The organism is Paenibacillus amylolyticus (assembly GCF_001570725.1).
In the GTDB taxonomy this organism is placed as follows: domain Bacteria; phylum Bacillota; class Bacilli; order Paenibacillales; family Paenibacillaceae; genus Paenibacillus; species Paenibacillus amylolyticus_A.
The window spans coordinates 461373-518214 of record NZ_BCNV01000001.1 but is presented as its reverse complement, the minus strand read 5'-3'; the positions used below and the strand labels follow the sequence as shown (position 1 = coordinate 518214).

At 41.1% G+C, this 56842-nt stretch carries 68 protein-coding genes (1 of these 68 running past the window's edge); 7 read left to right on the top strand and 61 right to left on the bottom strand.

The features are described 5' to 3' along the window. Positions 1 to 16: 16 nt before the first annotated feature. The 13 genes from PAHA3_RS02435 to PAHA3_RS02375 form a co-directional block, all read right to left on the bottom strand. Positions 17 to 484, bottom strand: a complete 468-nt coding sequence (locus PAHA3_RS02435) for a hypothetical protein (RefSeq protein ID WP_062833312.1) — start codon at positions 482 to 484, stop codon at positions 17 to 19. A 34-nt stretch (positions 485 to 518) separates the two neighbouring features. Further along, complete coding sequence (locus tag PAHA3_RS02430) at positions 519 to 1025, bottom strand: GNAT family N-acetyltransferase (RefSeq protein WP_062833311.1); 507 nt, start codon at positions 1023 to 1025, stop codon at positions 519 to 521. 197 nt (positions 1026 to 1222) lie between these two features. Beyond that, on the bottom strand, positions 1223 to 1459 hold the full coding sequence (locus tag PAHA3_RS02425) for a hypothetical protein (RefSeq protein WP_062833310.1): 237 nt from the start codon (positions 1457 to 1459) through the stop codon (positions 1223 to 1225). Positions 1460 to 1491: 32 nt separating this feature from the next. Then, a complete protein-coding gene (locus PAHA3_RS02420) occupies positions 1492 to 1980 on the bottom strand; it encodes a cysteine hydrolase family protein (RefSeq protein ID WP_062833309.1) in 489 nt (162 codons plus the stop codon). A 68-nt stretch (positions 1981 to 2048) separates the two neighbouring features. Then, on the bottom strand, positions 2049 to 2759 hold the full coding sequence (locus PAHA3_RS02415; RefSeq protein WP_062833308.1) for an AAA family ATPase: 711 nt from the start codon (positions 2757 to 2759) through the stop codon (positions 2049 to 2051). Positions 2760 to 2847: 88 nt separating this feature from the next. Beyond that, on the bottom strand, positions 2848 to 3174 hold the full coding sequence (locus tag PAHA3_RS02410) for a DUF962 domain-containing protein (RefSeq protein WP_062833307.1): 327 nt from the start codon (positions 3172 to 3174) through the stop codon (positions 2848 to 2850). A 136-nt stretch (positions 3175 to 3310) separates the two neighbouring features. Then, positions 3311 to 4324, bottom strand: a complete 1014-nt coding sequence (locus PAHA3_RS02405) for a bifunctional glycosyltransferase family 2/GtrA family protein (RefSeq protein WP_062833306.1) — start codon at positions 4322 to 4324, stop codon at positions 3311 to 3313. Beyond that, positions 4321 to 5334 (bottom strand): phosphodiester glycosidase family protein, encoded by a 1014-nt coding sequence (locus tag PAHA3_RS02400; protein ID WP_062833305.1) that lies wholly within the window; start codon positions 5332 to 5334, stop codon positions 4321 to 4323. Before PAHA3_RS02400 ends, PAHA3_RS02405 begins: the two co-directional genes overlap by 4 nt. A gap of 297 nt (positions 5335 to 5631) precedes the next feature. Further along, positions 5632 to 6618: a radical SAM protein gene (locus PAHA3_RS02395; protein ID WP_062833304.1), complete on the bottom strand. Its 987-nt coding sequence runs from the start codon at positions 6616 to 6618 to the stop codon at positions 5632 to 5634. A 264-nt stretch (positions 6619 to 6882) separates the two neighbouring features. After that, positions 6883 to 7458, bottom strand: coding sequence for a GNAT family N-acetyltransferase (locus tag PAHA3_RS02390; protein ID WP_062833303.1), 576 nt, complete (start codon positions 7456 to 7458; stop codon positions 6883 to 6885). Between the two features lie 84 nt (positions 7459 to 7542). Next, entirely contained in the window at positions 7543 to 8199 is a 657-nt protein-coding gene (locus tag PAHA3_RS02385; protein ID WP_062833302.1) for a pyridoxine/pyridoxamine 5'-phosphate oxidase, read from the bottom strand. A 260-nt stretch (positions 8200 to 8459) separates the two neighbouring features. Then, on the bottom strand, positions 8460 to 9074 hold the full coding sequence (locus tag PAHA3_RS02380; RefSeq protein WP_062833301.1) for a histidine phosphatase family protein: 615 nt from the start codon (positions 9072 to 9074) through the stop codon (positions 8460 to 8462). A gap of 119 nt (positions 9075 to 9193) precedes the next feature. After that, entirely contained in the window at positions 9194 to 9700 is a 507-nt protein-coding gene (locus tag PAHA3_RS02375; protein ID WP_062833300.1) for a DUF2569 domain-containing protein, read from the bottom strand. A gap of 359 nt (positions 9701 to 10059) precedes the next feature. Between PAHA3_RS02375 and PAHA3_RS02370 the strand changes: the two genes are divergently transcribed. Next, positions 10060 to 11004, top strand: a complete 945-nt coding sequence (locus PAHA3_RS02370; RefSeq protein ID WP_062833299.1) for a hypothetical protein — start codon at positions 10060 to 10062, stop codon at positions 11002 to 11004. A 19-nt stretch (positions 11005 to 11023) separates the two neighbouring features. Here PAHA3_RS02370 and PAHA3_RS02365 read toward each other — a convergent pair whose 3' ends face one another. From PAHA3_RS02365 to PAHA3_RS02330, 8 genes are all read right to left on the bottom strand, one after another. Continuing rightward, entirely contained in the window at positions 11024 to 11317 is a 294-nt protein-coding gene (locus PAHA3_RS02365; protein WP_062833298.1) for an RNA polymerase alpha subunit C-terminal domain-containing protein, read from the bottom strand. 26 nt (positions 11318 to 11343) lie between these two features. Then, complete coding sequence (locus PAHA3_RS02360; RefSeq protein WP_062833297.1) at positions 11344 to 11937, bottom strand: DUF4304 domain-containing protein; 594 nt, start codon at positions 11935 to 11937, stop codon at positions 11344 to 11346. A gap of 27 nt (positions 11938 to 11964) precedes the next feature. Next, a complete protein-coding gene (locus tag PAHA3_RS02355; protein WP_062833296.1) occupies positions 11965 to 12474 on the bottom strand; it encodes a DUF4275 family protein in 510 nt (169 codons plus the stop codon). Positions 12475 to 12507: 33 nt separating this feature from the next. Continuing rightward, positions 12508 to 13059 (bottom strand): NUDIX hydrolase, encoded by a 552-nt coding sequence (locus PAHA3_RS02350; RefSeq protein ID WP_062833295.1) that lies wholly within the window; start codon positions 13057 to 13059, stop codon positions 12508 to 12510. 164 nt (positions 13060 to 13223) lie between these two features. Continuing rightward, on the bottom strand, positions 13224 to 13901 hold the full coding sequence (locus PAHA3_RS02345) for an ABC transporter ATP-binding protein (RefSeq protein ID WP_062833294.1): 678 nt from the start codon (positions 13899 to 13901) through the stop codon (positions 13224 to 13226). After that, positions 13898 to 15028, bottom strand: a complete 1131-nt coding sequence (locus tag PAHA3_RS02340; RefSeq protein ID WP_062833293.1) for an ABC transporter permease — start codon at positions 15026 to 15028, stop codon at positions 13898 to 13900. The genes PAHA3_RS02345 and PAHA3_RS02340 overlap by 4 nt, the downstream gene beginning before the upstream one ends. A 67-nt stretch (positions 15029 to 15095) precedes the next feature. Next, positions 15096 to 16472 (bottom strand): sensor histidine kinase, encoded by a 1377-nt coding sequence (locus PAHA3_RS02335; protein ID WP_062833292.1) that lies wholly within the window; start codon positions 16470 to 16472, stop codon positions 15096 to 15098. After that, the gene (locus PAHA3_RS02330) at positions 16469 to 17146 is read right to left on the bottom strand and encodes a response regulator transcription factor (protein WP_062833291.1); all 678 of its coding nucleotides are present in this window, start codon (positions 17144 to 17146) and stop codon (positions 16469 to 16471) included. Before PAHA3_RS02330 ends, PAHA3_RS02335 begins: the two co-directional genes overlap by 4 nt. A gap of 291 nt (positions 17147 to 17437) precedes the next feature. Here PAHA3_RS02330 and PAHA3_RS02325 point away from each other — a divergent pair, with 291 nt between their 5' ends. Next, entirely contained in the window at positions 17438 to 18421 is a 984-nt protein-coding gene (locus PAHA3_RS02325; RefSeq protein WP_062833290.1) for a cation diffusion facilitator family transporter, read from the top strand. 137 nt (positions 18422 to 18558) lie between these two features. On the opposite strand, the gene PAHA3_RS02320 is transcribed toward PAHA3_RS02325, so the two are convergent. The 11 genes from PAHA3_RS02320 to PAHA3_RS02270 all read right to left on the bottom strand — a co-directional run bounded on the left by PAHA3_RS02320 (position 18559) and on the right by PAHA3_RS02270 (position 25692). After that, positions 18559 to 18855: an SHOCT domain-containing protein gene (locus tag PAHA3_RS02320; RefSeq protein ID WP_062833289.1), complete on the bottom strand. Its 297-nt coding sequence runs from the start codon at positions 18853 to 18855 to the stop codon at positions 18559 to 18561. 253 nt (positions 18856 to 19108) lie between these two features. After that, the gene (locus tag PAHA3_RS02315; RefSeq protein WP_062833288.1) at positions 19109 to 19492 is read right to left on the bottom strand and encodes a hypothetical protein; all 384 of its coding nucleotides are present in this window, start codon (positions 19490 to 19492) and stop codon (positions 19109 to 19111) included. Between the two features lie 317 nt (positions 19493 to 19809). Continuing rightward, positions 19810 to 20781: an aldo/keto reductase gene (locus PAHA3_RS02310; RefSeq protein ID WP_062833287.1), complete on the bottom strand. Its 972-nt coding sequence runs from the start codon at positions 20779 to 20781 to the stop codon at positions 19810 to 19812. Positions 20782 to 20800: 19 nt separating this feature from the next. Then, the gene (locus tag PAHA3_RS02305) at positions 20801 to 21223 is read right to left on the bottom strand and encodes a MerR family transcriptional regulator (protein ID WP_062833286.1); all 423 of its coding nucleotides are present in this window, start codon (positions 21221 to 21223) and stop codon (positions 20801 to 20803) included. Positions 21224 to 21480: 257 nt separating this feature from the next. Continuing rightward, positions 21481 to 21789, bottom strand: coding sequence for a MepB family protein (locus PAHA3_RS29755; RefSeq protein ID WP_371327923.1), 309 nt, complete (start codon positions 21787 to 21789; stop codon positions 21481 to 21483). Between the two features lie 47 nt (positions 21790 to 21836). Then, entirely contained in the window at positions 21837 to 22691 is an 855-nt protein-coding gene (locus PAHA3_RS02300) for an aminoglycoside phosphotransferase family protein (protein ID WP_062833285.1), read from the bottom strand. A 77-nt stretch (positions 22692 to 22768) separates the two neighbouring features. Next, positions 22769 to 22984: a hypothetical protein gene (locus PAHA3_RS02295; RefSeq protein ID WP_062833284.1), complete on the bottom strand. Its 216-nt coding sequence runs from the start codon at positions 22982 to 22984 to the stop codon at positions 22769 to 22771. Between the two features lie 322 nt (positions 22985 to 23306). Then, entirely contained in the window at positions 23307 to 23459 is a 153-nt protein-coding gene (locus tag PAHA3_RS31195) for a hypothetical protein (protein WP_371327893.1), read from the bottom strand. A 172-nt stretch (positions 23460 to 23631) separates the two neighbouring features. Then, positions 23632 to 24495 (bottom strand): DUF4085 family protein, encoded by an 864-nt coding sequence (locus tag PAHA3_RS02280; protein ID WP_062833281.1) that lies wholly within the window; start codon positions 24493 to 24495, stop codon positions 23632 to 23634. Positions 24496 to 24802: 307 nt separating this feature from the next. Next, complete coding sequence (locus tag PAHA3_RS02275) at positions 24803 to 25297, bottom strand: NUDIX hydrolase (protein WP_062833280.1); 495 nt, start codon at positions 25295 to 25297, stop codon at positions 24803 to 24805. Further along, a complete protein-coding gene (locus PAHA3_RS02270; RefSeq protein WP_062833279.1) occupies positions 25294 to 25692 on the bottom strand; it encodes a winged helix-turn-helix transcriptional regulator in 399 nt (132 codons plus the stop codon). The genes PAHA3_RS02275 and PAHA3_RS02270 overlap by 4 nt, the downstream gene beginning before the upstream one ends. Positions 25693 to 25939: 247 nt before the next feature. On the opposite strand from PAHA3_RS02270, the gene PAHA3_RS02265 reads away from it, so the two are divergent. After that, complete coding sequence (locus PAHA3_RS02265) at positions 25940 to 26527, top strand: NAD(P)H oxidoreductase (RefSeq protein ID WP_062833278.1); 588 nt, start codon at positions 25940 to 25942, stop codon at positions 26525 to 26527. 96 nt (positions 26528 to 26623) lie between these two features. Here the strand turns inward: PAHA3_RS02265 and PAHA3_RS02260 are convergent, their stop codons facing one another. The 5 genes from PAHA3_RS02260 to PAHA3_RS02240 all read right to left on the bottom strand — a co-directional run bounded on the left by PAHA3_RS02260 (position 26624) and on the right by PAHA3_RS02240 (position 30292). Beyond that, positions 26624 to 27265 (bottom strand): FusB/FusC family EF-G-binding protein, encoded by a 642-nt coding sequence (locus PAHA3_RS02260; protein WP_062833277.1) that lies wholly within the window; start codon positions 27263 to 27265, stop codon positions 26624 to 26626. Positions 27266 to 27566: 301 nt separating this feature from the next. Further along, positions 27567 to 27944: a retropepsin-like aspartic protease gene (locus tag PAHA3_RS02255; protein ID WP_062833276.1), complete on the bottom strand. Its 378-nt coding sequence runs from the start codon at positions 27942 to 27944 to the stop codon at positions 27567 to 27569. Next, a complete protein-coding gene (locus PAHA3_RS02250) occupies positions 27945 to 28187 on the bottom strand; it encodes a hypothetical protein (RefSeq protein ID WP_062833275.1) in 243 nt (80 codons plus the stop codon). 253 nt (positions 28188 to 28440) lie between these two features. Next, complete coding sequence (locus tag PAHA3_RS02245) at positions 28441 to 29313, bottom strand: carbohydrate ABC transporter permease (protein WP_047842119.1); 873 nt, start codon at positions 29311 to 29313, stop codon at positions 28441 to 28443. A gap of 16 nt (positions 29314 to 29329) precedes the next feature. Further along, positions 29330 to 30292: an ABC transporter permease gene (locus PAHA3_RS02240; RefSeq protein ID WP_371327892.1), complete on the bottom strand. Its 963-nt coding sequence runs from the start codon at positions 30290 to 30292 to the stop codon at positions 29330 to 29332. Positions 30293 to 30639: 347 nt separating this feature from the next. Between PAHA3_RS02240 and PAHA3_RS02235 the strand changes: the two genes are divergently transcribed. From PAHA3_RS02235 to PAHA3_RS02225, 3 genes are all read left to right on the top strand, one after another. Continuing rightward, positions 30640 to 32412 carry a sensor histidine kinase gene (locus PAHA3_RS02235; RefSeq protein ID WP_062833274.1) on the top strand — a complete coding sequence of 591 codons (1773 nt, stop codon included), beginning with the start codon at positions 30640 to 30642 and terminating at the stop codon, positions 32410 to 32412. A gap of 349 nt (positions 32413 to 32761) precedes the next feature. Further along, entirely contained in the window at positions 32762 to 34372 is a 1611-nt protein-coding gene (locus PAHA3_RS02230; RefSeq protein ID WP_062833273.1) for a response regulator transcription factor, read from the top strand. Positions 34373 to 34690: 318 nt separating this feature from the next. After that, positions 34691 to 36370: a hypothetical protein gene (locus tag PAHA3_RS02225; protein WP_062833272.1), complete on the top strand. Its 1680-nt coding sequence runs from the start codon at positions 34691 to 34693 to the stop codon at positions 36368 to 36370. A gap of 330 nt (positions 36371 to 36700) precedes the next feature. Here the strand turns inward: PAHA3_RS02225 and PAHA3_RS02220 are convergent, their stop codons facing one another. The 8 genes from PAHA3_RS02220 to PAHA3_RS02185 form a co-directional block, all read right to left on the bottom strand. Further along, positions 36701 to 37075 carry a hypothetical protein gene (locus tag PAHA3_RS02220; protein WP_153028169.1) on the bottom strand — a complete coding sequence of 125 codons (375 nt, stop codon included), beginning with the start codon at positions 37073 to 37075 and terminating at the stop codon, positions 36701 to 36703. Positions 37076 to 37361: 286 nt separating this feature from the next. Beyond that, positions 37362 to 37664: a hypothetical protein gene (locus tag PAHA3_RS02215; RefSeq protein ID WP_062833270.1), complete on the bottom strand. Its 303-nt coding sequence runs from the start codon at positions 37662 to 37664 to the stop codon at positions 37362 to 37364. A 36-nt stretch (positions 37665 to 37700) separates the two neighbouring features. Next, on the bottom strand, positions 37701 to 37886 hold the full coding sequence (locus tag PAHA3_RS02210) for a hypothetical protein (RefSeq protein WP_062833269.1): 186 nt from the start codon (positions 37884 to 37886) through the stop codon (positions 37701 to 37703). 536 nt (positions 37887 to 38422) lie between these two features. Beyond that, a complete protein-coding gene (locus tag PAHA3_RS02205) occupies positions 38423 to 39481 on the bottom strand; it encodes a GTP pyrophosphokinase (RefSeq protein ID WP_062833268.1) in 1059 nt (352 codons plus the stop codon). 308 nt (positions 39482 to 39789) lie between these two features. Beyond that, positions 39790 to 40797 carry a hypothetical protein gene (locus tag PAHA3_RS02200; protein ID WP_153028168.1) on the bottom strand — a complete coding sequence of 336 codons (1008 nt, stop codon included), beginning with the start codon at positions 40795 to 40797 and terminating at the stop codon, positions 39790 to 39792. A gap of 223 nt (positions 40798 to 41020) precedes the next feature. Continuing rightward, complete coding sequence (locus tag PAHA3_RS02195) at positions 41021 to 42055, bottom strand: hypothetical protein (RefSeq protein WP_062833266.1); 1035 nt, start codon at positions 42053 to 42055, stop codon at positions 41021 to 41023. A gap of 196 nt (positions 42056 to 42251) precedes the next feature. Continuing rightward, positions 42252 to 42947, bottom strand: a complete 696-nt coding sequence (locus tag PAHA3_RS02190) for a hypothetical protein (protein WP_062833265.1) — start codon at positions 42945 to 42947, stop codon at positions 42252 to 42254. A 191-nt stretch (positions 42948 to 43138) separates the two neighbouring features. Further along, a complete protein-coding gene (locus PAHA3_RS02185; protein WP_062833264.1) occupies positions 43139 to 43342 on the bottom strand; it encodes a helix-turn-helix domain-containing protein in 204 nt (67 codons plus the stop codon). A 171-nt stretch (positions 43343 to 43513) separates the two neighbouring features. Here PAHA3_RS02185 and PAHA3_RS30780 point away from each other — a divergent pair, with 171 nt between their 5' ends. Beyond that, positions 43514 to 43801, top strand: coding sequence for a hypothetical protein (locus PAHA3_RS30780; RefSeq protein WP_062833263.1), 288 nt, complete (start codon positions 43514 to 43516; stop codon positions 43799 to 43801). 235 nt (positions 43802 to 44036) lie between these two features. Here the strand turns inward: PAHA3_RS30780 and PAHA3_RS02175 are convergent, their stop codons facing one another. From PAHA3_RS02175 to PAHA3_RS02100, 16 genes are all read right to left on the bottom strand, one after another. Continuing rightward, a complete protein-coding gene (locus PAHA3_RS02175) occupies positions 44037 to 44783 on the bottom strand; it encodes an adenylate cyclase (RefSeq protein ID WP_062833262.1) in 747 nt (248 codons plus the stop codon). A 53-nt stretch (positions 44784 to 44836) separates the two neighbouring features. Continuing rightward, positions 44837 to 45391, bottom strand: coding sequence for a Pycsar system effector family protein (locus PAHA3_RS02170; protein ID WP_062833261.1), 555 nt, complete (start codon positions 45389 to 45391; stop codon positions 44837 to 44839). A 321-nt stretch (positions 45392 to 45712) separates the two neighbouring features. Then, entirely contained in the window at positions 45713 to 46183 is a 471-nt protein-coding gene (locus PAHA3_RS02165; protein ID WP_062833260.1) for a hypothetical protein, read from the bottom strand. A gap of 282 nt (positions 46184 to 46465) precedes the next feature. Further along, positions 46466 to 47056: a hypothetical protein gene (locus tag PAHA3_RS02160; RefSeq protein ID WP_062833259.1), complete on the bottom strand. Its 591-nt coding sequence runs from the start codon at positions 47054 to 47056 to the stop codon at positions 46466 to 46468. Positions 47057 to 47332: 276 nt separating this feature from the next. Then, positions 47333 to 47806 (bottom strand): hypothetical protein, encoded by a 474-nt coding sequence (locus PAHA3_RS02155; protein WP_062833258.1) that lies wholly within the window; start codon positions 47804 to 47806, stop codon positions 47333 to 47335. A gap of 84 nt (positions 47807 to 47890) precedes the next feature. Then, positions 47891 to 48628: a hypothetical protein gene (locus tag PAHA3_RS02150; protein ID WP_062833257.1), complete on the bottom strand. Its 738-nt coding sequence runs from the start codon at positions 48626 to 48628 to the stop codon at positions 47891 to 47893. Between the two features lie 124 nt (positions 48629 to 48752). Beyond that, complete coding sequence (locus PAHA3_RS02145) at positions 48753 to 49205, bottom strand: hypothetical protein (RefSeq protein WP_167350838.1); 453 nt, start codon at positions 49203 to 49205, stop codon at positions 48753 to 48755. A gap of 299 nt (positions 49206 to 49504) precedes the next feature. Then, positions 49505 to 50131, bottom strand: a complete 627-nt coding sequence (locus PAHA3_RS02140; RefSeq protein WP_062833255.1) for a hypothetical protein — start codon at positions 50129 to 50131, stop codon at positions 49505 to 49507. A 131-nt stretch (positions 50132 to 50262) separates the two neighbouring features. Further along, the gene (locus tag PAHA3_RS02135) at positions 50263 to 50841 is read right to left on the bottom strand and encodes an HNH endonuclease (protein ID WP_062833254.1); all 579 of its coding nucleotides are present in this window, start codon (positions 50839 to 50841) and stop codon (positions 50263 to 50265) included. A gap of 235 nt (positions 50842 to 51076) precedes the next feature. Continuing rightward, on the bottom strand, positions 51077 to 51634 hold the full coding sequence (locus PAHA3_RS02130) for a hypothetical protein (RefSeq protein ID WP_062833253.1): 558 nt from the start codon (positions 51632 to 51634) through the stop codon (positions 51077 to 51079). 148 nt (positions 51635 to 51782) lie between these two features. After that, complete coding sequence (locus tag PAHA3_RS02125) at positions 51783 to 52364, bottom strand: class I SAM-dependent methyltransferase (protein ID WP_062833252.1); 582 nt, start codon at positions 52362 to 52364, stop codon at positions 51783 to 51785. Positions 52365 to 52524: 160 nt separating this feature from the next. Further along, a complete protein-coding gene (locus PAHA3_RS02120; RefSeq protein ID WP_062833251.1) occupies positions 52525 to 53166 on the bottom strand; it encodes a hypothetical protein in 642 nt (213 codons plus the stop codon). Between the two features lie 170 nt (positions 53167 to 53336). Then, positions 53337 to 54452, bottom strand: a complete 1116-nt coding sequence (gene xerA / locus PAHA3_RS02115; RefSeq protein WP_235599355.1) for a site-specific tyrosine recombinase/integron integrase — start codon at positions 54450 to 54452, stop codon at positions 53337 to 53339. Positions 54453 to 54664: 212 nt separating this feature from the next. Next, the gene (locus PAHA3_RS02110) at positions 54665 to 54958 is read right to left on the bottom strand and encodes a hypothetical protein (RefSeq protein WP_235599354.1); all 294 of its coding nucleotides are present in this window, start codon (positions 54956 to 54958) and stop codon (positions 54665 to 54667) included. A 12-nt stretch (positions 54959 to 54970) separates the two neighbouring features. Next, positions 54971 to 56194 carry a WXG100 family type VII secretion target gene (locus PAHA3_RS02105; protein WP_235599466.1) on the bottom strand — a complete coding sequence of 408 codons (1224 nt, stop codon included), beginning with the start codon at positions 56192 to 56194 and terminating at the stop codon, positions 54971 to 54973. Positions 56195 to 56524: 330 nt separating this feature from the next. Next, positions 56525 to 56842, bottom strand: the 3' portion of a protein-coding gene (locus tag PAHA3_RS02100) for a serine hydrolase domain-containing protein (protein WP_062833249.1). 1488 nt of this gene lie beyond the right edge of the window; only the last 318 of its 1806 coding nucleotides appear in the window; the start codon falls outside the window, past its right edge; it ends in the stop codon at positions 56525 to 56527.

The window sequence follows — 56842 nt, the reverse complement described above, 5'->3', positions numbered from 1 at the left end:
TCCTATGATATACGTCTTACTGTTTATCTAAATATTGTGTATATACCTTTAATACGTATTCATTATCTACATCATTTTCATTCGTATCTTGGGTTATCTCACCATAAACATTCGACTTCAAAAAAAGATCTATAATTTCATCAGGCTCACTCACATTCTGAGTTTTGCATCTGAAAGGTAGCTTCTTATTGCTATCCGAGATTAGATTAAATCTTAATTGACTCGCCATAGAATCAAACCATAGATAAAATATCATTCCTCTCTGCATATTCGAATGATTGACCTGATTCTGGCGCTTGGCTATGACGTCCATAATCAAACCACGAAAATCACTCAAGCTCACCTCATTAGACATTTCTTCTGAAATTGAAATACACCACATATTCGTTTCTATTTCTTTCTGAAGTTCTGAATCTGAAGTACCTATATAGATCACATCATGAATAATTTCTTCGAGGTCCTTGAAATATTGCTCTTTAGACATTTAACCAACTTGCTCCCTTCATACTTCTATACCATCATCCACGCACAAAAGTCTGGGACAAAATCCGGTGGCTGCCAGCGATGTTGTCAATTTCAATGTTATATGCAGACTCAGTATATTTAATCTGATGTTGCTCATAATACTTTTTCCAGAATGAAACTGCTGCCGCATTGTTAGCAAGCTGTTCTACTTGGAATGTGCCCTCAAATTGAGCAAAAACCAAGTCAATCGCTTGCGCTGCTAGCCCCTGTCCGCGATATTTTTTCACCAAGAACAGCTCTTGCACCGTATAATCCACATCTTCTGGCACATATGGAGGTGAGCACACCAGTACGAATCCAATAACCTTCCCTTCATACTGAATCAAAAACGGATGTAATTCATCACGTTCCAGATATAGATAGGTGTTCGTTGGATCATATGTGCCCTCTTTACGCAAATCTTCGCCCGAGAATTCGGACAGATCATATAAATACAAGTTGTACAGGTTAAGAAACAATTCCTTCTGCTCTGGCAAAATGCTCGTGATTTGTACGTTCATCTTCAGCACACATCTCCCTTAATTAATGAGTTAGATAGCGATCCATACACGACCTTACCGATGTCCACAGTGCTTTTCCTGTGTCCTGCTTCCAATATATCCTTTCAACCCCAGCAGATATAGGCAAAGTTTGGTTTAAACCATAGAGTAACCTTACATTCACGGTCGACATGCACATATGTACAAAAAAAGACTCCCTACAGAGTCCGATTACTGGTCTTATCTTTATTTTTCACCAAGTATCCACTGGCAAGCGCTGCGGGAGCGATAAAAGGTAAGAACGTCAACCAATCCATGAAAAGAAGTATAGGAACGAAAATAAATATTACACTGATATACATCATGACTGGAGATTTTTTCTTCAACCCCTGAACACCGAAAACAACTCCTGCCAATGAGATCAATAGGACAAAAGCAACGTTAAGCACGTTCATAACCATCACCTCCACTGGCATGTAGCCAACACTTATTGAATCAGATAATCAACTACAGGATATGAGATCACATTACGATCTCTGTACATTGAAATCACCGCTTCGGGATAGGTGCTAAGAATTCCATTTTGCAACATCACCGGACGGAATCCTCGCTCCATTGCTCCGTTGTAGGTAAATAGAACACATTCCTCTGCAGCAAAGCCGGCGATAATCACCAATTCAATGCCATGACTCTTCAACACCTGCTCCAGATCCGTTTGCCAGAAGGCATTGGAAGCTTCCTTGGTAACGGTGAGATCCTTCTCATTCACATCCACCTCGGGAATGATGCGATACTCATCTGACGCTGCCTCCTCCATGCCCTCCACATCCTGCACGTGAACGACCGTATGATCATTCGATCGCAGCACGTTAGCCACATGATTAATGTACTCGCAGGCATGGTCTATCGATCTCTGGTCCATCTTTTTCCGTACAATACTCTCTTGCATATCAACAATGAGCAAACCTACTTTCATCCTATCTCTCCTCATAAATAAATTTTACGTTGCATGGTTTAGTATCTTCCCTTGTTTACACGGATAACTTAATCCTTAAATAATTCATTCAGCATCCGGTCTCGGTTCTCCAGAAAGCTACGGGTAATCTGGTAGTGATCAGTATCCTCATAGGCTACCTCTTGAATATGGCTATCGTCAAAACTTAAAATTTCCGCCCCCGGATATCCCAGCAAAATCGGTGAGTGCGTCGCAATAATAAATTGCGAAGTGCCTGACAGATCATGAAGGATACGCAATAAGGAGAGCTGCCTAGCTGGAGATAAAGCGGCTTCGGGCTCGTCGAGCAGATAGATGCCTTTGGAACTGAAGCGGTTGACGAACAGGTTGAGAAAAGATTCTCCATGGGATTGTTCATGCAATGAACGCCCGCCATAATATTGAAGCGACTCTGGCATCTCATCCACATGTGATGCAAACTGATAGAAAGATTCCGAGCGCATGAAGAAGCCATTCGTTATTTTGGGCAGCCATGCCAGTCTTAAGTAATTCCCCAGCGAGGATTCCGAAGCATGTGTCTCATAAGCATTATTCCTGCCGCCCCCTGCGGTATTGAATCCACATTGATGAGCGATGCCTTCCAGCAGCGTAGATTTCCCAGAACCATTTTCACCTACAAAAAAAGTAATGTTATTCGTAAGCTCCAATCGTTCCAAGGACTGGATCGCGGGGATGTCAAAAGGATATTGGTCCCGATTCTCGATCTTGGCCGACATGAGTTCCACACTTCGAAGATACATAATCATCCTCCCACATTTATCTTATATAAGTTCAACTAAAGAATATTTACACACCAACTTCGCACTTAACTTCCTATTCACATTCAGTTCAATCTGATTGGTCAAGCCACGGACGAATGATATCCTTGCGGGTTATGATCTCCATTGTCTTCATGAAAAACCAGGTAAACCCGGCATAAAAACCGATATGAGGATAACGAAAAGCTGCGGGTTTATTGCCTTCATAATAGAAGTGCCCAATCCAGGATAAAGCGTAATGAATGACAGCGAGTAGCAGCGTGAGTTTGATATCAATAAACAGAAAAATCCATGCCACAAAGGCCGACAAAAACGCGAAATAATGCAAAATGCGGTTGTTCCGATCCTGATGCTCCTGAAGGTAATAACGCAAGTCCTTGCGCACACGATTCAACATCGGTTCACGTCCATTTCACCTTGATCTGTGATCACTGCTTTTCGTTCACTCTTCTCCATCGTACCCTATAACGGGGTTCATATGAAACCGTTTCAACCAAAAAAAGAGCAAGCCATAGGCTCACTCTCTCTTCAGGTTAATATACAAATCTGCGCTGCGCCCAATAGCTGAACAGGAAGATGGACACCTCGGTCAATAGCTTGGCTGCGAGCAGCGGGATAATCAGTTTTTCATTATAAAAATACAGTAAACCATAGTTTAATAGCAGTACGAGTAGGACAAGTGAGAAGTATTTGGGCAAAGACTGCCGAATCTTCGAAGTTCGTCCTGTGGAGAACACATATTTCCGATTAATCGTATAGTTGAAGATGGAGCTGCACAGTCTTGCTGCGACTACCGACAGAAACAGATTATGCGTGAAATACTGGATGATGAATAGTAATCCAAAATCAATTAGAGCGGATAGTACCGAAGATGTGCTGAACATCAGGATTGGCATATAGATCCGGAATGAATCGACCAACGGGCGGAAATGGGAGGACTCATTGTGATCCAGATACACCGTATCTATGAACTCCTCCGTAATCTCATACCCTTCCTTGTGTGCCGTTAACAGCATGTTCATCTCGTATTCAAACCGATCCCCCGGAATCTGGTTCAACCAGTCCAGCATGGCGTAAGGAAAACCGCGTAGACCGGTCTGCGTGTCATATACTTTGGTACCTGTCGTGAGTGAAAAGACCGCCCGTGTGACTGTGTTGCCAAAACGGCTGCGTGCTGGAATTTTACCGCTGAAGCGACGGCTGCCGAGTACAATTCCCGGTGTCGTCTGTGCGAGCAGCACTTCGAAGATACGCTTAATATCATGTGGCAAATGCTGTCCGTCACTATCTGCGCATACCACACCGCCCTGAGGTCCGTACTCCTTAATATATTGAAAGCCCGTCTTCAACGCCCTGCCCTTACCCAGATTGACGGGATGTGTCAGGACCGTACAGCCATAGGCTTCTGCCGTTTCAAAAATTCCACGGTAACCGGGACCGCTGCCATCATCCACAATCACAATGGGTCCGAGTTTGAATGTTTGCAGTTGCAGAACGAGATTCAGTAAACGTACATCGGGTTCATATGATGGAATTAATATCGTCATGATCCTTGTCCCTCCGTCAGATATAGAATGTCACTTACGCCACGTTCCTGGTTACGTCCCAGCGGATTATTGACGACTCTGCTCATAAAATACATCGTGGATGAACCGCCGCCGTCCAGATTGTAGGCTTCAGTTGCTCCGAGGCCTTTCATGACATCGGCCAGTTCTGCCAGAGTCATGCCACGGCTGTCGTCCTGCCGTCCGTCCACCACTACGAAGACGTAATGATTCGGAGCAATCATGCCGATCGCTGTTCTTGGATTCGCATCCTGGATGGAGCGGTTGCCGAAGTTGTTATCGATTTTCACACTGCTAAAATCACTGACGATCTCGCCATCCTGAATCAGAATCGGTCCAAAGGATAGCGTATTGGTTGCACCTTCGGCCAGCAGTTCCGAGGAAGAAATTTCGTTCTCGTTATATGTTTTCATCGTACCGTCGTTGAACAGGGCGAGTGCATCCCGGGTTGGGCTGTCACGATACAATGTTCCATTGCGGATAATGACACCATCATCGCGGAATCCGTAGTAATCACCGTTAATGGCAAAGATCGCATTGTTGGCTGCGGCAATCTCTGATGTATTTTCGGTAATATTCGTTCCAAAGCTGTTGTCTGCTAGTGCCGTTTGCAGGTTGCTTGCATCCGTTAGCTGAACATCGGCGACATAATACGTAATCTGATCCGAGCCTGAACCAGTCTGTACCTTTTCAATACTGACTTTCATATCATCACTCGAATAATTCCAATCATCTGATGTTGCATTCACTTCAGTTGCGGTGGTCGAAGTATTGCTGGAATCATTGTCAGTGCCCGTTGTTGCCGTTGCCGTGTTCTCATCCGCTACAACAACCTGCACATGCCGGATCAGGTAACGGTCAGCCAGGCTGTACAGGATTCCACCTACCGCAAGCACGATGACAAGTGTGATGATGAGCCATCTGCGCTTTCTTGGGGAGATCGGTCGTTTATGTGGGTCTTTCCGGGTTGGTTTCTCATAGATCTTCATCATGTGAAGCTCACCTCTTCATCTAAGTTCTTAAAGCCATATTAGGCCGAGTAGCTTAAATGAATCTGAAACCACATCAATTGAACTAAAGAACATTCACACTGACACTACGATGACAGAACAACCCTCCAATCGCTGTTATTGTGTGAATGAATAGTTCAATAAAATAAGGTGATCCTTTTTCCCACTGAGGAAATCAGATCACCTTGATTTTCAATCTATAGAACCTTAAATTGCACTGATATCGTGTACATATCTCGCTCAGCTTACATATCAAAACATCTTCGTCAGAGCTTCCTGTTATGCATCTGCAAAAAGAGCATCGTACGCGGGACAAGGCCGCTTTTCCAAAAATTCCGTTAACGCCGGTGGCTGTTGGGCATAGATATCCTTCAACGACGTTCCGTTGTAGATGTTGCCAATCACGACAGGGTGGCATAACTCACAGATAAGAATATCCCCATTACCGTGTAGGTGCAGCTGTTTCGTGCCATCCACACAATTCGAGAAATACACGCCGGGTTGTTCACGCAAATTCAACTGTTCAGCGAACCGGTCCATACAGGTGAAATAGAGCGTTGTATCTGGTTTTTTATGTTCTATCAGCTCCGTAACAGATCGAACAAGGGACTCTTTGGATACAATCTGGGTCCATTCGGTATGCGGCATCTTAATGCTGTTCTGGATCTCATGGATGCGCACACCCAGGTCATACACCTTATCGCTAATAGCCTGCATATTCGCTTGGTTACCTTCAAACAGCAACGTTTCCAATACCGTCTCCAGACCAGCTTCCGTACACAAACGAATATTCTGCTCCAGTCTCTCATACATGCGAGGATGCACACGGTAGTACGCAGCATAGGCCTCCGCATCCGTATAATTGAAAGAGATATGAATGTTGGACAAGCCTGCATCACGCAACGCAAGAATCCGTTCTTTGGTCAGCAGACTGGCATTACTGTTCAATTGCGTATCAATGCCATGTGCCGCACAATACTTCACGATCTCCACGCAATCCTGGTATTTCAGAGTGACTTCACCCCCGGACAATCGAACTCGCTTGAGATGAGGCAGCTCACGAATAATACGGATGACTTCCTGACTACCGATGCAAGCTCCATCATCCCGATTGTAGGCGCAGCAATAGTCGCATTTATAATTGCAGTTCGATGTCACTCCCACCTCAAGCCCTTCCAGCTCATATACGCCGGGTGTTTCCAGTTCGAGTGATTTATATCTGTTTTTTGCTATCAATTCGTTGTACCTCCTGGTTCCTTCATTCATTCCAAGTTTTAATAACTTGAAGATTATAGCGAAAGGCACCCGGTTCACGATATGACATTATGTACGTTGCTTACTGAAAACAAAAATAAAACCCATTTCCTCAGCGATCAGGAATGGGCCAAAGCTTGGCATATAATTATTGAATTAGACAATATAAAGTACGATAACCTTGACCGTTTGATGCAGCATTTCAAGCTCTTTCTTACTTCCGCTTTTATTGTGTACTACTGATAAATGACACACGACTTTTCAATAACACGTTCTTTATTTAACACGAGTATAGAAGTCTTCTTTTAAAATAGCATACATCTTCAGATCCTGAAGTTCATTTTTCACCCTCATGTACTTCCGTAAAATACCTTCGAATTGCATGCCTGACTTCTCCATAACCTTGGCGGAACCTGTGTTCTTCACCAAGCATCTGGCCTGGATTCGCTCAAGCCCCACTTCTTCAAATCCAAATTGGATGATTCGTTTCACTGCCTCGGTCATGTAGCCTCGATTCCAATATTGATCAGATAATACATATCCCAGCTCGACTCTCCTGTTATCGCTATCACACCCTAAATAGTTACAACTACCAATCAGCCTCTTGGTGTGTTTATCTTCAATCCCCCATGGGCCTATTAGATCCGTCTCATAGCGACTCATGACAAAATCCAAAAAAGCTTTTGTATCTTCTTTGCTCTGATGCGCGTCCCAGGTGGTGAATTCCGATACAGCAGGTACAGCGCAGTAACTGTACATATCCTCCAGATCATCATAGGTAAGAGGCCGGAGTAACGTTCGCTCGGTTTCTAATATCGGAAATGGGACAAAATAACTTTCAATCGTTTTCATAGAATCACCCTCCCAGAGAATTAGTAGGACAAAAGAAACACACAGGCAGATCGGTCCATATTGACTAACTCATCTGTTGTAAAATCAAGGCCACAATCTGAGTGTCTTCCACTGCCCATCTTGCATCACATATTGGACTCGTACATGCTTGCGCTCCGAATCTCCCTGCCAGAACTCCACCTCTTGTGCATTCACAGCATATAATCTCCAATGAGGTGTTATAACACTGGGGTCACGTTCAATCCGTTCTTTCTGAGTTTCAATGGAACTATCCAGTACTTCCTCACTATCCAAAACCTCACTCTGATGTCCTGTCATGGCAACTGCTCGCGCTCCAGCTGAACGTTTGCGGAAATCATCAGCGCCCGCTTCATCTCCCAGATCCTCCGCAACTCCTCTTATCCGAATCTGTCTTCCAAGGGAAGGCCAGTAGAATGTCAAGGCTACATGAGAGTTCTCCTTCAGCTGCTGCCCTTTTCGACTCTCCGAACTGGAAGCAAAATAGAACGTTTCGCTGATTACGTTCTTCAAAATCAATACCCTCGCATCAGGATAACCGTCTTGATCCACGGTAGAGATCGTCATTGCATGAGGTTCCTTCACTTCGTTCTCAACCGCCAATCTCAACCACTCCAAAAATAGCTTCCCTGGCCGCTCCGGCAACTGCCCAATATCCCACATTGGAAATGGTCCAGATAAAGACTTCAAATGTTGTAGCAGTTCAATTGGTTTATCGTTCATGTCATAGCCTCCATCTTCTATTTTCTAATTAAGGTGACTTATCCGCTCATGATCTAGCATCTATATAAATTGAACTAAAGAATATTTACACTGCACACTCCGATGACAGAACAACCTTCCGATCGCTGTTATCCCCAGATTTTTTTGGTTCCTTTTATAAAGGGGAAATCCGGGGATAAAGGCGAACGCTCCGCTTCTTCAGGTCCTTTCTGTCCTCTCCGTTTTGTGTGAATGTTTAGTTCAATTAATTAAGTAAACAACTAATCAAGATGACTTAACACATTTGCGTTGCTAAGTTTCCAACCAAGTCTTCCCTTTTCAACGGTATGAACACTGGTGTTGTTCATGGGATAAAAGCTGGATTTATTGCTCCATTCCCTATTCTCAAGCAGATAGTACAGGATGTTAATCACGCCGCCGTGAGTAATTAACAGCACATTGGACTTGACTGTTTGTTCCTCTATATCTCTAAGAAGATTCTCGAAAGATATGCTTATCCGGTTATAAAAATCTCTCGGACTTTCTCCTCCCGGAAAAGGCGAATCCATCTCAAGGGTATTGAAATAAACCCCTGGGTAGTTCACTTCAGCATCCTTATGGAGCATGCCTGCCAATTCTCCATTATTCATCTCACGCCAATCTTTCATTAAGATAGCCTGCATGTTTAACTGTTTCTCCATTTCCCGTGTAGTCTGCACTGCACGAGGAAGATCACTGCTCATGATCGTATGTATGTTGTACTCCTCAGCATGATGATGCAAATGCTCTCCCAGTTTCTTCGATTGAATACGTCCCTGTTCCGTAAGTCCACGATCACTCCATCCGCCTCGATACCCTTCCTCATCCATCCCATGCCTTACCAGATAAATTTTCAAGATCTCTCCTCCTTTTCACATTGAACAGGCTAACTATATATGTAACTGGTTTCGCTTGTATCAAATAAACCCGACCTCAGATAGCTTCTATCCAAGATCGGGCATTTCCTGCTTACCATTTATCTTACAAATGTGTTATGAACTCGCTCGGATTTGATAAAATAAGGAATCCAGATGGCACAAGTAATGACAGATTTCACAATCTCCTGTATTCCACTTCCATCTTCCAATTCCCGCATCATAGGTATCTGAAGTACGAGTATATAATCAACCATATAGAGCACCAAACTCACACTGTAATAGATGATCATTAACCGGGGTAAGATTGCTTTTTTTCTATAAAAAGTTACAACTATATATATGGTGAACAATAAAAAGACCACATTATATATAGCTTCAAAAATAATTAATGGCCCCCACAGAACGTGATAGTATTCGGAGTCCTTGGAAACAAATAAGTCCCACATTTCGGGTGTTAATGCTGGTAACGTGTTTTGCATCAACTGTACTGCGAGCAGGATAATGGTAAGAAATAATCCAATCTGGATGAGAATCAGCCAACCACCCAATCCCGATACACCTAGTGGACGGTAGTCTGTCTTTTGCTCTTGAATATGTGGTTCCACTTAATAACACTTCCTTAATCAGTTTTGTCTTTCTGAGATGAGTCTTCCTTGTAATATTGCCAATTGAATCTACGGGTAATTCTTTTCCCCTACTATACGTGCGTTGTATGTATCCTCACACTCTCCTTATAGGTACCTCTCCATCCTTCTTTTATATAGAATTTTACACAACTTCCTTATTGTACTACGAGTGTCAAGTACGAAACAGCCATTTCAAAAGATCGTATTCAGATGCTGCAAAAGCCAAAAAAGACCTTCGCTATACTTCCACCATGTTCAGCAAAGTACACGTACGTCATAATGCTCTTATACAGATGCAGATGGTGACTCTGCATTTGACTACGAAGGAGGATATGGATATGACCAATCCTAAAGTAAAACTTTTACCTTTTGCCGACATTTCGAATTATGTCGAGGGCTTCGATATCGTTTCCACCCAGTGGGGCGGTGATGGCCTTGTCTATGTACTGCTGATGAATCAGATCCCCGAAAGAGAGCGAGGTATGTTCGTCCAAAGTACATTGAATCAAAGCTATACGTACAAAGTGCTTATTGTGGCAGATCAAACTATCGAGGAAGTTGTCATCTGGGGGCAGATGTTCAATTATCATTACGTACAACCATTACATGAACATCTGCTGCTCGTGGGAGCACGGTGTGCGAATTACGGAAATGAACAGTTTGATCTGAATGCCAAAGTGTGTGATCTGGACGGAAATACAATACGCGAGTTTCTGTTGGGAGACGGTATCCAAAGTGTACAGGTCGCAGAGAAGGGAACGATCTGGACGAGTTACTTCGATGAAGGGGTGTTTGGTAACTACGGATGGAGCGATCCAATTGGATCAAACGGTCTGTTGGCCTGGGATGAGCACGGTAATAAAGTGTACGAAAACCGCGCAGCTGACATTGCAGATTGTTACGCACTCAATGTGGTGAATGAGAAGCAGGTCTGGTTCTACTTCTATACCGATTTTGAACTCGGTTGTATCTCAGGGGGAACCAGTAAACCCGATGTTACATTCATGAATCCAGACATCTCCGGTTCCTCGGGCTTCAGCACGGATGGTTATCATTTCTTGTTCGATGCAGGGTACGGTAAACATGGTACGTTTGTGCTTAAGAAAATGGAGAAGCCCGGAACATTGAGCAAGGGGCAGAAGATTGATTTGCTAAATGAAGATGATCAGCCCTTCAAGCAGGCACGGCAGGATTTTCGCCAGCATCGTCTGCTACTCAGTGAAGGAAACTTGTTATATCAGGTAACGATCGAGGAGATTATTTCTGCTTCTGGTTTGGATTAATGCAACATCGTGAAGAGGATTATTTCTTGAAAGACAGTCCCTCTTCTTCCAATGCGTTCCGCAGTTTGGGCATGGCAGATGGCCCGATTCCATGCAGCTTCAGGATTTCTTTCTCCCTGTACTCCGCAAGTTGCAGTAGTGTCGTAATGCCTTCATTCTCCAAGGCACGTCTGGCGGGAGCAGACAGCAAGGCTAGAAATCCTTCTGTCGGTTTACGTTCAGCTTCGCACGTCGGACAAGTGGGGCAGTCACTTTTTTTATAATACGAATGTCCTTGTTCGCATGTTTTGAGTGTTCCTTTATCGTTTGTCATGTGGGTGTCTCCTCCTGAACCTAAATTTACAATCCATACTCGGCAAAAACGGCTGCATATTTCTTTTCAAATATGGCCCAGCGCTTTTCGGTTCCGTATTTGGCATGTAGTTGCTCTAAATAATGCTTGGCTTCTTCCGTATCACCGGCTTGTAGCAGAAAGCGGAAAGTTTCTTCACTTAAATGTAGCGCTGTCTTCGCCATATAATAATGGACTATATCTCTGGCCCCTGTTAGCGAGTGTAGGAATGACATGCCCTCTTCCAAATGTGACACCAGTTCTTTCGATAAAGCGTCTGGATCGATATCAGGCGTTAAGGTATAGTGGGCCGGAGCGGAAGGGGCTATTTCTCTGATTCGGCAGGTAAAATGAGATACGTACTCCGATATGTCTCCATTCAATCCAACGGAATTCAACTCCGCAAGCTCGGTGGAATGAACACCACAATTAACATAAAACTGGACTTGACTACTGGTGTTTACCTTTGCTTTTTGAATGTTGAACTTGTACGCGAGGTTTCCATCCGCTTTGTAGAAATTCAGATTTTTCTTGGTATAGCCGTGTTTGGCAAATAAGGGTTTGACGTCTGTATGGATGATCTTCTTAAAAAGGTCCTGCATAAGATATCACTCCCCTTTTGTTCAGAATCATGCTTGTTCTATTTTATAAAAATAGGGGCCACACATGGATTCGTGCGTATACACGTACGTCCATGTAAACGCCCGGTCGAAGATATATATATCCTGCTCCGAATCAAAATCCGCTGCAATGACCTGATTCGCGTTTTCGTATAAAAGCACCCAACCACCACTTTCATACATCACATATACTTCATCTTTCGGCTCGGCATTGAAAGCATCTCGTGCTTCATCATGAGTCAGACATTTCTGTTGTTCATAACTGAACAAATGCCACTTGTACTGGCTATAATGGATAGACTCTTTGAGCACATCATCGATATTATGGGCAAACACGCTATCCCATTGCTGTACAATCCCTTCGGATTCCTCGTACAGCTCGGACACGACAACTCCTTTGTCCTGCAAATTCTTCTTGAACATATATTCCTGATGGATACGCTCAATCCCCCAGTATGCTTGGTTCAGTTCCAATTCGGGTAAAGTATCCAGCAGCTCGTTAATCTTATCTCGAATCATCATTACCTCCGTAAGGTATTGGAATTAGATCATCTAGTTCTTGCCTGACTGTTTAGCTTCATCTCGCAGTACATAAGCCAGTTTGTACATCTCTGCAATGTCATCTCTGTTCTGTTCCTGGAATCTTCGGATCGCTTCATCAATCTCTACCACTTCCACCGCAACCACCTGCTCACCATCCTCCGGATTCAGCGGATCAGCAACAAGTTCAACGTCTCCATATCCAATGATTCGTACAAAATGGGGATGCGGGATATGTGGTCGATACGGTTCCAACGCACTGGATGTACAGTGGAATTGGCCAAAAATCTGATAGGACCGCATTTCTGCCCCAAGTTCCTCCATCAGTTCGCGTTTCAGTCCATCCATATACTGCTCACCTGCTTCAAGCGTGCCTCCGGGCAGCTCCCAGTCTCCATTATCCAGTTGAAAAACAACACATTGATCCCCAACAAATGGAATGATGCTAATATTGCTCACCAGCTTTTCGTCCACGATCTCATTCAATCTGAACTCCGCCTCAATAATTCCCCAATGAATTGACGTACTCAGCGCCGGATATAATTCCGCACTCAAGCTACTCATCCGCACCCGATCCTCTCTATCAAATTCCACTATTCTTCCAATTATAGTCGAAAACACAGAAAGAAGGCCACCTTCCCACCGGGAAACCGTGACCCTCTTAATTATACTTTCTGCCCTTAAGCCTTGGATCAGTATTCTCTCCAGACGCTCAGACCATTCTCCTTCTAATGCTGCACAAGCTTTCCATTTTCCAAAAAAAGAACCCGGCTACAGAGCGGTAATATCCGCTCATCATGCGTAACCATCACTGCACTCTTGCCCTGCTCCTTTACGAGCCGTGCAATCATGCCGACAATATCCAGTCCACGTTCTGCATCCAGGCTCGCTGTTGGCTCATCCGCGAGCAGGACAGCCGGATCGTTCATCAACGCCCGTGCAATAGCGACCCGCTGACGTTCCCCGCCAGACAGCTTCTCCGCATATGCCTTCCGCCGATGAGTCAAGCCTACCGTATCCAACAGCTCATCCACTCGTTTCTCCGCCTTGTTTTTCTCCGCTCCAGCAAGTTTCGCGACCACCATCAGTTGTTCTTCTACTTTCAGATACGGAATGAGGTTGGCACTTTGAAAAATAAAACCAAGCTGCTGAAGCCGCATATCGGATATCTCCTGTTTGCCTTTGCCCATAATAGAGGCCCCATCCAGTAGAACCTGTCCTTCCGTCGGTTCGAGAAGTGCCCCTGCGATGGACAAGAATGTACTTTTACCCGATCCTGAAGGCCCCATCACAGCTACGAGTTCCCCTTCGGCAACTTCAAGGTCCAACTTGTCCAGAATCGTTCGTTTGCTACTGCCATCTTCAAAGGTCTGTGTAATTCCCTGCAATACCAATCGGTTTCTCATGCTGCAGTCCTCCCAATCGCATCAAGTGCATCAATTTTGGTAACCTTCCACACCGAGAACAATGAACCCGCCACAGACATGAGTATGAATAATACGCAGGTCAGTGCGAGGGTGGACAAGCCTAGTTGAAATGGCATTGATGCTGGCAAGATGGACTCGAACAGTCGAACCAACAGTACACTAATGACCAGACTACCAACTGACAAAACCAAGACTTGTAACGAAACGCTACCCGCCAGATAAGCATTCCGCGTTCCGATGGCTTTCAATATGCCGAACTGACTCGTTTTCTGAATCGTGATGACATAGAAGAATACCGCAAGTACAAACGCCGAGATGACATATAGAAAAGCGATCATCATGAGCAACGATCCCTGCTCTTCCTTATATCCAGGGATGGCCGATACGGCATCCGACTTCGTAATGATTTCTGTATTTGGCAATGCAGCACTCAGGCCGTCTACCTGCTCGCCTGCATCCTTAATCGCAATGGCATTGTACACAGGAGCATTAGCATTGGTGTCGGCTGAACCTTGAGAAGTTCGTGAACCTCCTTGAAGTGCGGACCACTCTTGTTCATTCAGGAACACTACTGGGGAGTGACTAAAGGATTCATTTTGTACAAATCCACCAACGGTCCACTCCGTTCCCGAAGCTTGATCGACGAGAACAGTGCCAATTGTGACGCCAGATTCAGACAACTTATGGTCCACCACAACCTGCCCTTTTGTCTGATCCGTAATCGGAGACCCTTCGGTAACAGTTGGAGCAAGCCAACCTTCCGGATTAACCATGAACAGCGTGACATCGATCTTTTTTGTGTCGCCCGTTGGACTGACAGTTGTCATTTTCACACCCAGTGGCTCAGCGTTCTCTTGCCCCACTACGGAGCGAGCTTGATTAAGCTGATCCTGATCCACTTGTGACCGGGTGAACCGATGATTTGAATCCTGTTCCAGTACAAAGTGGGTTGCTGCCATATTTTTGACCGAAGCTGCGTTATCATACGCCAGCCCCTGTGCAAGACCTGTAACAAACAGTACCAGAAATGAAACCAGCACCATGATTGTAGCAATTAAGGCATACCGCCCTTTGGCATACCTCATTTCCCGAATAGCCAAGTACATGTTCTGTGACCTCCCTCTTGATAACCCAAGTATAGGAGGCGAAAATGAACGGCAAATGAATAACAGATTACATCTGCGGAAGTGTCACGGTAAAGACCGTACCCTCAGGCGAACTGGAAACCTCGATTGTACCGTCATGAATTCGGATAATTTTCTGCACAATGGCAAGTCCAAGCCCGGTTCGTCCAGAAGAACGTTCCCGCGCACGATCCACCCGATAGAATCGATCGAACAGGAAAGGCAGATGCTCCGCAGCAATCCCGTCTCCTGTATCCCGAATCTGAATCACACACTGGTTATCTGCCTGCCCGGCATGAATCTCGATGCTTCTTCCCTGTGGCAGATGATTCACTGCATTACCCAGCAGATTCATCCACACTTGCATGAGTAGTACTTCATTGCCCACTAGTTGAATGGATTCGGGCACCGAAATCCGAAGCAGTAGCTCTTTTTCTTCCAGTTGCCATTGCAGCACCTGAACCGCTTGCCGGAATTGATCTCGAAGAGAGAACTTTACTTTGCTCAGGTCTTCGTTGCCTTGTTCTAGGGAGGACAGGAGAAGCAGTTGTTTGCTGAGCAAAGAGAGATGACGGCTCTCCTCCTCAATGATGGATGCATAATGCTCTCTTTTCTGTTCAGGCAGATCTCGATCGGCCACCAATTGGGCAAACCCCTGAATCGAGGTCAGCGGTGATTGAATCTCATGTGATACATTCGATACAAACTGCTGTCGCGCCTGATCTACCCTTTCCAATTCACGACTCATGGTCATGAAATGCTGGGCCAGCTGTCCAATCTCATCCCGCCTTCCGGTAGGCAATTTCAGATTATATTTTCCTTGCGCAATCCGTTTGGTTGCCTCGGACAGACGTTCAATCGGATTGACCAGATAACGGGTACTGATCAGAAAGATCAGAATACTGATGCCTATCGTAAATGCTCCAATCAGCGCAAAAAAGATACGCAGCTCACCGAATTGCAGAATTACATCCGGGCGCATAAAGAGAGCGTAATTGGCATTTCCCAGTTGCAGATGAACACCCACGGTATTGCTTAATTGATTATCGAAAAAACCGGTAATGAAAGGTTTACTGGGAAACTGGGCGACGCCATGGTATACCTCACCATTCAACACCAGTTCTACAGCTTGTTTGTTCAGATCTTTCTCTCGAAATTCGCGGCCATAGAATTGGTCGTTGCCTTTTCCATCCGTCACATAGATTTCGTACCCCAGTGCGGCGGCATTGTTCAGATAATCCTCCATCGTGCCGGGTTGCTGCTCCACAAATTGCTTCATTTGCGTCGCGATGCCCACCAGCTTCTCATCATTGAAATCCTTGAGCTTTGTATGATAGTAGATGTTGGACAAAAGAAAACCAAGCATGCCGCTGACCATAATCACCGCAATCGTAATGAGGAATACCCGGACGTACAAGGTCCTCAAGGTGCTTTCACCTCCATCTTGTAACCAATGCCCCGCACAGTCTGAATGACGAAATCGTCCGTATAGTCCGCAAAACGATCACGCAGCCGCTTGATGTGCACATCAACGGTACGGTCATCTCCTTCGTAATCTGCTCCCCATACGAGCCGAATGAGCTCATCCCGCGAGAACAAACGGCCCGGAAACTGGGCAAGCTGTGAGAGTAATTCAAACTCCTTCATTGGCAAAAAGAGAATGGATTGCCCATCGGTAACCTCCACATTGTTACGGTCAATGACGATCCGGTTCATACGGATGATATCGCTGGATGTGCGATGGTACCGACGAAATAACGCCTTTACCCGGTAGACTAATTCTTCCGGTTCAAACGGCTTGGTCACATATTCATCTGTTCCTTTCAAATAACCGTCTCTCTTGTCAGATAGCTGATCTCGAGCCGTCAGCAACATGATTGGAATATCGTAATGCTGCCGAATGAAATCACATAACTCCAGTCCGTCCATGCCTGGCATCATCACATCTAAGATTGCCAGATCGATCGGTGTTTCTTGCATTAGTTTGACCGCTTCCAGTCCGTCCTGCGCTTCATGGACCCGATACCCTTCCTTGGTCATGACATGCCGCAGGAGTGCTCGAATATTGGCATCATCGTCTGCCAGCAGCAGATGTTTCATATGGTTGTCCGCCCTTCTATGTAACAAGTACATCTCACTTTGATCCTGCACAGATGGTAGCATAAAAGCAATCTTATTCGCTAGCGCATGCATGGATATACCCTGTACATGTTTACATTTTCTTAAATCTGGTTGACACTACTAAGAGGCAGAACTATAATAAACCCATAACATATGAACAAACGCTCATATATTCATTCGTTAGTGATTAACCATCGCTAAGGATCAATTATAGCCACATTAGAAATCATATTACATAACGGAGCCTCGCTCCAAAGGAGAGGATTTAATATGTCTGGACATCATCACAGTCATAACCATGGGCACGATCATGGGCACAACCACGCTCACACCACCAATAATAAGAAAGTACTTCTGTTTTCCTTCATTATTATTACCATCTATATGATCGTTGAAGCCATTGGTGGATTCATCACCAACAGTCTCGCACTCATCTCGGATGCAGGCCATATGCTGTCCGACTCCATTGCGCTTGGGATCGCTTTACTAGCGTTTACCTTTGGTGAAAAAGCGGTGAATACTGGCAAAACGTACGGATACAGACGCTTTGAGATTTTGGCTGCTACGTTAAACGGAATTACGTTAATCGCCATTGCACTCTACATTTTCTACGAAGCGATTGGTCGGTTTATCAACCCGCCAGAAGTGGCAACCGTAGGCATGTTAATCATCAGCGTCATTGGATTGCTCATCAATATTCTGGTGGCCTGGATCATGATGCGTGGTAGCGATACCGAGAATAACCTGAATATGCGTGGGGCTTATCTCCATGTCATCAGTGACATGCTGGGATCGGTTGGGGCCATTGCGGCGGCACTGCTCATGATGTTCTTTGGCTGGGGTTGGGCCGATCCACTTGCGAGTGTGATTGTAGCGGCACTGGTATTGCGTAGTGGGTTCTATGTCACCAAATCTTCCCTGCATATCTTGATGGAAGGCACTCCGGCCAATGTCGATGTAAACGAACTGGTGCAGACCATTAAACAAGTCGATGGCGTCAAAGGTGTTCACGATGTGCATGTCTGGTCCATTACCAGTAACTTGAACGCGCTGACCGCACATATCGTGGTGGATGGAACGATGGATGTCTATGCATCCGAGATCCTGGTTCAGAAGATCGAACATATGCTGGAACATAAAGAAATCAAACATGTGACGCTCCAAGTGGAGTCCGAAAAACATCTGCACGATACCTCGGTACTATGTACCGTCAAAGGCGACGCACCAGATGCCCACGCGCATCATCACCATTGAGATGGTATAACATATAGCTGCAAACAGAAACAGGGCAGATTCCCCGGTGAAGGGAACGCCCTGTTTTTGTTTGCAGAAGTTCAGCTTTTTGCATGAGCAGAGAATGGAATATCTTCTGTACCTTGTCGCAATCTGGACTACTTGTATCTGTAAAGTAGCTTCTCTTTCTTTTGATCGAATTCATATTCCGATATGATATTTTTTTCTTTTAATTCACCTAGCTGAAGCAGTTGTTCATGTACATTCACAGGGGTCTTTTTTCTCTTGCTAGATATGACTAGGGCTAGAATTGAGAAAAGCAGACCATACAGTACACCCAGAAGTCCCAAACCTGCCGCTGCCTCCGCACTTTCTTGCGAACCATCTAAAAAAACTGCTATTAATAAAAAATTGAGTACGAACCAAATAAGGCTGAAGATCGATAATGCTTTCAATGAATGTTCCTCCTAAATGTTATGTATGTTTCTATCAAAATCAGGAAAGGCAGGTCAGAATGACTAAACCGAAACCTATAAAACTTAAATACGGTGTGAATTTGTTGCTTCGCAATACTCCCTCTCCTTCCCGATTGTGTTCATTTCTATGTATGTATTTATTCTCATTAGTATAAATGACAACAGGCAATTAAGAAACAGCCTTAGCACCTATGCCAAGGCTGTAATTGAATTGTCTCGTTTCTTTCCACTATTATGAAATGGCAATGATTATACTCGTTATCAGCATCAACAATGTTACGGGCGCCCAGATTCTTCGTTCCCATACACTTCTCGTAATCAGATTCAACATCGTCCCAAGTACTAAATACGCGACGATAAACCAGATCGCTGTCTCTGCAAAAACAGACCACTGACGCCAAAGCAATCCTGCTTTACTCAGAACAATGATACCCATGAATGCCAAAATCGCAATCTGAACTATACAAGCAAACCGCATGGAGATGGGGTATTTCCCGGGAAACTTTCCACCCATGGCGTACTCTCCCCAGGACACACCTACCGCTAAAGCAACCTGAAAGAGAATCACAATCAGAATCAAGACGGTGAATACGATTGCTGACGTTAATACGATCATAACCACACTCCAGTATTCAAAGTGGTAGTAGAATTACTCCCATAATAGGAATACCTTATTTTCCAATCGCCGATCCTTCATTCTCTACAGAAAGGTAAACATGACTGTTCTCTAAATTATACAGGATGTTCCACTATATCATACTTTCTTTTTTGCCTTTTAGACTCCCCTGCCTGTCCGCTTTCAACATTCGTGTCTCTCGATTGGAAATGAATACAAATAGAGACTTTCACTAAAGGAGAGTCTCTATTTGTATTCTATATTGTATTTTACTGAGCAACTACGTCGTTACGGATAATAACTTATAAGGACATAATTTACCCATTAAGCTGAGTCATCATTTCTTTCATATAACGTGTTCCATGGACTTCATTTTTGGGGCTTACCTTTTCAATGCGAGCTAAGTCATCGGGTGTCAGTTCAATCGTTGCAGCGTTCGCGTTCTCCTCCAAATATTTGATTCGTTTCGTTCCCGGAATCGGCAATGCGTTATTAGCCATGGTCCAAGCTAAAGCCAATTGCGCAGGCGTACAACTCTTCTCCATCGCGATCTCTTTGATTTTATCCACTACTTCTACATTTTTGGCGAAATTGTCTCCTTGGAACCTCGGCATATATCTGCGCAGATCATTAGCATCCAAATCCTCGAATGTCCGTATCTCACCTGAGATAAACCCTCTGCTTAATGGACTGTATGCAATATGAGTAATATTCAATTCTCTCGCAGTCGGTAGAATCTCGTCCTCAATATCCCGGCTCCACAGGGAATATTCACTCTGCAACGCAGAGATCGGATGAATGGCGTGTGCCCGACGTAAAGTGGAAGCCGATGCTTCCGACAAGCCTAGGCAGCGGACTTTCCCCTCTTTAACCAAATCAGCCATCGCGCCAACAGTTTCCTCAATCGGAATCTGAGGATCTACCCTGTGTTGGTAGTACAGATCAATGTAGTCTGTATTCAGCCGTTGAAGACTTGCTTCTACAGCCTTTTTCACGTAATCCGGATGGCCATTCAACGTTTCATAGTTCGGAGTGTATCCAAATTTGGTAGCAATAATGGCCTGATTCCGACGCCCCTTCAGCGCTTTCCCCAGTAGTTCTTCATTATGACCGTTCCCATACACATCTGCTGTATCTAGCAGTGTAACGCCAATCTCCAGCGCGTGATGTATGGTCTTCATCGACTCCTCATCATTGGTTTCCCCGTACATCCCCGGAGACATGCCCATAATTCCCAGTCCAATCGAAGATACGACGATATCGCTATTTCCCAGCACTCTTTGCTTCATTTCTCCATCTCTCCATCCGTTAATATTCGTCTTTACCGATGCTTTCCATTTGATCTAGCAGTTTGCTTTCTGAAGGAAGCTTGCCTGTTTCTATGTCTTCATAGATGGTCAATTTGTTATTCACCGCTGCAAGTGCTTCGGCAATTTCAAGTTGGCGGCGATGTAATTCTTCTTTATATTCCTGAAGGATCGCTTTCCGTTGTGGAATCGTTGAGTCACCATCCAGCGCCAGACTAACCATATGTTTCAGTGTAGATACTTTCATCCCCGTTGCCCGGAAACAAGACATCAGTCGCATCCAATCCAGATGTTCTTCCTCGAACATCCGATTTCCATGTTGATCTCGTTGAATGTACGGAAGCAGTCCCTCCTTCTCGTAGTAACGAATTTTATGTGCAGGACAACCCAGCCGCTCTGAAGCTTCTTTTATCGAGAAAGCCATACTGCTGACCCCTCCTTTATGTTCATTTGTGGATATATTGGCCGGTTCTTTTACATCCTAAGGCTTAATGTTCACATTAAGGCAAGCACTAATTTCAAAAAAATTAAATTCACTGACGTTCACTATTTTTAACAAATGGAGGACATCACACACGCTTCGGTACTGGGAAATAACGAATAGAGAAGATATGTCGAAAAGATCGGGTGAAAAGCTGGGATTCGGAGAAAAAAACTTGGGGAATCTGAGCAATTGTCTCATTATTTTAATTGTTGAGTGCCATAAAGTACCCTGGCTTGATCACAGTTCAATGGTTCGGTAAAAGGTATATCTATGAAGTATTCAAGCTGCCACTGTTGCGTTTTGAGAGCCTGCTTACTTGTTGGATTGTCCCAAGGCGGATATACACGTATGGCTCGCTTGCCACCTTTGCCTTGGTCCGATATGATATCTCGCTGTAACAATACATGCTTCGAAAATACAAACTGCCCAAAGTGGCTACCTGCGCGCGTACTAATGACATACATATCTGCTGGATCTGATACGTCATATGGCTGTGTCGACGGAATCGAATGGAGAAAGGATTTAAGGTTAAAACTTTACTATTTTAACATCCCTAGCATAGTCGTTTCCATTCATTCCATGCCTTTAAATATTTAGGCAGATCATCAGGATGATGCTTGTTACTCAGCCCAATTCGGCAATACAGATGGACCAGAGCTTCCTCTATCAATCTGGATTTATCCATATCTACCTGTTCCAGAAGTTCGAATGTACCAAATAATGTTTCCGTGTTGATATCATCCGGCGAAGAGCTAAAAGCATATAAGAAATCATAAAGAATAGGTCCAACCATTGGAGATGGGTCAATGACGCCGATGAGTTCATTTTGATCATATACAAAATTATGAACCCCCGTATCACCATGCAAAAGAAACTTCTCTTCTTTCTCATGAAACAGGCGGTCCACTTTGGATTGAACCAGATTATAATCATCTGTCGTTAAAATACTTCCAAGATTCATCTTTGCTTCCTGAACGCTAATCTGATTGAATTCTTTCCAGGTCCTCTGTGGGAACTCTATTCTGCCCCATGATTCCGTATCTGAAGAACGCACATATGTATTGAATAGCTCTTTCACCAGATGAGATAACCAGTCTCTTTTTTGTCCACGGTTGAAATGGGTCGTACCTTCCATATACGTATAGATAAAATAAGTGTTATCCGGATCAGTGAACAAAACTTCAGGCAATAACGGAGAATCCTTATATGTGTCCAAAAACTGCTGAGCAATGTGAATCTGTTCGGGTTCATCTGATTTTAGAATATAGTGCCTGTTCAGACCTGTACTCAACCGATAAACACGTCCTGCTGTGGTACCTGACAAACTTTGAATTTCAGATATTTCCTCGTTGATATGATGCATCTTAAATAAGTTATTGATCTCATTTATCGTTGGATTGATTAGCATATGCTTCTCCTTATATAACTAGGATCTTGATTCATTTGGTAAAGCATGCTCATACAGGTGTACCTCCGTTCTGTTTTCTATACCTTCTCATCAATAATATGTTTGCTACCATCTTGCTGCTTATGGTGTTGCATTTTTTTTATTTCAGTTTTCAGATAGTGCACTTCTTTAATTAGTACATCCAGCTTTTTCGATGTTTTGGATGAGTCTATTGCATAACGCACAATTGCAGCAAAGATAAGAACCACAATTAAACTTATAAGTGATACTACTAAAGCTCCGTAAAACTCCATATTGTTGTTCAACTCCTTGCTGTCAAAAAAATAAGTTGTAACACTCTTCTGAAAACCAAAACCATATCATCCCAAGGATCACCATAATGGTGCCTAGTACTTTTAATATTATTTCGATAGGTTGAGGGATATCACTATTAGGAGGGTTATCTTCAAACTCGTAATTCGGTTTAATTTTTCGATATCTCATCAGGACAAATATTTTGTATAGAAAGTCAGGAAAGAAGTAACATGCAATGCCCACGACAAATACGGGAGTAGATAAATAACCAAACGTACTGGTGGTCCATTCCATCTCTATTTCCTTCATCCTCCTTTTTCCTTACTGAATTCCGGCTGTACCAAACGTATTTTCAATGGCTTCTTTATAATTTTCCCAATCAAAATAAAACGGGCCTACCTGTAGTTTCTTCTCATTCAATAAGAAGTCTTTGATATTCATAGCTACCCCATCCCAGGCAAGGTACCAATTCATGTTTTTTCAGCCTTTGGTAAAGGGATCTACCATCAATAATGATGTCAGCAAATTCCGTGTTTTTATTTCCGTCCTGTTCAGGATCGAACTCGTCGTATCTTGAAGCTAATTTGGTTTCTAAGATGCTAATTTTCACTACAATTCCTCCATAATCAGCCTTTAGGGCTCACTCTCACTCTTCCTCTACGAGAATATCAGCACAGCGAACAATCAATTCAGGCATATTCTCTCCACCAAATAGAATATGAAGTTCATATCCATTATCGATCCGATACAGCTCTTGATACAGCCAGTAACTGCCGACAATCTCTCCCTCTTGCTTGATGATTTCGGGTGCAACCAGCGTAAGTTTATTTAAATTGGTGAAGCCCCCACGGGTGTCAAAACGGATAACCACTTTATCTCCCGTCACCAGTTCTATCACTGTACAATCATGATATTGAACCCTGCCATGTATTTCATCGGGAATATCCTGTGCCATCATCACTTCTCTAAATTCTTTCGCTGCGTGATCCACATGTCTCTTATTTTCCGCACTTTGTTTCTTTAATTGCTGTAAAATCTCTCTCGTGCAATAACCCAACGTAAAGACACGGATATCCGCAATTTGTTCAACGATTTCCTGTGGCAATTTCTCCGCCTTATATTGAAAATTCCACTCCATCGATTCTTTGTACTCTTCCTTGCATTTCTGCTCATCAAAAGGAGGGCGTACATCATATTCTACAATGAGTTTCTCAATATGCGCTCGTTCTTCCGAAGGCATGTGATAAACGATCTGATCCTCTTCTGTCACTTCTTCTCCGCTAAAGGCTTTCTCTACACGAGTCATGACCTGGCCATCATGCTCCAGCATGAAACGAGGGTCCAGATCATACATTCCGCGTTCCTCTTTCACATGCGCTGTTTCTTTTCTTTTATACAGCCTTAAAAATAGATTCTCATCGAACTCGTAAGCTCCGTTATGTACTCTTAAACCAAAATGAAGATGTGTCTGCTGACACAGCTCATACCATTCTTTCGTTAGATATCTCATGGGCATCTCTCCTGCTAATTTTTAGAATCTACTTCAATAATCGTGTTAGCGATAACAGATCTCGTAAAGCCTAACACCTCGACCACTTCAGATCGACATCGTTAGAAATTACTCTATTATTTTCACCGCTATTCCTCCAAAATCTTCAGCCTCAACGATTCCTTATACTCAACAGACGTACTGGTCTACCCCAAGGTTTGAAACAATTTGTGTTTTATTTCTTTGTCGTTTTGCGCCGCCCATTCATACATAATAGGCTCAACCATGCTCTTGGATAAATCGTCTTGTACGTGATAAGTTTCACCTCCTAAACATTCTTTACATTAATCCGAAGCCACTCGGAAGGGGCTTTTCTGGCAAAATGCTTTTCAATAAAATCCAAAATGTTATCAATGCCAGGCAATGCCGCATTTTCTTTGGCTTCGTCAAACGTCATCCATTGGTATTCGGTATGTTCATGATTTAACCGGACAGGCTGGTCTTCATCCACATATCCTACGAATACGGGAGCGGTATAGATATAATCCTCCATGGGTGAGTAATATTGTTCGAATTGATTGGCAGAATACAACCGGACTTCCGTAATACCTGTTTCCTCGTGAACTTCTCTGAGTGCAGCTTCCCATGCCTTCTCGCCCTTTTCTATCCCGCCGCCAACATAACACCACTCGTTATGCAACATACGACCAGCCCGCTTCAGCATCAGTACACGGTATTGATCGAGGCTCTTCTTCAACAGAACTACTGCCACGCCTTCACAACGAATGGGAACTGCCTGTTTCACGTGCTCTGTACCATTCAATTTCTCGCCCCCTTCTCTTCAGAATCGAAGTCCTCCAACACTTTAAACTTATCTCCGTGGATTTTGTCCAGATGATCTTCTCCCCAATAACATAGATGGTCCAGGGCAGGCTTGAGTCCCCAGCCGTAGTCTGTTAACTCGTACTCCACTTTGGGAGGTACCTCCGAATATACTTTGCGCTGCACAATCTCATCCTTTTCCAGACCTCTGAGCTGTGTTGTCAGCATCTTCTGCGTAATGTCAGGTATCAATCGTCGAAGCTCCGAAGTGCGTTTACGCCCGGTCATCAAGTGGTAAATAATTAAAGGCTTCCACTTCCCGCCCATCACTTCCAAGGCCGCTTCCACGCCAACTTTATATTTCTTTGGAGCGTTTGTGTCTTCATGTTCCGTCATTTTTGAACCCCTCCATAATCAAGCTATATCCCAAGTGAAAATATAATCTTTTTACTGCTATTCTTTCTATTATTTGAGCCTATTTCGAGGCATTCATTTAGGGTACTTTAATGTTCCTATAGCACTTCATTCTTCCTATAGAACATCAAAGTGCGTACTTCCAGATGTTTTCATACCTGTTTATAATAGCATCAGCCACTGATTTATGGCTACAAGACCGCAATCCAGAAAGGTAGTGAAAGATAAGATGAACGTACTCGTTGTAGTATCCCACCCAAGAAAAGATTCTTTGACCTTTCAGGTAGCTCAACGTTTTGCACAGGGTCTTACTGAGGCCGGTCACGGTTATGAGATATTGGATTTGCATGGGATTGGATTCGACCCAATCCTCCGAGAGATGGATGAACCAGACTATACCCAAGAAAATCAGGTGTTCTCGCCTGAGGTTGAGACGGAGATGGCGCGATTGAAGAAGCACGATGCTGTGGCTTTTGTGTTTCCTCTTTGGTGGTGGCATCTGCCAGCCATATTGAAAGGTTATGTGGACCGTGTCATGAACAACGGATTTGCCTACGGCGCGAACAAGCTCTCTCATCAGCAGATATTGTGGATCGCTCTTTCCGGCGTGACGGAAGAACAGATGCACAAGCGTAATTATGGTGAATCGATTGCCAATCTGCTCAATGTGGGTATTGCCGATTACTGTGGCGTGTCCCAATCAAGAGTTGAGTTTTTATATGAAACGTTGGAATCCAAGCCTGAGCATTATGAGGCACTGTTGAACCATGCACATCACTTGGGACTGAACTATGCCAAAGATATTCCGACGCTGTAATGGTACTAATAGCGCTGCATGGTTATAACGCCCCAACTCCGCTTGAACACGGCAAAAAAGGTCGCTCCGAAGAGCGACCCTGTTTGTTTAGATGCATTATTTTACTGTCGAGAGAAGAAACTTCTCCAACATACTGGTATCGGTGATGCTATGGTTGCAAGCTGTGTTATCCATGCATACGTACTGGGCTACAGAAGAAATATTGTCTGGCGTATAACTCTTGGTCTTCACGTTGAAGAATCCGAGCTCCTGATGGCGATGACAGAACATACAGTATCCCTTCTTGTTCGTCGCCGTAATTCGCCCCTCAATCCCTAGGAATCTGCCTTCATACGGATACACGATGAACAAGCGATCGGTAGCAATATCGATCCATCTCAGATAAGTTGTACGCGCGTAATCGATGGATTCCAGATCCGGCACCTTGAGCTTCTTTACCTTGGGAAACAGCTTCTGAATCTGCTTCGCGGATACTTGTGGATATGAAATCAGATATGCTTCCAGCCGGTTCAGATACGTCTGCAATTCATGTGTCGTCTCATACGTGGATAACTGCTCCAGCAGTTGCTTCTGCTCCGGAGTGAGTTCATCGAAGATGCTCACCGCATTGGTGCCGACCGTATAACGGACGGTTTCCAATACTTTTGGATCCACAACCGAGCGTAGCGTTTTCAGCAGGAAATCAGCTTGTTTTTGAATATAATTGAATTGATGATTTTGAATAAATGGTGTTTGCATGGCGTTCAGCCCCTTATATTTATTAAGAAAATAAAGTAAGGTGCAAAGCCTGCGGGATGTAACATTATGTTGATGTTGATTCCAGGGCAAACAATCTCATTTTGTCGCGCCCTACACAAAGTCCGCCCCTATTCAGGCTTTGCGTAAGGCTTTCTAGCGAACGAGCAATCCGGCATCATCCATATTGCCACGTCATAACCCCCAATGCAGTAGATATACAGGAATTATAGCAGGGCAGCATAGTGTAGGCAACGGGCTTCGTTCCAATCTCCAATTATAAAAATATACTTTTATCTTAGATTTATAGATGATATAGTTTAAATTTTTCTAGATCTACATTGAATTTGCCTTCTATAAGTATGTCCAGTCCTAATAAACCGTTAATATTATGATATTTAAATGAAGTAAAATCTATTGGAATATCCTTTAAAACAAAATCTCCCACCTGTATTCCCTCGACACGCTTACTAAAAGCATGTTCCTTACCGCCAATTCCGTAACTTGTTATAATCTCATCCTCTACCCCAACTAGAATGCCAATATCGTCTACTTCATCCTGTGAAATCAAGGTATGACTTGCTCCCGTATCAATAACTATATTATTGATCCTTTTTCTATTTCCGTTAAAAAGGATTATTAGTTCAGTGAATAACAGTCCTTCTCTATATTCAATTTTCATTTATAATTTTCTCCTTAAACCTACATTCTTCCGTACCTTAACAATGACTTGATCTTTGGAAGTATGATAGACCAAGGTATTATCCCGGCTATTCAGTAATTCTTGGGTTGCTTTTTCATCGCTTATAGGACCGATCACAGCGACCTCATCTATAACTTCTTGATTCTCTGTCTCTTCAGAATGAAGGACTTCAAACTTCACGAATTGATTCGGGTAAATTTGTTGAACCTCTTGCCATTTCATAGTCATTCCCCCTATCGTTTGATGATATTATACCACTTAGTAAACACGCACCAATCATTGAAATTTCATCTGTCCTTTAGTCATTATTGAAAAATAGAATACTATCCAATTCAACATTCAACGTAAATAGAGTGTTTATAAAGGCTTTTGATGCTTTTACTCAAACGCCTATTAACAAAAAGAAGCCACCTCCCTGGCCTTCCCCAGTTCAGTGACTCCTTTTTCACAACCCTATTCTAACCCCTACACTCAACTACTCCTTAACAGCACCAACCACGATCCCAGTAACAAAATAACGTTGCAGGAACGGGTACACAAGCAGGATCGGCAGTGCGCTGATAAAGATCTGCGAAGCCCGAATGGTCCGTTGGGACAGGTTCTTCACCGCTTCTGGATCAAGCTTCGACATATCGGCCTGCACGATGATCGTCTGCATGAATGTCGCGAGTGGCAGCTTCTCCGCATCACGGATGTAGATAATTCCGTCAAAATACGCATTCCAATGTCCAACCATCATGAAGAGCGAAACCGTTGCAATAACAGGTACGGAGACAGGCAGATAGATTTTGATAAATGTCTGCAAGTGACCTGCGCCATCGATAAATGCAGCTTCCTCCAAATCTTTGGGAACGGTACGGAAGAAGTTCAGCAGCAGAATGATGTTAAACACCGCAACCAATCCCGGCAGGATCAAGGCCAGCAATGTGTTCATCAGTCCCAGCTTCAGAATCAGGATATACCCCGGAATGAGGCCACCGCTGAACAGCATCGTGATGACAAAATACCACAGATAGATGTTACGTGCGCGGAACACCCGCGTCTCTTTGGAAAGCGCATAGGCTGCAAGCGTATTAACAATTAACGCAAGTCCAGTACCGAGTACCGTCCGCTCCACAGATACCCATAAGGAGGAGAGGAAGTTTGTATTGGCAAATGTCTTCGCATACGCCTCCAGTGTAAATCCAATCGGCCAGAACGTGACGAGACCAGCATTTGCAGGTGCGGATGCGCTAAGTGATACCATGAGCAAGTGATACAAAGGCAGCAAGCAGAGCAGTGAAAGGATGGTCAGGAACACATTGTTGAATATGCTGAATATGCGGTAAGGCATCGTTTTATGGTACATTCGTTTGTCATCCTTTCTAGAAAATTCGATATCCGGCGAATCGGTAAGCCAGTCGGTACGAGATCACAATCAGGATCAGGCTGATGACCGATTTGAACAGATTCACAGCGGTAGCGAAACTGAACTGCCCACTAAGCAGACCTTCTCTATACACAAACGTATCGATAATATCTCCTTGTTGGTAAATTAACGGACTATATAAGTTAAAGATCTGGTCAAAGTTGGCGTTAAGCACATTACCCAGTGCCAGGGTTGCGATTACGATCCCAATGGGAATCAGTGCCGGGATGGTAATATACATCGTTTGCTTCCAGCGTCCTGCCCCATCCACTTCAGCCGCTTCATAAAGTGCAGGGTTAATGCCGGACAGTGCCGCGAGGAAGATGATTGTGTTGAATCCAAACTCTTTCCAGACATCACTCGCAATAATCGTGAATCGGAACCAGCTTCCATCCCCCAGGAAGAAGATCGGCTTGATGCCGAATACCGAAACCAGGAACTGATTGACAATACCCGTCTGGGCCAGAATGTCGATCAGAATGCCTGATAACGTAACCCAGGACAGAAAGTGAGGAAGATACACAAGCGTTTGAATCGTTCTTTTCAGTGCCATCTTCCTTACCTCGTTAAGCAATAAGGCAAAGATAAACGGAATGATCAGATTCATGACGATCTTCGTACAGGCAAAAAATAGCGTGTTCCACGTAATTTGCAGGAAATAATCATTTTCCCACATATACCTGAAGTGCTTCAGTCCTACCCATTCGGAATTGAAAAATCCCAGTGCAGGTTTATAATCTTGAAATGCCATCAAAATCCCGGACATCGGAATGTATGAAAATATAAAGACCATAATGGCCGCCGGCAACACCATGAAGTGCAGAATCCATGGCTGTTTGTAGCGTCTTTTTCTCTTTTGTTCCAGCTTGTTCCCAACGTTTGCCTGCGGGATCCGCTTACCCTCCAATTTAGCCTCCATAGCGCTTCTCCTGTTCCCAAAAAAAGTTTTTGTGTGTGATCGGGTTCTCTGATATAAATAGTATCAAGCCGTTCTGAGGTCTGACTATATAACATTGTTAGGCTTGATAGTATTTTGTTAGGAATCTATAAGTTGAACTAAAGATGATTCACACGGACACTCCGATGACAGAATAACCTTCCAATCGCTGTTATCCCCAGATTTTTCTAATCCCCTTTTCTCAAGGGGAAAATCCGGTGATAAAGGCGAACGCTTCGCTTTTTCAAGTTATTTCTGTCCTCTCCGTTTCTGTGTAAATAATTAGTCCAATCTATATAGTCTGAACACGAATTAGAAGGAGACTTTTTATGCATATATGGAAGCGCTTCATGCCTTTTCAAGGTAATACTCGATCCCGATTCAGTTTGTTTGCCAAAATAAACTTGTTAATTGTGGTCTTATTCATCCCCATTCTGATCATGTACACCTACTCGAACAACGTCACCTATGATGTCGTCAGCAAAGAACTGCAGATCTCCAACACGAAGCAGCTCACGTTTCTGTCCAGTCAGATCGACTCCCGTATCAATCAGATGATGGATTTCAGCCTGATTCTCTCCCGAGATCCAAATGTCAGAGCATTCAACGGCCTTAACATGTGGGATGATCGATATGACCGGATGCAGACCCGTTATGTGATACAAGAGAAGATGACGCTGCAAACTGGCGTTACGGATATATGGCCCACCCGATATGCAGTGCATTCACAGCAGAATAAGGATGTCATCGCCAATTACAATCGAGCCACAGGATATGATGAAACGTATTTGAAAAAAAATATGAGCGGACAATGGACCTACGGGGACCAGGGTGCGGAATCAAAAGACAAGCTGCAATCCTTCTATTGGTTCTATACCGATTCCTTGGCACAGCCGGGGATGCTCACGGGAAGTAATCTGGTGATTGAAGCGAGCTTCAGTTATGAGAATATTCAAAATATGCTGGATACGTATAAGTCTGGCGGACAAGGCGATCCTTTCTTGTATCACAAAGGAAATGCACCCATTCTCAATCGAAGCGCGGACAAGCAGTTATCTGCAGAACTCATTCAATATCTGGATACGCATTCCCCAGAAGATACCACACAGGATGTGGTCGAACTGAACGGCAAGAACTATCTGGTTAGCTCAGTAAAGTCCACTTATCTGGATTGGCATCTGGTTGATGTGATCCCGCTGTATCAGATTCTGAAACCCATCTCGCTTAGTCAGAATCTGTTCTACACCTGTATGATCCTGCTGCTGGTGGTGGGTATCTCTGCGTCAATCCTGCTGTACCGGAATGTGCAATATCCGATCAAAAAGTTGATCAAAGGCTTACGCCGCGTAGAGCAAGGTGATTATTCTGTCCGACTGCATAGCAAAAACCAGAATGAGTTCTCATTCCTGTTCCGTAGATTTAATGATATGTCCCATCAGATTCAAGATCTGATCGAGAATGTGTTCCATGAGAAAATTAGAGCCAGGGAAGCTACGCTGAAGCAATTACAAGCGCAGATCAATCCGCATTTCCTATATAATTGTCTTGGCTATATCATCAATATGGCCCAGATGAAGGACGAGCAAGCCGTGGTCACCATGGCGCATAACCTTAGTGCGTATTACCGCTACACCACTCGTATGGAACGGGAGACGTCGTCGCTACAAGAAGAGATCAAGCTGCTGATCAACTATCTGGATATCCAGAAGCTGCGCAATGGTCGAATTGAGTATCACATTGATATTCCTGAGGATATGCTGGCCCAGTCGGTGCCACGATTAATGCTTCAACCGATGGTCGAGAATTCCGTCATACACGGCGTGGCGAAGTCCTATTCTTCCGGGGAGATTCGAATTACCGGGGAGCGCTTGAATGGTTTTGGCAGAATATACATCGACGACGACGGCCCAGGCTTAAGCCCGGAACAATACGAAGCGCTAAACTTGAAGATGCAGGAACCTTTACAAGAAGAAATGGGCTGTGGCCTTTGGAATACGCACCAACGAATCACGCACCTGTTCGGCAGTCACTCCTACCTCCTATTCGGCCCATCCCCACTTGGCGGATTCCGAACCGAAATTATCTGGGAGATACCCAAATGAGGACACCGATTCCGATAAAGGAAATACCGATACGAATTGATATCGATACGAACGATAAGTTGATATTTGATTTTGAACGAACCATTTACACGTGAACATTTATATAAGGCCTTGTTTAAAATAAATGATTAGAATTTACGTGAACTCAAGCGAAGGATTGAAGGGATTCTGTAGAAACGAAGTGTTCGCCTTTCAAGCATCATTTTAACCTTATAATCATCTAATTCAGAAAATGGGGCTTGAACAGCGATCGAAAGAACCCTTCAAATCCGTAGCGACCTCGTTCACAAGAAGCATCCATTGATTTTAACTTTTAAGACTTATATACCACCAAGGGAGACAATACACCATGCAAATGATGATCGTAGACGATGAAGCACACTGGGTCGATAACCTGTCCATGACCAAGCCCTGGCACACGCTGGGGATCGAACATGTGCATAAAGCATACTCGGCACACGAAGCACTACAAATGATCGACACCCACCCCATCGATATCGTGATCTCGGACATTCAGATGCCCGAAATGACAGGCATTGAACTGATCGAACGCATCCGCATCCGGGACAAAAAAATAAAGTGTATTCTGTTATCCGGATATTCCGAATTTGATTACGCCAAAAAAGCCATCCAGTTCGAAGCCGTGGACTATCTGTTGAAGCCGCCCACAGACGATGAATTAATGGGTGCCGTTCAGAAGGCCATCGATCAATTGAACAATGAATGGGAACTGGTCAGTTCACTGACACGAACGCAGTTTACGTTGCGGGAGAATCTCCCCCATTTGCGGGGACGACTGCTCCTAGGGGCTTTGCAGGGACAACGAATTGCCGCTGCGGAATGGGAGCGGAAGCTCGCCAATTACGACCTACCCTTTCACACAGGAGATGCCGCATTAATGCTGGTTCGTTTGGAAGAAGAATTCGGACACTATGACAGCAATGATCAGACCCTGATCGAATATGCCATCATCAACATGGCAGAAGAGATTATGGGTGAGTTTATGGAAGTGTGGGGCGTGAAAGAGGAGCACGGATATCTGGTGTTTTTGCTTCAGTTGAAAGAACGGAAAGGCGATATTGGCAAAGAAACCATGCTGGAGAAGCTATCAATTCAGCTTCAATCCAAAGTAAAACAGTTTCTGAAAGGTTCCCTCTCCATCGTTATCACCGAGTGGTTCACCTTTCCGGAACAGATTTACGATCGCTTCCGTCAGGCTTCCGCCTATTTCAGGCAGATCGTCGGAGACGAACGCGAATTTGTCATGCGTGTCAGCGATGTCGAAACACCTGCGGCGCAAGGTCCCTTGGACGTGCTGTATACCCCGCCCACCTTCATTAGTTTGCTAGAGAGCGGACAGTGGGATGCCGCCGAAGAGAAAATCCTCGCGGTCTGCGCTGAGCTGGATGAAAAATGGTCGGAATCATGGGAGCACTGCATGGAGGCAGGTTTTCTTATCACGGCTTCATTCACCAATATTGCCCACCGGAACAAACTGACTCTGACCACTTTAATGGGCAATGATGTCGAGGATTTGCAAAGTGGGGAAGTTTTCGCTACCATCAGCAAACTGCGTAAATGGTCGCTCAGCGTGCTCGGCAAACTCAAGGAAGGCACATCCAACGAGATCAAGGACATCCGTTCCGAGTATGTGAAGAAGATTCAGGATTTTACAGATAAGAACCTGCATCTGGATGTGTCTTTACGTGTACTGGCTGACCATGTCAATCTGCACCCGACCCATTTGTCCAAGATCTATAAGATCGAAACGGGCGAAGGCATCAGTGATTATATCTCGCGCCTGCGCATGGATCGGGCCTGCCACAAGCTCGTGACGACCACCAAAAAAGTGTATGAAATCAGCATGGAGATTGGTTATATGGACCCGGCTTATTTTATCAAAGTGTTCAAACGCCAGTTTGGCGTTACGCCTCAAGAATATAGAGACCAGCATAAATAACATGACTGAAAAACGTTCTTTTGGAACATTCACTAATAGAGTCCTATCGAAACTAACAAACTCATATAGATGCCCTCCCGCCCAAATTGGTACAGTTACATTGTAGAGGTTGTTCAAAAAGTCCGCTTTTGATTACGAAGGATGCCTAGCGGCATCATCAGCATCGAATATGGAATTCAGCCGAAATGTCCGTTGCTCACGTAGCTCGATCTACGCTCCGCTACTCCATTTCTAGCTTCATCACATCTTCTCGGTACTGAAAACCGGCCTTTTTGAACACGCATTTGTAAAGATCATACACCGTAGGGGGATTGAACAATGATCAAATTCAAAACATGGTCGTCACTGCTCATGGTTATCGCGCTCATCACGATCACTGCGTGCGGCAGTGGCGAGAAAGCCAGTGACAATGGTAGCGATAATACGCCGGGAACAGTCGGCTCAGCGGAAGCAGAAGCTGCTTTTGCCAAAGGAAAATATGATCCACCGATCGAGTTCAGTTCGGTATTAATGCCGAAGAAATACGTGCAAGGAGATACCAAAGAAAATAACGTGCACGATCGCTGGATGCTCGAAACGCTGGGTATGAAGCACAAAGATACATGGTATCCGGCCAATGACGATCAATACAGACAAAAGCTGCAACTGGCTATCGCCTCTGGCGAAAAGCTGCCTGATTTTGTATCCGTACCCACCAATGCGGTACTGACTAATCAGCTGATCGACTCCGGTCAATTCATCGCCATTGATGAGTTGTTCGACAAGTACGCGAGTCAGACCCTGAAAGATCACGCAGCAGCACATCCTGAACTGTGGTATCCGTTCACCAAGGACGGCAAGAAATACAACATGCCGATCATGGAGTACACCGATAACGACGATACACTGCTCTGGCTCCGCGAGGACTGGATGGAGAAGCTGAACCTGGAAGCTCCGAAAACCATTGCAGACCTTGAGAACATCATGGACAAATTCAAGAACGAAAACCCGGACGGTCTGTCTCCAGACAAAGTGTTCCCTCTGGCGATCTCGCTGAAAAATAACACCAACACCTGGATGGGTCAGCTCGACTGGTTGTTCGGTGCATACGGCACAATCGAAGAGCAATGGAACAAAGACGCAAACGGCAATCTCGAGTACGGCTCCGTTAACCCGGGTGCCAAACAAGCCCTTGCCAAGCTGGCTGAATGGATGGATAAAGGTTATATCCACGCTGACTCCGCTCTGTGGGACGAAGGCAAATCCGCTGAAAGCTGGACAGCTGGCAAAGCGGGCATTCTGCCTGGCGCAAACTGGGTACCGGACTGGCCTGCACCTGACCTGCTGAAGAACGTACCTGGCTCAAAGTATAAAGCTTACCCTGTTCCAGCTGGCCCAGACGGCAAGATCGGTACGAAGTGGCAGAACTCTGGTGTCAACGCAAGTATCATGATTAACAAGGATGCGAAGCATCCAGAAGCCATCTTCCTGTACTACAACTACTTGCTCGATAACCTGGCTAACCCGAAAGCGGGCAGTGAGTATGAATACGGCTTCGCCAAAGGTTACGACTGGGATATCATTGACGGACAACCGACCAGTGACAAAGAGAAGATCAAAGACTTCTCCAACGAATTCCCTTTCCTGACCGGCCCAGCACGTATCCCGGATCTGTACATGAAAACACTCGTGAAGCTGGCCAACGGCGAGAAGCCTGAGACACCTTACGAGAAACAAATGGCCGAATTCCGTAAACCGGAAAACTGGTATGCTGGTAAAGTCGTTATGTCCCAGATCGACGTCCGTAAACAAAACTATTTCACTGGCGCTGCAACACCAACCATGGTATCCAAATGGAACCTGCTCCGCCAGTCCGAGATGGAAACTTTCAACAAAATCATCTACGGCAATCTGCCAATTGATGCCTTTGACCAATTCGTCGCCAACTGGAAATCCAATGGCGGTGATCAGATCACGCAAGAAGTGAATGATTGGTTTAAATCGGTAAGTGCGAAGTAAGAATTGAAGAAGTAACATGGGTCAAAATAAAAGAATCAAAAAAAACAAGCCGAAGCGTGCATTGCCATCGCTTCGGCTTGTTTTCTATCTCTGGTTAACCCGGCACTTTAAAATACATGAACTTCAACAGAATCTGTACCCATAACTCTTTTTTCAGCTTTATCTTCTGACCCGACCTCAATACCAATTTTTAATGAATTAGAGGGGGACTCACCCTTTTTATCTGGACTTAATTCGATCACAATCGTTCCAGTACTCCGCCATTTGCTATGTAATTTCGTTCTCTCCCAATTTCAATCATTGTGCGCCATGAAGAGTCATCAGAAGAATTCATCCAGGTGGATAATACTCAGCAGGCTTCAACTTCGGTTGATGTTCAGGATAACTGCTGGTGATGCTGGAGACACTCCATTGATCAGGGATATAAAATGCAACACCACCCCAGTCAGCGAGGTCAATCTCTACATGTGCTACTATTTTGATATGATCAATATGCTCCTTCTCACCCTCAACGAATATCGATCCTTCTGTCATTGTCTTTAAATTCGTTGATTTGGCATCTAGATCAAAGTTTTTGACGTGAATGATTTTGCCATTAACCACTGGCTCATTGGCTTCATTTTTGTTGGTATTTAAAAAAAGCAAAATTAACACAATCGCAATAAACATAAAAAGCACGATTAAGTATTTAGATCTTTTTTTCATAATAACCATACCTCGCTTCTACCCTTGTTTCTTTAAGCTTAACACATCATTAACACCCTCCTTTCCTTATCAGCTCCTCCCGAGCCTTTCGCTGAATTATTTCATGATGTGCAGGTGTATACATATATAACGGTACAATCTGCATGGAAGTAATAATTTGTAATTTAGAATGTGGAAAAGTACAGCATTAAAAACTGGAGAGGAAGCGCTAGATTCATGCTTCCGCTCCAGCTTTAAAGTTAAGATCTAGGCAGCTTCCCCTGACTTATGGGTTCGCCATAGTGGATCAATCCTCTGTATCGGTCTCCTCTGGCATCGACTGACCCAGCAAGGATACTGTGAGCTGAATGCCATCTCGTAGTCCCTGCATATACAACCGCTCATTTTCTATGCCTTTGCTGACAATATAACGATTCTCCCACTCGATATATTCAGGTGTCTGCTCGACATCCTTACCTGCAAACAAAACTTCAAATGCTTCGTCTGTTCCCCCACGTACTCCACTCAGTTCAGGATCATGTTCAATCCGGGCAGTCACCTCATCCAGCCTTGCTTGAATCGCTCGTTGCATCCACGGTGGAAAATCCATTGATTCTCCTCCCCTACGCATTATGTACCTCGCTCATCACCGTACCACTCGACTATGCTTCGCCCTCATTTCACTAACTCGTGCCACCAGTTCATCCACCCTACGGCTCTGTTCCTGAACCTCCGGATTGTCCCACAACGGAATCGCTTGCTTCAAGGATGCCTCTCCAAGCTGATTAAGTTTGCGCCGTTCCTCTTCCAATAAGTCAAGCAACCGGCTCATACATCCACCTCTCTGATGGGTCTAAACTGCGCCATGTCTTGTTAAGACTAGACGTGAGTAGTCAATTTTAATGCGATTAACTATATCCGATGTTGTATACTAATACTTTCGTCTAATCCAAATTGTAAGATAAACCGTGATTGCTTTGATGCGGAAATCGAATTAAAAATAAAAACACCGATATAAACTTTCGGTGCCAATAATAAGACCAACTCTCAGCTTCCTATCCATCCTCACAGTCACAGCAGATTCACTGGTCTGTTAAGAAATTTCTCCCCCTCCAACCAAGGTTTTAAAAGCTCCTACTCAATTCTCTATTAATCTCATCCTCAACTTTCAAATGTATTGTATCTTTTTGTTTTGTTTGGTTTAGGGGTTTTGTATAACGTTCTTGTATTCACGCCCCGACGCATGTCGGGTATCCGACGACCGCCGGATCAAGGGCGTATGCCCGTAGCGTGAATATTATGTTAAGCGTTGCTTCTGCCTTCCTGTGTTAAACCAGAAGATTTATTAGAAAATTTCACCAAAATAAATTATTTGCTTTTTAATTCCCTTATTCCATACTTTTCGATTAAATTTTGTATATTTATCTCGAAAATTTCTAATAAATTCTTATCCTCATCGGTTAATCCCCAATTCTTCTTCATGCTTTTAGTAAAATAAGTTTCTGAATCATTAATTACCATAACTAATCTAAGAAAACCAGTGATGCTTCTAGTGCCAGCAAGTTCTAGAATTTTCGAGATAATACCTTTCTGAAATGAAGTTTCGATTAAATCATCTAACTCCCTTAGAGTTTTAATACCATAGTCATTAATTTCAGAAATGACAACATCTACATTCCCGAAATTAGGATTTATCATCCCTTCCTTTATTTCCTTTGAAAATTTTATTAATAGAAATTCTTCAAGCGATATAGTATTTATCTGTATATTAATATTTCCCTTTTGAGTATCTTGAGACACTTTTTTAGCATATTGATTAACATCATCTACAATCGAGTTAAACTCCCTATCAGCAGATTCAAGAGCACCGGCTAAAAGATAAAATCTTCTTTTTATATCTTTTTCGTTAGGCAGATTGATTCCTTTCATTTTATAATTTCGATCGTGTTCAATTTCAGCCCAAGCATGTTGTAATATTGTCCTAATTTGAATTTCAAACCAAAGATCTTTATAAGCTCTAAATTCAGGCAGTTCGCATCTCAGTTCTGATAGCTTAGCAATATAGTGATTAGATCTATAACCAAACCGATCAAGATCCATAGTGCTAGATTTGTTCACCGACTCTTTCCAATCAATTTGAAATTCTTCTTCAATTTTTTTAGATATTTTTTCTACATCGGATTCTACATAAGCAATTACTCTTATTCCAGCCATATCCTTTATTTGTTGAATTGGATCATCATATTTTTCTTTTTGAGCTTTTTGCGTATAACTTTCTAAGTCTTTTGCTCTGCTTACGACATTTAAATATGGAATATGTTCTAATTCAAGAATGTCTTTTAAAATTAACTCCACTTTCATAGAAAGTCTTTTGAACAAATCTCTCTTTGTACCATACCAACTAACTGCCTCGCTATCGTTACCCAATCAAAGCACCATCTTTCTATGGAAATCATTCCCGAAAATTATGCTGGACATTCATATATTAAAAACCTAATGAACTGGCGCAATATGAATATTATATTAGGTGATGATTCTATCTTACTACTTCACCTTCAAAATTGTTTTTATCATCAGACATACTTGGATCTTCAATAATTCACAGCTTCTAAATTGTTCTTAAATCTGCCTTTAAGAAGTTACGCTTAACGTTCCTGTATTCACGACCCGGCGTATGCCGGGTGTCCGACGCATGTTAGACCCAGGGCCGTATGGCCCGCCGCGTGAATATTATGTTATGTGATGTCATCAGTCGTTGTTGGTTGGACATTTTTAAAAAGGTCAAATTGTTCATGTGTGTTTTTTAATTTTTTATAAATTTTAATTATGTCTTTAAAACTCAAGACTACTCTCATCAGATTAGCATATTCATGAAATTCTTCTTTTTCTTTACGAGACCAACTTTCATACAATCTTGGACTCATTACTAAATTCATATCATGTGAAGCAACTACTTTGTTTAAATACATTGTAATTACATTATATTGTTTTTTATTCTCATACAATTTAAATTCATTTATTAATTTTTCGCAGTACCTTTTATTTTCTTTGAAATAGCTCAGTAAAATGTAAGTCACACCTTTTTGAGGAAAGATATTAAGGTAGCAACCGTGCAATTCACCTTGCAATCTATACTTTCCTTTCACATCTACTAATGGATTAATTTTTGTGCAAGATACAAAATCAACTTCTCTATCCAACTTCAACACAGTTGTCTCTATAGCTTCATATTCGTTTTGCTTGTAGCATTCTACAAATTTTTCAAATATTTTTATTTTCTCGTTATAAGCCAATTGCGCTCTTTTCTCAATCCATTTATTTGGATGTTTAAATTCCATCTTCAAGCAATATTCATAAAAATCAAATATGAATGCCCTAAATGCAAACTGGAAATATTGCTGCATGTTTCCTTCTTCAAATAAGTGCCCGTCTTCAATCGCGTTAAAAATGTCTTTGTCGTGCTTTCCACATAGCATTGGATGTGTATGAACGTATTTAATATTATTCAACACCATTTTTCTGTTTGTACGATAATGCTCTCTTCCATAGATATTAAAATGCCACGCTTTGTTATTTACCGAAATTTTCTTTAAGTAAGTACTCTTTTGAATTCTATGATTCAAACGTGTTTTAGAATTCTTGCTTGTTTCTGCACAATTTATTTTTGTACCTTCCAACATACATAACGAGTTATCTCTAATATATTTTATTCTTGCTAATTTTTGTTCTAAAGTGTTATTCATCATCTTCAATTTGAGGTTCCTCTCTTTTAATTAAATGTCAAAGCTTTGCCTTATTTTAAACTTCATTTATATGCTTTATAGCTTAGATGATTTCACATAATGTTTCTGTATTCACCACTTCCAATGTAGTTGGATGTGTCCGGTTGCCTCTACTGCCGGACCGAGGGCGCGTGCCCAATGCGTGAATATTATGTTAGCTGATGTTTTTGACTTCGTGATACACTTACAAATTCAACCTTATTATTTCAATAATACTGGGTTTATCAATAGTTTTCACAATGCTACTATTCCCTTTCTTCCACTTTGCTCCATAGATAAAATCTAAGTTATCGGAAGATTCCTTTTTTGTTAAAACGTAAATAAGCTTTCTTTGATCAATTGTAGCATTTTGAGCATGGTCAATTATTGCGACGATTTCGTTCAGCTGGTTTGAAAGTACAGTCAAGTTTATTTCAGGTAGGTTATACGAATAAATTTCAACTATATCTTCTTTAGTGGATAGATTAATCTGAAACAATCTTTCATCAATATGTTTTCCTATTTCTAAATCATATTCAATTGAATGTTCCTCTAAATATTCTTTAAACTCGCTATCATCTCCCAATGATCTTATAACATTATTTAAGTATTCGAATTCAACATTAAAATATGCTCCCCATATATCTTCCTCAACTTCTTGTCCTAGTTCAATAACATCCAATACTGACTCATACAGATAGTCCATAGGATGTTCTTTGCCCTCTTTTTGAAACCTTGGATAAAAAAATTCAATTATGAAATCTAAAGTCCTATTAACAATTCCAAGTACATCATGAAAATCTATTGCCTTTTCGATTCCAAAATGAGTCACTTTATTTCTGATGTATCCCATTTTTTTCAAAACCAAAGAATCTTTTTCTTCAATTTCAAAAATGATTTTAGCCCGATCTATACATTCAGAGTAATCGATGGTTCTAATATTACTATCCGAAGTTATTAGAATTTCATCTAATGATATTTTGAAATCATGATTTAATTTCCAACTTATAGATTCTAACAATTCAGAATCAGACAAGTTCTTATAAATAAGTAGTTCATTAGTATCACTTAAGATTTTTTTGAATAAAATTTCAACAGCATTTTGTATGCATATTACAGCAAGTTTAATAAATCCACTGTTTTCTTCATCATATTGATTTGGTACTGACAAATATTTATTATAGTATGCCACTCCAAATTCTAGAGAACTAAGTCCATTCCTCAAAAGATTCAGTTTCAATTTCTTAACTCCTTGTTATGTATTTATTTTAGCAAATCCAGCTAACGTTTATTGTTCACAACGCCAGCGAATGTTGGGTGTTTCCGGCTGAATTCGCTTCCTCGTTTCTTTACTTCAGCCGGACCAAGGAGCGGATGCGACGATATGTGAACACTTTGTTATCTGAATTCATGTTCTACTGTGAGTTACTCTTATATTACTTATTTTGCATTTGAATTGAGAAACCTGGTATATCAACATGATAATCTAATGTATTTAAATCGGTTGAATATTCAGTTAATACTTCCATTCTATATCCAATTAATATTGAGAAGTCTTTTTTCATCTGAAGTAATACATTTACAAAGTTATCCCTATTATTTTTACTGTCATTAACTAAATGCATTAGCCATTCAATTGAATGTGTTTTATGTATTGTAACTATTATTGGTGAGGGTATTCGAATCACTCCTTCCTTAGAAAAATTCTTGTTGTGCTTTTTTGCTGCTTCAAATTCTGCATGTAAATAAGATTCAGGAATGTGACAAGACCAATTTCTAGCATTGTTAGCTTCTACTAAAATATTTTTAATCTTATCGTTTAAAGGAATTAAACCTATTTCCTTTTTTTCTGCTAGTTTTCTAAATTTACGATAGGAAAGAGCTCCCTTAGATTCATCACCGATTAAATTGAATAGGTAGATTGTAAGAAATGCAATGCTTGTCCTATGTTTCTCATAAGTTAGTCCATCAATGATTCCATTATTTCTTAGTCTTTCAATATCAAGTTCCATCTCTTTGAGGTACAATTTGAAATAATACAATTGTCTTTGTCCTAGTTGGATAAGATATCGAAGATAGATAATAAAATCATCTCTTGTTTCAAGTTTGTATTCTTTAAAATTCTCTTTCATTTTGTCCTCCTATTATTTCAGATAACGTTCCTGTATTCATGACGTTCGACGCAGTCGGATGTGTCTGCTGACACGCTTCCACGCAATCATCTAGCAGACCATGGCTCCGTAAGGAGCCAATGCTTAAATATTATGTTATACGACGGAATCACATCTTGGAGTTAACCAACACCCTCTTATATTCTATTCTTTCATTGGTCTGTTTCATGTTCCAAAAGATCTCCAGGCTGGCATCCCAATGCCGTACATAATTTATCAATAACTTCTAGAGATACATACTCATTCGTGTTGAGCTTTGCCATCGTTGCCGATGATATCCCCGTCATTTTCAATAAATCCTGCTTCTTAATCTCCCTGTCGATCAATAATTTTTGAAATGGTTTATAACTTATCATATGGTATCCCTTCGTATAAGATTTGAATTTTTCTTTAATTATATGAAAATATCTTTTCTTAATCAAAAATATCTTTGAGATGTATTGACTATAATTTTCATTATGTTAAAATAATATTCAATAAGTTAAACTTTCGTTCGCAAAATAAAACATAACGGACGGTGATCATTTATGCACAATTCTTTAGAAGTCTTACTTGATTCGTTGATTCGTAATCGAATTGAAGCCTTGTATAGTGATCTTCTCAAGAACAATACTATTTATAATCAATTCTCATCTGATCGAAATCTTTATTTCAAACAGTTACATGAACTTCTACCTCAGGATATGCATAAAACTCTATTTCTTTACGATGATGCAGACCTCTCAGTTCAAACAATCCTAGAACGTGAAATCTACTTGCAAGGTTTTAAAGATGCTCTTCAATTACATAATGAATTAAATATAACTTCTAATTGAGAGCCAAACGGCTCTCTTTTCATTCCACTCAGTAGTATTTGGTTTTTGTATTCACGAAACGGCCCAGCCTTAGTTAAATAGTTCTTATCTAACGAAGGCTGAGTCGCTTTTTTGCAGTTTATTCCACAATTATATATCTGGTAGCTCTGAAAAGTGAATTACTGGTATAGGGCGGAATTAGTGTTGTTCGTCTTTTATATTAGTTAACTATCTGTATCAGATCATTTTTGATAATTCAATCTTTCATACCATCTTCAATCCAGTCGTTAAACGCTGATTTTACTACATTCCCATGATAGTAAGTTCCGTATGAATTATCGTACTTTTGTGTCCACCAATTCTTTGCATCCTCAGAAGCATTATCAATATAGTTACTATAAAAAACTGAAGACATAACAATAGCGCCATTTCCATTGTTGTTGCCCAAATCAGATAAATTGGATGCTTTTGCAACTGACTCACCAATCCAAACTAAATTATGAATTCCTGAAGACTTTCTACCAGCTTTCACTGCAAGCGTTGGATTGGTTGCTAAGCCTATACCTGCTTTTATAGTCGGCAAAGAACGGTTTTTCAATAATTTATTTAACATCTTCATATACGTATTGATATAAAAGGCTCTGTTTGCAATCTCATATATATCCGTTTTCAAGGGGGTAGAATAGACAGCAAAGACACAATCTCCTCTTATACCAATCTCTTTCAAATCATTAGATTCAAGATCTTTTCTTAGAATTTCAATAATTTCTGATGTAAAGCCCCGAATCACTTTTGCAATATCAATATCATTATTACCAGTGAACAACGTAGTGGAGTCTCTTAGATCAACAAAAATCGCTCCTGCCCACGCTTTATACGCATTCGTATAGGTAAAATCCTCGTCTCTTGGAAATTTATCCACTTCATTAACCTTATCCGTATTGTCTAATATCTCTTCAACCTTCTTCTTTCGATCTTTGTAGTAATAATCTAAACTTTTCATAGTTAGCCTCCAATTTAGATAAAGTTAAAATTAGTAATTGTCCATCGTAAAAATTAAAAGCTACTCAAAAAAATATATAAAAGTAATAAAACAAGGTTCACAAAAAGATATTCCATTGCCTTCTTTAAACGATGAGTTTTTATTTTCATTATCTTTGAAACTTCATAAATTTGTCCTACTATCTCTTCTACCATATCTGTTTCATTTGCAGTTAAGTATCTATCTAACACATCAGATTTCTTCATACTTGCTACATGTTCAAAGTAAAAAATAGAGTGTTCATTAACCTTATAATTCATTGATAGCCTCGGCTTTAGAACTTGAATAATGATAAAGTAAAGTTGGTAAACTAATAAAATCACTAGCAATATTCCTACAATAAGAACAAGCATAGGCAACAGCGTATCATAAATATCCATCTTTGCAATATTAGAAAAGCTCATTTTTTTTGCTGTTTCCATAAATACAGTTAAAATTAAGCCATACGCGACTAAGAGGGCAGAAGCCTTAGTATCTGTAAACCGTATCAATTCTTGAATGTTCTTTAAGCTCTCCAAGGCAAAAGTGCTATTAGTCATACTATTTTCTTTGCCAAAATCTTCACTCATACTTTTTTATCTCTCCTTAAAAATTGTAGTACTGGTCAATCCCCTATCAATTAATGAATTTAATAATAAAGAGAAACCCAGCAAATTTTACAGTTGAAAAATATTTCTGTCATATAATGTTGTTGTATTCACGAACCCTCACTGGCTTATGAAGCGTAAGCCCGGATCAGATCTACTTAGCCAGAGCAAGGTTGTCTGTTGACTCGGCGTCCTCAAAATGCCTCTTGCAGACCAGGGGTCGTCAGACACGCAACGTGAATATGTTGTTATCGGATGTATTTGCCTTCTTAGATTAACACACCAACATTTTTGCAATAATTTTCACCAATATTTTTTAATACTTTCTTTGATCCCTATATAGAACATCCAGACAAACATTGGAACCATGGCAATGAATAAAGTAAAGAGAGCGATATCAAAGAAAAGATAATTTATCTTGTAAATAATAGGCTTTAAATCTATAAGATCTTTAATCGGATCAGAACCTATGGCAAGTAACAACAACGGAAAAACAAGTTCGAAGCCAACATCCCTTATCTTAAGTATAGTATCTGGGAACTGAATATCTTGGAATAATAAATCATTCAGCTTATTCAATTCTCGCTTGGTATATTCACCTAACTTCTTATTTAAAAAGAAACCTACAAGCGCTAATATTGATAAAATTAATGTCAAAGCAATAGAGGTATGTATAAATCTACTAAGAAGAAAAAAACTCATTAACATGGATGGAATGAATAAAAGACTTGCAATAACAATTCGTATACGATTAAGTATTTGAGTAGCTTTCATTTTCTCCACACTCCCGATTAGATTCTCTATACTATACGGGAGGAATGTATGTTCGGTTTCGATTTTTGTTTTTTGGGAATCTTTTTTGATAGCGTTCCTGTATTCACGACTCGAAGCATGTCGAGTATCCGGCGTGTGCCGGACCAAGGACGAATGTCCGCAGCGTGAATATTATGTTTTCCGATTCTGCTGGCATCTTGAATGTTCTATCAAATGCATTAATTCAGGTCGCCAAATATAGCATAAGTGAGAAATGTAAATTTAGGTTTAGCTTCCTCTATTTCATCCTGTCATACCATTTAATATTACAAATACTCTAGTTCCCTCATAAAAATTCATCGCTAACGTTTGACATTTAAATCCATCCACCTCACTGAATTGGTATGTAAAAATATCAGGATTGCTTCCTTTTAATTCTGGCTTCCAATGTCTTTGTTCTGACTCTAAGATAGCGGATGATCTTTTGTTAAATTCTGTTCCTTCAGGATCATCCTCATGATCAAATAATGTTAAGACAACAAAGCAACTCCCCTTAAAAACCTCATTATTTTCATAAAAATATAAAGCTCGTGTAATAGCTTTGTATGAATGTCTTAACTTTATTATATCGACTGTAATCCAAAGAACTGGAAAGTATTGGTTCTTCAATTTTAATATTGCACTTTTATCAACTTTAATTATTTTAGGATTACGCATTCTACTACGACTAACTTTTGTTGCTGTATGAAAGTAAGCAACAAAATTATTACCTACTTTACCGCTTAAAGTGGCCATCAGATATTCATCTGAATTTGATTTATTCGTATTATGTTCATTACAAGAAGGAACCGTTATCAAGTTATTTCTATATGATTTGTCTAATACGTCCTTCACGTCCTTTTCTTCTGGAAAAAGGCATTAGGTGGGACATGCTCCATTGAAGTAGCTTCCGTACCACACCAATAACATATTGCACTACTCATATTGTCACTCCGTTGTATTTTATAATTTTTTTTGTATTTCATAGTGTTTTTCAGCAGTTTCGGATAACGTTCCTGTATTCACGACTCGACGTATGTCGGGTGTCCGGAGAAAGCCGGACCAAGGACGAATGTCCACAGCGTGAATATTATGTTATGTGTAGTACCAAGCTTCTCTGATCTGATTCGATTATTCACAGATTTCTTTAAGTGCTTGTTCATATAAAACTCTAATACTATCAATAACTTCTTCACTTGGGTCCGAATGGTCCTCTAAATAATATTTTTCGTAATATATTAAATCTCGCTTGCATTGAATATTTAATTCTATCATTTTTAGTCTGAACGTTTTGTCCATGTCTTTAAAATAATCAAAATTTATCAGATTCGGAATTAAAACATTCATTATGATTAGCCCCTCAGTTGCTAATTGCGCTTGACCTTCTATATCATATTCAATCTCGTTCATATATTCTTTGTAATCAACTCTCACATAAAAGTCTGACAAATTAAGAACAATATGCTTGTAAAATTCAAAATGATTATCGATTTTTTCTTTACTTAAAACTTCCTTTTCCGCTTTACTATTCTTTATCATTTGAACAAGCGATAACACTGTACTGGCAATCGACGTTACCCCTTGTATTGCATTCAATAATTCCATTTCGATCTCTCCCAGTTTATTTATTTGGTATTACACATAACGTTCCATTCACGACCCGACACATGTCCGCAGCGTGAATATTTTTTATACTTCACGAATCCTTGATTCTAAATATGTTCCCACAAACCAAACACTTGCTGATGGAAGAATCCAAAATAAAAGAATTAACAAAATCATTGTAGCAGATGTAACATTGTATAAAATAAACCCTAGAATTAATTCCATAATTAATATCATAAAAGCATTTCCATGTTCCCTCAGATGCTTATACGATTCTGTGTATTCCTTCTTGGCATTAGCATTACTCGCTCTTGCATAACTCAATTTTTTGTACATAAGAAATATACTTTTATGTCTAAGCTGAAAAGATATAATGTACGCTTGTAAAAAAAACATCAAAAATAAAATCCAAAATTTCAATTTCAAAAAAACATTATAGTCAATGTCAAAAAATAAAAATACAAAAACACCTATAACAATCAAAACGCACCAATATAAGATCACTTTCCACCATTTTTTAAAAGTTGTAGAAGCTCCGACTTCTCTCAATTGACGACTAAATATGCTAGTTCTAAATGCATGTAAAACCAGTATTGGAGAACTTGCTAAGTAACAAAATGCAAGTCCTATTAAAGCAAAAAGCCATAAGTGAGAGACATTAAACTCTTTAGTTCCGAAGTTAATCATACTAGAGAAAAAAGGATGAAGCAGACTTGACTTATTACTGGCTATAGCAATTACAACAATTGTCCCTACTATCGTACCAACAAAATATCTAACGAGATAAAATTCCCACCATCTTGGATTTGTAACATTTCCCATTTATATCTCCTCCGTTCTCTAAGTTAACTTCCCATAACATTCCTATATTCATGAACGTACGCATGTCCGCAGCGTGAATATAGGAATGTTAGATGATGTTCCTGACTTTTGACTTTACTCTCAATCAATATTTATTTATTAATTTAATCGTGCGTTTCTCATATCTTTCTATAATTCTTTCAATATTAAAGACATGCTCTCCTGATGAAGTAACACTGTATCCTTTCTCTTCTAATCTCTTAAACAACCATGTTAAACCCTCGCTTCCTTTCCCATAATGCCCTTTATTAAATTCATATAAAAATTCATTTAATTCACTATCATTTGTACTTATTTCAAAAAATATTTCTTGAGATTTATTTTTTTTTGCCTGCAACCTATAAATAAGGCATGGGACTATTATTGTTGCCATACATGATACTCCAGCAATAACAAGTTCAATACATCCGTTATTAATACTTTTGATTTGCGCTCTATTTCTGAATTCTCTCAGCAAATAATTATTTCTTGTCATAATGAAATTTTGACTTGAGGATAAAAAGTTCTCATCAATAAGCGAAAATCTTTCGTTTTGCATCAATTCACTAAAAACAATCAATTGATATAAGTCCGTAGAAAAATACCCTAATTCATACAATGTATTATTACCAAAATTAAAATTTAAGTTTTAATTCATATGTTCCCACGATAATTTATCGTATCTATCGCTTTTAAGGAATTTCATCTAACGCTCCTGTATTTACAACTCAGCGTATACTGAGTGTCTGGTGAATGCCCGATCCAGGACGAATGTCCGCAGCGTAAATATTATTTTAGATGATGGTCACGACTTCTTTAATTACTATAGAGGCAAGTAATTTATCATTTTTCCAGTTTCTATTTCTCTGAATAAAATTTTTTCTGAGAACTAGAAAGACAATCCCACATTTGCTTCACTTTAAAATCTGCTAATTCAAGAAGTTGATCTTTATCCTTCTTTTTTTTAATAGTCAATTTAAAATGGGGCTTTATATGATTTATTTTGTGCTTCTCCAACCTCCAAATTAATGTTGAAAGCTGTTTTGGAGTAAAAGCTCCATTATCTTTAAAGTATTTAATAAAACTTTCAATATCAAATTCATTATCAACTTTTGAGAGGCTTACTAAGGAATTAATTACACTTTTTACTTTTGCTTCGGTTACTAGTTTGTTTTTATCTTTATTCACTTTCTTTTTTGCTTTCTCTGAAGAAAGTAGCATCCCATTATTATCAAGCACTCCAATCTCAAATCTGTTGATACATTCTGACCCTATTTGAAGCGTATTTGAATTAATTGTATTTACAATTTCAAATTGATATCTAATGTGTGGATGATCACATAATTCACATGTTTCTTCTGCAATTTCAACATCATACATATCACCTTCATAAACCCATTCTTTTAAAGCCTTTAGCACATCAATCTGTTCTTTACTTACAGGGAGGATATTATTTTTTACTCTTTCAAGCCAAGTTGAATTCATCCTTTAATCACCTTTCCTTAAAAATGTTCTTCGTGGCTTTTATATAATGTTCCTGTATTCACGACCTGACGTATGTCAGGTGTCTGGCGAATGCCAGACCAAGGACGAATGTCCGCAGCATGAATATTATGTTAGGCGAGGTTATTGCCTTCTTGGGAAACTTTCGATTTGTCTTGCTCTTTTAGAAATCCATATAACGCTGAAATATATGTTGAGATGGTTATTTGAGCACCTTTTCCATTCTGATTCATATGTATCCCTAAGTCTCCTATGATTTTATCCTTTATTCCTTTATTTGCAATTATTTCGTTCAGCTCTTCAACCCTGTCTTCAAGTCCAAAATTTTTCATTTCCTTCATTACTTCGTCTCTAAAATTCTCATACCAATTTTGCTTTTCTGTCCATATTAAGAATGCTTCTACCGATCTAGTATTTGGAGCTTTATCATGACAATCCCTGCACATTAAAAACAAATTTGAGGGTTCGTCAGTACCGTCGAATTGCTTGGCAATAATATGGCATCTTTGTAAAGGGACATTATCCCAATTCTTAATTATTTCTTCCCTAGTTGCATGAGGTTTCTTTATATCATATTTATTATCCCAAAATCTTCCACACGCCCAACAACACGGCTCTCCCCAATCAATTCCCTTCTCAGCTAACCAATTCATCCAATATTCAAATATCTTTGATTTCGAAGGTATGCCCATCTTAAACTATCAGTCCTTTCATTTAATCGATTAAAATAATTCCTCCTAATGTTTGGCATTCCTGACGCTCAAGCGGCTTAAAAACCGTAGGCTTGAGTCGTCAGACTTAACCGCTTGAATGTGTCGAAGGATAGGATTCCACCTCTCTGAAATTGTCTTTAGCGACCAAGGAGCCAATGCGACGATGTGGAATGTCCTGTTATGCGTAGTTACTTTCATCTTTGACATACTTACATTAATCAATTTGCCTCAAAGCATTATCAACAATCATGGAAGTTCTTATATAATCTTTTATTAAATAATTATGAATGTAAAACTTGTTTATATGGACTGCTTCATTTCTAATCTTCCTTAGATCTTCAATAATTTTATATAATTCTTTATTAATTGCTCCTATCATTGATAATTCCTTAAGTATCATTTGAGGAGTTTTATTTGCGCTATCATGTAGCTTCGTTTGAGATAATCTTATTAGTTGTTCTTCTACAATTAGCCAAGATTCAATTATTGCTGATCTAGGTGAGGTTTTGGTTAATTCAAATAGATAAGCAAATTTTTCAGATATCACTGGATTCGCAAAACTCGTTCCTATAGGTTCTACTAGGGTTTCAACATTCTCTTCTATGGATTCCATTGTTTTCTCGAAACTCACTTCAAAGTCTTTATATTTTAAATTACGTAACGCAGGAATTAATTCTTTTAGTTGGTTCTTTAATAGAAAGATAACTGTAATGACACAAAGAGGCCACACAACCGCATCTATTAATGAAGATACAAACTCTAACCAATTCATTATTCTTTCTCCTCATCTTTAAATTAATTTCGCATAACGTTCCTGTATTCACGACCCGACGTATGTCGGATGTCCGGCGAATGCCGGGCCAAGGGCGTATGCCCACAGCGTGAATATTATGTTATGTGATGCCACTCTCTTCTTCGAATTACTCCGACATTTCTTTGACTGCATCCACTATCAGTGAGACGAATCCCAATTCATCATTCTTGTTTCGGTGATCAAATTGAAAAGATCTATAAATGAAACCATCTTCAGGATTCCAGTCATTAAAATGAAACTCTCCACTTTCGTCACAGTATTCCAGTAATTTAATCTTGAATCCTGCTTCTTCGAACATGCTTGTAATTGTCTTATAATTATGTACGATCTTATGACTTGCAGCTGGATGTTCTTTTGGACCGGGTCCACCGATCTGAACAATATTCTGGTACTCTTCATTCCTAAAAAAAGCATCCGGAACTGCACATCGAATATATCCTTCTGGTTCAAGAAAATCATAACAAATCTTTGCTGCTTCCACGCCTTCTTCGTAAGACAAATGTTCCCATACATGTTCTGCAAGGATGGTTCTAATCTTTTTCGACTTAAAGCTTTCTTCCCAATCAGCTCGATCCAGTAGATTCAATTCTTCTTCTTGAGTTTGAATCCAGTCTGGATAGGCTTGTGAAGATGCTCCTATTATGATTTTAAGAGGCTTTGAACATTCATTTTCACTCATTTTTATCATTTTATTATTCCTTTGCTTTCGAGTGGTTTCACATAACGTTCCTGTATTCACGAACCCCGAAGGGGTTGTCTGCTGAAATCCCTCCTCGAATTCCTTCCCGCAGACCAAGGCTCCAACGGAGCCGTTGCTTGAATATTATGTTAGGCGATGCTGCAATGAATCACTTACAAAAATCTTCCAAGTAGTGTCTACTTACCTTGTTAGAAAAATCAATGAAGGTCTCTATAGATTCTTTAATACTTATTATTAATTCTGATATGGGCAACTCTTGTCCTAATCTGATCTCATTAGACGAAAACAATGAATTTAATAAAATTGTATTCCTTACGTGCTCTGCAAACAAGAACCTTTGGTCGTTCTCTTCGTAAAATATAATTTCATTGCTCAACGCTTCTAATGCTTCTGATAGTTCGTTCCTTTGAGGTTTGGAGTAATGATAAGTTATGTTTCTTGCGTTTGTTAATTTTTGCAATAAATCTGCCTTTGCACCGTTTCTAAATAGAAGTTTAAGAGACATATACATCTGGATTAACTGCTCGGGTAAAGAATTAATATATGTCCTTATTTCTGCTAATTTTTCAGACTCCTCTAGATAGAAAATAGCCTCTCTTAGGGAAGCAGTGAGAATTTTAAGGATAGATGGTGCTTCTGAAATCAAGTCCGAAAGCACGTCTGAAGATTTGAATAACTTTTTCTTTAGAAAGAGAAAATCATTATGTATGACTGCCAATCCAACTACCCACTTAGCAACATCATTATCACTTGGAAAAACCTCGTTCATGCGGATAATAGCATACTCCATTAATATACTCCTCTTTATTATTATCTACTACGAAGTTTCGCCTAACATCTAATTTATGTACTTCGTAAATACCACACATCCTGTATGATATGTGAACTACGTATATGATAACCTATGGTGTAGTATTTGCGAAGAAGAATTTGGTGAAAAAGGGAGATTTATTAAAGCATTCAATCTTCCAAATCCATCCGATCCAGCGGGCTTTGAATACGCTGAATATTTTTCGTACTAACATGCGTATATCGCTGAGTTGTACGTGCACTCGTATGACCAAGTAACTCCTGAATGTAGCGCAGGTCTGTCCCGTTTTCCAGCAAATGAGTGGCGAAGGAGTGTCTCAGCGCATGAATACTTACTTTTTTCATAATTCCTGCGCGTTGTCTAGCTTCTTCAAAAACCTTCTGTACGCTCCGCTCAGTAAGATGTCGATCAGAAGATTGGCCCGGAAATAGCCAACGATTGGGTCTGTATTCATCTATGTATTTCTGTACCATATCCCAGGCGAGACTTGAAAGAAGCGTTCTCCGATCCTTTTGACCCTTCCCCTGTCTCACAATAAGTGTCTGCCTTTCAATATCGAGATCGCTGCAACGCAGACGCACAACTTCACCTACACGAAGCCCGGAAGAATAGGTCAGGAACAGAATTGCTTTATGTTTAGGGTTGGTCACGGATTTGAGCAATTGAGCAACTTCTTTCTGAGACAACACTTGTGGAAGCTTGGTCTGCTTTTTGGGACGAATATACTGAATTTCAGTAGGGTGATGGAGCACATGTTTGCAATAGAAACGTATAGCGCTAATGGTCTGATTCACGCTTGAATGGGAGATTCCTCGCTCAAGCAAACCCAAGCAATATCTCTGAACATTGGAAGTAGTGACATCCTTATTTTTAAGGCTAAGGCTGTTTAGAAAACGCTCGACCTGATTACAATACGCTTTGATCGTTTTGCGACTATATCCTCGTAACTTTAGTGCCTTCTGTAACGGTTCTTTGCTCCACTGGTTGTTTCCCCTATTAGCTTTCCATTGCTGCAGTTCTTCATTGTCAACCCACAACTCCGGGGTAATCTGAACTTCATCTGAATCAAACTGGCTCGTAAACTCCTGGATGGCCGCAATAGTGTAGGGTATGATCCACATTTTCTGTTTGGGTTCCCACTTTCTGCCCGTAATCTGGCGAATGCGCTGAATATATGCAGGGTTATAGGGACAACGAATATGCAATGAATGAGTAGAACCTTTAGTTATGGTGATCTTCTTTTCCGTTGTAGTATCATCGTTCATAGGAAACTCTCCTTTGTTTGAGTCTATGTCATTCTCCGCAATTTTGAAAAACAAAAAAGGAAGGATTTCTGCATCCCAAATAGGGAATCAGATGACCTTCCGATGCTTTCGGAACATATATGATCTTTAAAAGTAAAGATGGGCACAGCCAGTGCAATAAAAAACTGCCACTCCATGTAGCTTCAACAAAGCATACCTACTGTCAATTTGTCTCATGGATAACAGTAGACGATTGAACCCGCAGGTATGTCGTCTGGGGATATACTTTTACCCAAACATATACCGATATTTTTTTTACCGGCTATAGAATGATTAATTTGAGTAGAAACAACTTCAAATATTTGCTCTTCCCCATCCGTTTTTTTGATAATAATCTGTTTACCGATCATCTCTTTGATTGTTGAAGGAAGTAGTTCATCCAACTCTTCATTAGCCCCCATAACGATGGTTCCGAATTCCGGAGTATCGAAGACTAAGCCAACGCCAAACAGCATTTTAGTTTCCATTGTATGGCCTCCTTATCTGTGATCTATGAATAGCTCGCCTTTGACATCTCGCACTCTGAGATCGGCATTATGAAGCCTGACTATCGCATCTCTCAATAAAGCATATCGTTCAGTAGAATTGAGTTCAGGAGCAAACCTTGCTGCGCGGATACTTGCCTGAGCTTCATCAAGAGCATAGTTTCTTTTGATGACTTCAGGAGGAAGATCATAAAGTGGGAACGATCTGCCTGCGATAGAAGCCTCATAGTGCCCAATAATCTCGTGAGCTAGTGTAGCATTCATTGAAATGCGTGTATTCGCACTCAAAGTCCCTACTCCCGGGGCTGCTGCTGGTAAGACATCCGTATTGATGACCAAGCGATTATACATCATGCCTGTATTCCAGGTATCATAATAACCAGGTTGTGCGATTAAGATATTTTCTTCGGGGAAATCAAGCTTGTTCAAGTAACTCTTTATCTCAATCTTTTGGTTATCCGTCAGCGGAAGCTCATTGCGTTGTCCGTCACTTAAAATCTGTCTAAAATCCACTGCGCCCTCATATTTAACAGAGGTATCGATATGCAGCTTTGGTTTGAAAACAGAGCTTACCCCTAATACCATACCACCTGTACCAAGTATACTTGCCCAATGTTCACTTGACCAAGCATCTGTAGGCAAAACGGCTTCCCTAATCGTTCCATGGACTCCAAATGTCAACCAGTTCAGTGTGTCTTGAGGCGACTCTAAAGCTTTGTCAGCTCGATCAACATACCCGTTTACGAGTCCACTTGGAATACCAAATGTCCAGTAATCCAGAAATCCGCCTACACTATCATATCTCTTCTGATATCGGTCATCTGCCGATTGTATAAATGCTTGTCCTAGCTCTTTTAAACTATCTACAGACTTCTCAACTGCATTCCGATCGTCTACACCTTCCTGTGGGCCACAAGCATTCGGTGGTGGTGGTAAACAGTTTATGTCTACTTGCTCTTCCGACCCGTGATCAGCTTGGAGAAATCGTTCTCCATGGTTATGTAACACAGTTGATATTGAACTCATAAGTGTGACAACTTCAGTCATAACAATCTGTGACTTCTTGAAATCATAGTAGAACCTTTCTCTAGTACTCCCATCCCAGTTCGCTTCAATATCAGTCATACTTCGCAGAAGACTTTCATTCATGTGTTGAAGAGTAGTATAAGCTGTAGAGAACTGTTTACTAATTGCGAAAAGTTGCTCTGGCGTAACCATAATTCTCGTCATAGAATACCTCACACCTACTAAAGAAATATTTAGTTTCTGAATTCAGGGAATATCTGGATTTTACCGTTCATTTATTAACTGTGTCAAATACCTGTAGCAATAAGCCAGTGAGAGATCTAAACTAGAGCCCTGATCATTTTTGTTGTTACCTTTGACTTTGTTTATATACTTGTCCAACTAATTTAAAGACAGCAGGTCCCGATAAGGAACTGCTGCCTTTATGTCTTTGTAATTGACCTCACTTAATATCACTTATATATAGGAGTCATCCGCAAGCCTTTGTAATGTTTGAAATATCTATATTTAGCTTCTGCCCTTCTAAACATACAAATTCCATCCCACAATAAAAGCAGCCAAGATAGCAGCCGAGATACCAGACATGATGTACATCAGCTTTTGCTTTTTGCTGTAACTGTTCTTCCACAGTTTGTACATAAGTAAGCCAAGATACGCGACTGCTAGAACCACATATAGTAGATTAAACATTAAATTGATCCTTAACGAAGAATAAGCGGGATAATTCGGAAAACTAATCTTCGTTTGTAGGATGAAAAGATTAAGAAGGAGTGCCACACCTGCAAAGTTAATTGCAAGATAATATTTATTAGAATTTTTCGTAGGCTTTCCTCGTTTATC

Excerpts from the sequence above, each read along its gene's own strand:
- PAHA3_RS02435 (WP_062833312.1), bottom strand. The coding sequence starts at position 484 with ATGTCTAAAGAGCAATATTTCAAGGACCTCGAAGAAATTATTCATGAT.
- PAHA3_RS02430 (WP_062833311.1), bottom strand. The coding sequence starts at position 1,025 with ATGAACGTACAAATCACGAGCATTTTGCCAGAGCAGAAGGAATTGTTT.
- PAHA3_RS02425 (WP_062833310.1), bottom strand. The coding sequence starts at position 1,459 with ATGAACGTGCTTAACGTTGCTTTTGTCCTATTGATCTCATTGGCAGGA.
- PAHA3_RS02420 (WP_062833309.1), bottom strand. The coding sequence starts at position 1,980 with ATGAAAGTAGGTTTGCTCATTGTTGATATGCAAGAGAGTATTGTACGG.
- PAHA3_RS02415 (WP_062833308.1), bottom strand. The coding sequence starts at position 2,759 with ATGTATCTTCGAAGTGTGGAACTCATGTCGGCCAAGATCGAGAATCGG.
- PAHA3_RS02410 (WP_062833307.1), bottom strand. The coding sequence starts at position 3,174 with ATGTTGAATCGTGTGCGCAAGGACTTGCGTTATTACCTTCAGGAGCAT.
- PAHA3_RS02405 (WP_062833306.1), bottom strand. The coding sequence starts at position 4,324 with ATGACGATATTAATTCCATCATATGAACCCGATGTACGTTTACTGAAT.
- PAHA3_RS02400 (WP_062833305.1), bottom strand. The coding sequence starts at position 5,334 with ATGATGAAGATCTATGAGAAACCAACCCGGAAAGACCCACATAAACGA.
- PAHA3_RS02395 (WP_062833304.1), bottom strand. The coding sequence starts at position 6,618 with ATGAATGAAGGAACCAGGAGGTACAACGAATTGATAGCAAAAAACAGA.
- PAHA3_RS02390 (WP_062833303.1), bottom strand. The coding sequence starts at position 7,458 with ATGAAAACGATTGAAAGTTATTTTGTCCCATTTCCGATATTAGAAACC.
- PAHA3_RS02385 (WP_062833302.1), bottom strand. The coding sequence starts at position 8,199 with ATGAACGATAAACCAATTGAACTGCTACAACATTTGAAGTCTTTATCT.
- PAHA3_RS02370 (WP_062833299.1), top strand. The coding sequence starts at position 10,060 with ATGACCAATCCTAAAGTAAAACTTTTACCTTTTGCCGACATTTCGAAT.
- PAHA3_RS02365 (WP_062833298.1), bottom strand. The coding sequence starts at position 11,317 with ATGACAAACGATAAAGGAACACTCAAAACATGCGAACAAGGACATTCG.
- PAHA3_RS02360 (WP_062833297.1), bottom strand. The coding sequence starts at position 11,937 with ATGCAGGACCTTTTTAAGAAGATCATCCATACAGACGTCAAACCCTTA.
- PAHA3_RS02355 (WP_062833296.1), bottom strand. The coding sequence starts at position 12,474 with ATGATTCGAGATAAGATTAACGAGCTGCTGGATACTTTACCCGAATTG.
- PAHA3_RS02350 (WP_062833295.1), bottom strand. The coding sequence starts at position 13,059 with ATGAGTAGCTTGAGTGCGGAATTATATCCGGCGCTGAGTACGTCAATT.
- PAHA3_RS02345 (WP_062833294.1), bottom strand. The coding sequence starts at position 13,901 with ATGAGAAACCGATTGGTATTGCAGGGAATTACACAGACCTTTGAAGAT.
- PAHA3_RS02340 (WP_062833293.1), bottom strand. The coding sequence starts at position 15,028 with ATGTACTTGGCTATTCGGGAAATGAGGTATGCCAAAGGGCGGTATGCC.
- PAHA3_RS02330 (WP_062833291.1), bottom strand. The coding sequence starts at position 17,146 with ATGAAACATCTGCTGCTGGCAGACGATGATGCCAATATTCGAGCACTC.
- PAHA3_RS02325 (WP_062833290.1), top strand. The coding sequence starts at position 17,438 with ATGTCTGGACATCATCACAGTCATAACCATGGGCACGATCATGGGCAC.
- PAHA3_RS02315 (WP_062833288.1), bottom strand. The coding sequence starts at position 19,492 with ATGATCGTATTAACGTCAGCAATCGTATTCACCGTCTTGATTCTGATT.
- PAHA3_RS02310 (WP_062833287.1), bottom strand. The coding sequence starts at position 20,781 with ATGAAGCAAAGAGTGCTGGGAAATAGCGATATCGTCGTATCTTCGATT.
- PAHA3_RS02305 (WP_062833286.1), bottom strand. The coding sequence starts at position 21,223 with ATGGCTTTCTCGATAAAAGAAGCTTCAGAGCGGCTGGGTTGTCCTGCA.
- PAHA3_RS02300 (WP_062833285.1), bottom strand. The coding sequence starts at position 22,691 with ATGCTAATCAATCCAACGATAAATGAGATCAATAACTTATTTAAGATG.
- PAHA3_RS02295 (WP_062833284.1), bottom strand. The coding sequence starts at position 22,984 with ATGGAGTTTTACGGAGCTTTAGTAGTATCACTTATAAGTTTAATTGTG.
- PAHA3_RS31195 (WP_371327893.1), bottom strand. The coding sequence starts at position 23,459 with ATGAATTGGTACCTTGCCTGGGATGGGGTAGCTATGAATATCAAAGAC.
- PAHA3_RS02280 (WP_062833281.1), bottom strand. The coding sequence starts at position 24,495 with ATGAGATATCTAACGAAAGAATGGTATGAGCTGTGTCAGCAGACACAT.
- PAHA3_RS02270 (WP_062833279.1), bottom strand. The coding sequence starts at position 25,692 with ATGACGGAACATGAAGACACAAACGCTCCAAAGAAATATAAAGTTGGC.
- PAHA3_RS02265 (WP_062833278.1), top strand. The coding sequence starts at position 25,940 with ATGAACGTACTCGTTGTAGTATCCCACCCAAGAAAAGATTCTTTGACC.
- PAHA3_RS02260 (WP_062833277.1), bottom strand. The coding sequence starts at position 27,265 with ATGCAAACACCATTTATTCAAAATCATCAATTCAATTATATTCAAAAA.
- PAHA3_RS02255 (WP_062833276.1), bottom strand. The coding sequence starts at position 27,944 with ATGAAAATTGAATATAGAGAAGGACTGTTATTCACTGAACTAATAATC.
- PAHA3_RS02250 (WP_062833275.1), bottom strand. The coding sequence starts at position 28,187 with ATGAAATGGCAAGAGGTTCAACAAATTTACCCGAATCAATTCGTGAAG.
- PAHA3_RS02245 (WP_047842119.1), bottom strand. The coding sequence starts at position 29,313 with ATGTACCATAAAACGATGCCTTACCGCATATTCAGCATATTCAACAAT.
- PAHA3_RS02240 (WP_371327892.1), bottom strand. The coding sequence starts at position 30,292 with ATGGAGGCTAAATTGGAGGGTAAGCGGATCCCGCAGGCAAACGTTGGG.
- PAHA3_RS02235 (WP_062833274.1), top strand. The coding sequence starts at position 30,640 with ATGCATATATGGAAGCGCTTCATGCCTTTTCAAGGTAATACTCGATCC.
- PAHA3_RS02230 (WP_062833273.1), top strand. The coding sequence starts at position 32,762 with ATGCAAATGATGATCGTAGACGATGAAGCACACTGGGTCGATAACCTG.
- PAHA3_RS02225 (WP_062833272.1), top strand. The coding sequence starts at position 34,691 with ATGATCAAATTCAAAACATGGTCGTCACTGCTCATGGTTATCGCGCTC.
- PAHA3_RS02220 (WP_153028169.1), bottom strand. The coding sequence starts at position 37,075 with ATGAAAAAAAGATCTAAATACTTAATCGTGCTTTTTATGTTTATTGCG.
- PAHA3_RS02215 (WP_062833270.1), bottom strand. The coding sequence starts at position 37,664 with ATGGATTTTCCACCGTGGATGCAACGAGCGATTCAAGCAAGGCTGGAT.
- PAHA3_RS02210 (WP_062833269.1), bottom strand. The coding sequence starts at position 37,886 with ATGAGCCGGTTGCTTGACTTATTGGAAGAGGAACGGCGCAAACTTAAT.
- PAHA3_RS02200 (WP_153028168.1), bottom strand. The coding sequence starts at position 40,797 with ATGAATAACACTTTAGAACAAAAATTAGCAAGAATAAAATATATTAGA.
- PAHA3_RS02190 (WP_062833265.1), bottom strand. The coding sequence starts at position 42,947 with ATGAAAGAGAATTTTAAAGAATACAAACTTGAAACAAGAGATGATTTT.
- PAHA3_RS02185 (WP_062833264.1), bottom strand. The coding sequence starts at position 43,342 with ATGATAAGTTATAAACCATTTCAAAAATTATTGATCGACAGGGAGATT.
- PAHA3_RS30780 (WP_062833263.1), top strand. The coding sequence starts at position 43,514 with ATGCACAATTCTTTAGAAGTCTTACTTGATTCGTTGATTCGTAATCGA.
- PAHA3_RS02175 (WP_062833262.1), bottom strand. The coding sequence starts at position 44,783 with ATGAAAAGTTTAGATTATTACTACAAAGATCGAAAGAAGAAGGTTGAA.
- PAHA3_RS02170 (WP_062833261.1), bottom strand. The coding sequence starts at position 45,391 with ATGAGTGAAGATTTTGGCAAAGAAAATAGTATGACTAATAGCACTTTT.
- PAHA3_RS02165 (WP_062833260.1), bottom strand. The coding sequence starts at position 46,183 with ATGAAAGCTACTCAAATACTTAATCGTATACGAATTGTTATTGCAAGT.
- PAHA3_RS02155 (WP_062833258.1), bottom strand. The coding sequence starts at position 47,806 with ATGGAATTATTGAATGCAATACAAGGGGTAACGTCGATTGCCAGTACA.
- PAHA3_RS02150 (WP_062833257.1), bottom strand. The coding sequence starts at position 48,628 with ATGGGAAATGTTACAAATCCAAGATGGTGGGAATTTTATCTCGTTAGA.
- PAHA3_RS02145 (WP_167350838.1), bottom strand. The coding sequence starts at position 49,205 with ATGCAAAACGAAAGATTTTCGCTTATTGATGAGAACTTTTTATCCTCA.
- PAHA3_RS02140 (WP_062833255.1), bottom strand. The coding sequence starts at position 50,131 with ATGAATTCAACTTGGCTTGAAAGAGTAAAAAATAATATCCTCCCTGTA.
- PAHA3_RS02135 (WP_062833254.1), bottom strand. The coding sequence starts at position 50,841 with ATGGGCATACCTTCGAAATCAAAGATATTTGAATATTGGATGAATTGG.
- PAHA3_RS02130 (WP_062833253.1), bottom strand. The coding sequence starts at position 51,634 with ATGAATTGGTTAGAGTTTGTATCTTCATTAATAGATGCGGTTGTGTGG.
- PAHA3_RS02125 (WP_062833252.1), bottom strand. The coding sequence starts at position 52,364 with ATGATAAAAATGAGTGAAAATGAATGTTCAAAGCCTCTTAAAATCATA.
- PAHA3_RS02120 (WP_062833251.1), bottom strand. The coding sequence starts at position 53,166 with ATGGAGTATGCTATTATCCGCATGAACGAGGTTTTTCCAAGTGATAAT.
- xerA (WP_235599355.1), bottom strand. The coding sequence starts at position 54,452 with ATGAACGATGATACTACAACGGAAAAGAAGATCACCATAACTAAAGGT.
- PAHA3_RS02110 (WP_235599354.1), bottom strand. The coding sequence starts at position 54,958 with ATGGAAACTAAAATGCTGTTTGGCGTTGGCTTAGTCTTCGATACTCCG.
- PAHA3_RS02105 (WP_235599466.1), bottom strand. The coding sequence starts at position 56,194 with ATGGTTACGCCAGAGCAACTTTTCGCAATTAGTAAACAGTTCTCTACA.